Origin of the sequence: Liquorilactobacillus sp. (genome assembly GCF_047719775.1) — a bacterium.
GTDB lineage: Bacteria > Bacillota > Bacilli > Lactobacillales > Lactobacillaceae > Liquorilactobacillus.
The window spans coordinates 1-57,671 of record NZ_JBDNTS010000011.1 but is presented as its reverse complement, the minus strand read 5'-3'; the positions used below and the strand labels follow the sequence as shown (position 1 = coordinate 57,671).

General features: G+C 36.2%; 48 protein-coding genes (1 of these 48 running past the window's edge). 8 read left to right on the top strand and 40 right to left on the bottom strand.

Annotated features, from left to right (window positions below; all coding sequences use genetic code 11):
* The 19 genes from ABF682_RS07330 to ABF682_RS07240 all read right to left on the bottom strand — a co-directional run.
* Nucleotides 1-1,214, bottom strand: the 5' portion of a protein-coding gene (locus ABF682_RS07330) for a 6-phospho-beta-glucosidase (protein WP_289980457.1). Its footprint begins 223 nt before the window's first position; 1,214 of the gene's 1,437 nt are visible here — the first part of the coding sequence; its start codon is at nt 1,212-1,214; the stop codon falls past the left edge of the window.
* Between the two features lie 22 nt (nt 1,215-1,236).
* A complete protein-coding gene (locus ABF682_RS07325; protein WP_415619414.1) occupies nt 1,237-3,192 on the bottom strand; it encodes a beta-glucoside-specific PTS transporter subunit IIABC in 1,956 nt (651 codons plus the stop codon).
* Nucleotides 3,193-3,319: 127 nt separating this feature from the next.
* On the bottom strand, nt 3,320-4,168 hold the full coding sequence (locus ABF682_RS07320; protein ID WP_415619413.1) for a PRD domain-containing protein: 849 nt from the start codon (nt 4,166-4,168) through the stop codon (nt 3,320-3,322).
* A gap of 158 nt (nt 4,169-4,326) precedes the next feature.
* Nucleotides 4,327-5,130: a tryptophan synthase subunit alpha gene (gene trpA, locus ABF682_RS07315; RefSeq protein WP_415619412.1), complete on the bottom strand. Its 804-nt coding sequence runs from the start codon at nt 5,128-5,130 to the stop codon at nt 4,327-4,329.
* On the bottom strand, nt 5,123-6,328 hold the full coding sequence (trpB, locus tag ABF682_RS07310; RefSeq protein ID WP_415619411.1) for a tryptophan synthase subunit beta: 1,206 nt from the start codon (nt 6,326-6,328) through the stop codon (nt 5,123-5,125). Before trpB ends, trpA begins: the two co-directional genes overlap by 8 nt.
* A complete protein-coding gene (locus ABF682_RS07305) occupies nt 6,306-6,899 on the bottom strand; it encodes a phosphoribosylanthranilate isomerase (protein ID WP_415619410.1) in 594 nt (197 codons plus the stop codon). The genes trpB and ABF682_RS07305 overlap by 23 nt, the downstream gene beginning before the upstream one ends.
* Before the next feature lie 3 nt (nt 6,900-6,902).
* Entirely contained in the window at nt 6,903-7,685 is a 783-nt protein-coding gene (gene trpC, locus ABF682_RS07300) for an indole-3-glycerol phosphate synthase TrpC (RefSeq protein WP_415619409.1), read from the bottom strand.
* On the bottom strand, nt 7,682-8,707 hold the full coding sequence (gene trpD / locus ABF682_RS07295) for an anthranilate phosphoribosyltransferase (RefSeq protein WP_289980509.1): 1,026 nt from the start codon (nt 8,705-8,707) through the stop codon (nt 7,682-7,684). The genes trpC and trpD overlap by 4 nt, the downstream gene beginning before the upstream one ends.
* A gap of 409 nt (nt 8,708-9,116) precedes the next feature.
* The gene (locus ABF682_RS07290) at nt 9,117-9,689 is read right to left on the bottom strand and encodes an anthranilate synthase component II (RefSeq protein ID WP_289980470.1); all 573 of its coding nucleotides are present in this window, start codon (nt 9,687-9,689) and stop codon (nt 9,117-9,119) included.
* Nucleotides 9,670-11,154 carry an anthranilate synthase component I family protein gene (locus ABF682_RS07285; protein WP_415619408.1) on the bottom strand — a complete coding sequence of 495 codons (1,485 nt, stop codon included), beginning with the start codon at nt 11,152-11,154 and terminating at the stop codon, nt 9,670-9,672. Before ABF682_RS07285 ends, ABF682_RS07290 begins: the two co-directional genes overlap by 20 nt.
* Nucleotides 11,155-11,560: 406 nt before the next feature.
* Complete coding sequence (mmuM, locus tag ABF682_RS07280; protein ID WP_415619407.1) at nt 11,561-12,484, bottom strand: homocysteine S-methyltransferase; 924 nt, start codon at nt 12,482-12,484, stop codon at nt 11,561-11,563.
* Between the two features lies 1 nt (nt 12,485).
* Complete coding sequence (locus ABF682_RS07275; RefSeq protein ID WP_415619406.1) at nt 12,486-13,877, bottom strand: amino acid permease; 1,392 nt, start codon at nt 13,875-13,877, stop codon at nt 12,486-12,488.
* A 482-nt stretch (nt 13,878-14,359) separates the two neighbouring features.
* Nucleotides 14,360-15,637, bottom strand: coding sequence for an NADP-dependent isocitrate dehydrogenase (icd, locus tag ABF682_RS07270; protein WP_415619405.1), 1,278 nt, complete (start codon nt 15,635-15,637; stop codon nt 14,360-14,362).
* A 13-nt stretch (nt 15,638-15,650) separates the two neighbouring features.
* Nucleotides 15,651-16,733 (bottom strand): citrate/2-methylcitrate synthase, encoded by a 1,083-nt coding sequence (locus ABF682_RS07265; protein ID WP_289980481.1) that lies wholly within the window; start codon nt 16,731-16,733, stop codon nt 15,651-15,653.
* A gap of 28 nt (nt 16,734-16,761) precedes the next feature.
* Nucleotides 16,762-19,371, bottom strand: coding sequence for an aconitate hydratase AcnA (gene acnA / locus ABF682_RS07260; RefSeq protein ID WP_415619404.1), 2,610 nt, complete (start codon nt 19,369-19,371; stop codon nt 16,762-16,764).
* Between the two features lie 600 nt (nt 19,372-19,971).
* The gene (locus ABF682_RS07255) at nt 19,972-21,435 is read right to left on the bottom strand and encodes a glycoside hydrolase family 1 protein (RefSeq protein WP_415619403.1); all 1,464 of its coding nucleotides are present in this window, start codon (nt 21,433-21,435) and stop codon (nt 19,972-19,974) included.
* Nucleotides 21,436-21,455: 20 nt separating this feature from the next.
* Nucleotides 21,456-22,370 carry an ROK family protein gene (locus ABF682_RS07250; protein ID WP_415619402.1) on the bottom strand — a complete coding sequence of 305 codons (915 nt, stop codon included), beginning with the start codon at nt 22,368-22,370 and terminating at the stop codon, nt 21,456-21,458.
* A 37-nt stretch (nt 22,371-22,407) separates the two neighbouring features.
* Nucleotides 22,408-23,982 (bottom strand): alpha-rhamnosidase, encoded by a 1,575-nt coding sequence (locus ABF682_RS07245; protein ID WP_289980486.1) that lies wholly within the window; start codon nt 23,980-23,982, stop codon nt 22,408-22,410.
* A gap of 20 nt (nt 23,983-24,002) precedes the next feature.
* Nucleotides 24,003-25,223 (bottom strand): MFS transporter, encoded by a 1,221-nt coding sequence (locus tag ABF682_RS07240; RefSeq protein WP_289980488.1) that lies wholly within the window; start codon nt 25,221-25,223, stop codon nt 24,003-24,005.
* 139 nt (nt 25,224-25,362) lie between these two features.
* Here ABF682_RS07240 and ABF682_RS07235 point away from each other — a divergent pair, with 139 nt between their 5' ends.
* The gene (locus ABF682_RS07235; protein WP_415619401.1) at nt 25,363-26,490 is read left to right on the top strand and encodes a helix-turn-helix domain-containing protein; all 1,128 of its coding nucleotides are present in this window, start codon (nt 25,363-25,365) and stop codon (nt 26,488-26,490) included.
* Nucleotides 26,491-26,860: 370 nt separating this feature from the next.
* Here the strand turns inward: ABF682_RS07235 and ABF682_RS07230 are convergent, their stop codons facing one another.
* From ABF682_RS07230 to ABF682_RS07210, 5 genes are read right to left on the bottom strand one after another with little or no spacing between them, the layout of a single operon-like run.
* Nucleotides 26,861-27,520, bottom strand: a complete 660-nt coding sequence (locus tag ABF682_RS07230; protein WP_289980492.1) for a metal ABC transporter ATP-binding protein — start codon at nt 27,518-27,520, stop codon at nt 26,861-26,863.
* Nucleotides 27,510-28,427, bottom strand: coding sequence for an iron chelate uptake ABC transporter family permease subunit (locus ABF682_RS07225; RefSeq protein ID WP_289980495.1), 918 nt, complete (start codon nt 28,425-28,427; stop codon nt 27,510-27,512). The genes ABF682_RS07230 and ABF682_RS07225 overlap by 11 nt, the downstream gene beginning before the upstream one ends.
* Entirely contained in the window at nt 28,417-29,247 is an 831-nt protein-coding gene (locus tag ABF682_RS07220) for an ABC transporter substrate-binding protein (RefSeq protein WP_415619400.1), read from the bottom strand. Before ABF682_RS07220 ends, ABF682_RS07225 begins: the two co-directional genes overlap by 11 nt.
* A 37-nt stretch (nt 29,248-29,284) precedes the next feature.
* A complete protein-coding gene (locus ABF682_RS07215; protein ID WP_415619399.1) occupies nt 29,285-30,109 on the bottom strand; it encodes an NEAT domain-containing protein in 825 nt (274 codons plus the stop codon).
* The gene (locus tag ABF682_RS07210) at nt 30,106-31,854 is read right to left on the bottom strand and encodes an LPXTG cell wall anchor domain-containing protein (RefSeq protein ID WP_415619398.1); all 1,749 of its coding nucleotides are present in this window, start codon (nt 31,852-31,854) and stop codon (nt 30,106-30,108) included. The genes ABF682_RS07215 and ABF682_RS07210 overlap by 4 nt, the downstream gene beginning before the upstream one ends.
* Nucleotides 31,855-32,137: 283 nt before the next feature.
* On the opposite strand from ABF682_RS07210, the gene ABF682_RS07205 reads away from it, so the two are divergent.
* The 3 genes from ABF682_RS07205 to ABF682_RS07195 are packed head-to-tail and all read left to right on the top strand — an operon-like array spanning nt 32,138 to nt 36,353.
* Entirely contained in the window at nt 32,138-32,758 is a 621-nt protein-coding gene (locus ABF682_RS07205) for a TetR/AcrR family transcriptional regulator (protein ID WP_289980504.1), read from the top strand.
* A gap of 23 nt (nt 32,759-32,781) precedes the next feature.
* On the top strand, nt 32,782-34,509 hold the full coding sequence (locus tag ABF682_RS07200) for an ABC transporter ATP-binding protein (protein WP_415619397.1): 1,728 nt from the start codon (nt 32,782-32,784) through the stop codon (nt 34,507-34,509).
* Nucleotides 34,509-36,353, top strand: a complete 1,845-nt coding sequence (locus ABF682_RS07195) for an ABC transporter ATP-binding protein (RefSeq protein ID WP_415619396.1) — start codon at nt 34,509-34,511, stop codon at nt 36,351-36,353. Before ABF682_RS07200 ends, ABF682_RS07195 begins: the two co-directional genes overlap by 1 nt.
* A 131-nt stretch (nt 36,354-36,484) precedes the next feature.
* Here the strand turns inward: ABF682_RS07195 and ABF682_RS07190 are convergent, their stop codons facing one another.
* From ABF682_RS07190 to yjeM, 5 genes are all read right to left on the bottom strand, one after another.
* Nucleotides 36,485-36,814 carry an AzlD domain-containing protein gene (locus ABF682_RS07190; RefSeq protein ID WP_289981285.1) on the bottom strand — a complete coding sequence of 110 codons (330 nt, stop codon included), beginning with the start codon at nt 36,812-36,814 and terminating at the stop codon, nt 36,485-36,487.
* Nucleotides 36,801-37,508 (bottom strand): AzlC family ABC transporter permease, encoded by a 708-nt coding sequence (locus ABF682_RS07185; protein WP_289981286.1) that lies wholly within the window; start codon nt 37,506-37,508, stop codon nt 36,801-36,803. Before ABF682_RS07185 ends, ABF682_RS07190 begins: the two co-directional genes overlap by 14 nt.
* A 27-nt stretch (nt 37,509-37,535) precedes the next feature.
* Nucleotides 37,536-38,816 (bottom strand): O-acetylhomoserine aminocarboxypropyltransferase/cysteine synthase family protein, encoded by a 1,281-nt coding sequence (locus ABF682_RS07180; protein WP_289981288.1) that lies wholly within the window; start codon nt 38,814-38,816, stop codon nt 37,536-37,538.
* Nucleotides 38,817-38,914: 98 nt separating this feature from the next.
* A complete protein-coding gene (locus ABF682_RS07175; RefSeq protein ID WP_415619395.1) occupies nt 38,915-40,045 on the bottom strand; it encodes a 5-methyltetrahydropteroyltriglutamate--homocysteine S-methyltransferase in 1,131 nt (376 codons plus the stop codon).
* 396 nt (nt 40,046-40,441) lie between these two features.
* The gene (gene yjeM / locus ABF682_RS07170; RefSeq protein WP_415619394.1) at nt 40,442-41,938 is read right to left on the bottom strand and encodes a glutamate/gamma-aminobutyrate family transporter YjeM; all 1,497 of its coding nucleotides are present in this window, start codon (nt 41,936-41,938) and stop codon (nt 40,442-40,444) included.
* A 564-nt stretch (nt 41,939-42,502) separates the two neighbouring features.
* On the opposite strand from yjeM, the gene ABF682_RS07165 reads away from it, so the two are divergent.
* A complete protein-coding gene (locus tag ABF682_RS07165) occupies nt 42,503-43,825 on the top strand; it encodes an amino acid permease (RefSeq protein WP_415619428.1) in 1,323 nt (440 codons plus the stop codon).
* A gap of 90 nt (nt 43,826-43,915) precedes the next feature.
* On the opposite strand, the gene ABF682_RS07160 is transcribed toward ABF682_RS07165, so the two are convergent.
* Both ABF682_RS07160 and ABF682_RS07155 read right to left on the bottom strand, forming a co-directional pair.
* Nucleotides 43,916-44,446: an EAL domain-containing protein gene (locus ABF682_RS07160; RefSeq protein ID WP_415619393.1), complete on the bottom strand. Its 531-nt coding sequence runs from the start codon at nt 44,444-44,446 to the stop codon at nt 43,916-43,918.
* Nucleotides 44,447-44,469: 23 nt separating this feature from the next.
* Entirely contained in the window at nt 44,470-44,640 is a 171-nt protein-coding gene (locus tag ABF682_RS07155) for a hypothetical protein (protein ID WP_415619392.1), read from the bottom strand.
* 314 nt (nt 44,641-44,954) lie between these two features.
* Here ABF682_RS07155 and ABF682_RS07150 point away from each other — a divergent pair, with 314 nt between their 5' ends.
* Entirely contained in the window at nt 44,955-45,563 is a 609-nt protein-coding gene (locus ABF682_RS07150) for a recombinase family protein (RefSeq protein WP_415619391.1), read from the top strand.
* Between the two features lie 10 nt (nt 45,564-45,573).
* Here ABF682_RS07150 and ABF682_RS07145 read toward each other — a convergent pair whose 3' ends face one another.
* The 6 genes from ABF682_RS07145 to ABF682_RS07120 all read right to left on the bottom strand — a co-directional run bounded on the left by ABF682_RS07145 (nt 45,574) and on the right by ABF682_RS07120 (nt 50,849).
* On the bottom strand, nt 45,574-46,821 hold the full coding sequence (locus tag ABF682_RS07145; protein ID WP_289981307.1) for a sensor histidine kinase: 1,248 nt from the start codon (nt 46,819-46,821) through the stop codon (nt 45,574-45,576).
* A complete protein-coding gene (locus tag ABF682_RS07140; RefSeq protein ID WP_289981308.1) occupies nt 46,818-47,504 on the bottom strand; it encodes a response regulator transcription factor in 687 nt (228 codons plus the stop codon). Before ABF682_RS07140 ends, ABF682_RS07145 begins: the two co-directional genes overlap by 4 nt.
* Nucleotides 47,505-47,515: 11 nt before the next feature.
* Nucleotides 47,516-48,127, bottom strand: a complete 612-nt coding sequence (locus ABF682_RS07135; protein ID WP_415619390.1) for a GTP pyrophosphokinase — start codon at nt 48,125-48,127, stop codon at nt 47,516-47,518.
* Between the two features lie 167 nt (nt 48,128-48,294).
* Nucleotides 48,295-49,167: a hypothetical protein gene (locus ABF682_RS07130; RefSeq protein ID WP_415619389.1), complete on the bottom strand. Its 873-nt coding sequence runs from the start codon at nt 49,165-49,167 to the stop codon at nt 48,295-48,297.
* Between the two features lie 48 nt (nt 49,168-49,215).
* Nucleotides 49,216-49,947 carry a gamma-glutamyl-gamma-aminobutyrate hydrolase family protein gene (locus ABF682_RS07125; RefSeq protein WP_415619388.1) on the bottom strand — a complete coding sequence of 244 codons (732 nt, stop codon included), beginning with the start codon at nt 49,945-49,947 and terminating at the stop codon, nt 49,216-49,218.
* Between the two features lie 362 nt (nt 49,948-50,309).
* Complete coding sequence (locus ABF682_RS07120; RefSeq protein ID WP_289981320.1) at nt 50,310-50,849, bottom strand: YagU family protein; 540 nt, start codon at nt 50,847-50,849, stop codon at nt 50,310-50,312.
* 322 nt (nt 50,850-51,171) lie between these two features.
* On the opposite strand from ABF682_RS07120, the gene ABF682_RS07115 reads away from it, so the two are divergent.
* Nucleotides 51,172-52,260, top strand: a complete 1,089-nt coding sequence (locus ABF682_RS07115; protein WP_415619387.1) for an Ldh family oxidoreductase — start codon at nt 51,172-51,174, stop codon at nt 52,258-52,260.
* A gap of 197 nt (nt 52,261-52,457) precedes the next feature.
* On the opposite strand, the gene ABF682_RS07110 is transcribed toward ABF682_RS07115, so the two are convergent.
* On the bottom strand, nt 52,458-53,642 hold the full coding sequence (locus ABF682_RS07110) for a chloride channel protein (protein ID WP_415619427.1): 1,185 nt from the start codon (nt 53,640-53,642) through the stop codon (nt 52,458-52,460).
* Between the two features lie 379 nt (nt 53,643-54,021).
* Nucleotides 54,022-55,707 (bottom strand): D-lactate dehydrogenase, encoded by a 1,686-nt coding sequence (gene dld / locus ABF682_RS07105; protein WP_289981276.1) that lies wholly within the window; start codon nt 55,705-55,707, stop codon nt 54,022-54,024.
* Between the two features lie 151 nt (nt 55,708-55,858).
* Here dld and ABF682_RS07100 point away from each other — a divergent pair, with 151 nt between their 5' ends.
* Complete coding sequence (locus tag ABF682_RS07100) at nt 55,859-56,776, top strand: LysR family transcriptional regulator (protein WP_289981274.1); 918 nt, start codon at nt 55,859-55,861, stop codon at nt 56,774-56,776.
* 91 nt (nt 56,777-56,867) lie between these two features.
* Here the strand turns inward: ABF682_RS07100 and ABF682_RS07095 are convergent, their stop codons facing one another.
* A complete protein-coding gene (locus ABF682_RS07095; RefSeq protein ID WP_415619426.1) occupies nt 56,868-57,434 on the bottom strand; it encodes a cadmium resistance transporter in 567 nt (188 codons plus the stop codon).
* Nucleotides 57,435-57,671 lie beyond the last annotated feature (237 nt).

Below are 57,671 nucleotides of genomic sequence, written 5' to 3'. Positions count from 1 at the left end.
GCACCTAGTGCACGCAAATTCTCTCTTAGATAATCAATTCGGTATTGATCATGAATTTCATTCCTAGAAGTGACTACATCTTTTTCCCCTAAACCATTTTCAACTATAAAAAGCGGCTTTTGATAACGATCATAAATTTGATTCATCGTTATCCGTAATCCCAGTCCATCAGTCTGCCACCCCCACGAACTCGTCTTTAGATATGGATTTTTGAGCGATGCAAAAATATTGCCTGCCGTTTTCCCCATCACATTAGGATCCGCACTTGTTAACCTTGAAGAGTAGTAGCTAAAAGAGATAAAATCCACAGTATTTTCACGTAAAATTTGCTTGTCATTTTCTAACCATTTCAATTCAACTTTTTTCTCTTTGAATATTTTATCCACATAGCTTGGATAATATCCTCGAGACTGGACATCAGTAAAGAAATATCCTTCACGGTCAGCTTCTAACGCTGCCCATATATCTTTTGGATTACATGTATATGGATATGTTTGTCCTGCAGCTAACATACAGCCGACTTGATTTTCTTTATCTACTTCATGTGCTAATTTTGTTGCAAGTGCAGAAGCAACTAGCTGATGATGAGCGGCCTGATATTTCAGTTGTTCTGGGTTTTCAGCATCGTTTACATCAAGACCGCCACCTAAAAACGGGATATGCAGTATCATATTGATTTCATTAAAGGTCAACCAGTACTTTACTTGACCCTTATAGTGTTTAAAAAGGATCTCGCAATATTTCAAATATAAATTGACTAACCTCCGATCAGCCCAACCATTGTATTTCTCAAATAAGGCCAGCGGTGTATCAAAATGATTAATAGTTACCAAAGGCTCAATTTTGTATTTCCGACATTCTGCAAAAATCTCATCATAGAATTTCAATCCTTCTTCATTAGGTTTTTCATCATCACCATTAGGGAAAATTCTTGGCCAGCTGATTGACATTCGATATACCTTAAAACCCATTTCAGCGAACAATTTGATATCCTCACGAAAATGGTGATAAAAGTCAACTGATTCATGACTTGGATAATATCGATACTTTGTAGTTAATGCCTGCTTAGGATTGAATAATGCATCATTTCTTTTTTCGGCTTTTGCGGGTAAGATATCAACTAATGATAATCCCTTACCATCAGTCAAGTGTGCCCCTTCATATTGATTGGCTGCCGTTGCTCCACCCCATAGAAAATCATCTGGAAATTTCATTCTTTTACCTTCCTTCATTAAATCATAGTAGCTCCAGCAGAGCTTCACTCTTGGTAATTTCACTCTTATTAGATATTATCCTTACCTCATGATAATTTTTTGAATTTGTAACAACCAATGGCGTGATAACACTGTACCCTGCCGCTTTAATTGACTCAATATCAAATTTAACAAGTGGTGTTCCTAAATCCACCTGTTCTCCTTGTTTCACAAGCATCTTAAAGCCTTCGCCTTCAAGATTAACAGTATCCATTCCGATATGCATTAATAATTCTGCACCGTCTACCGTCTTCAACCCTACTGCATGTCCAGTAGGAAAGGCTAAGACAACCTCACCAGCGGCAGGAGCATAAATCATTCCTTCTGTCGGCTCGATTGCAATCCCCTTTCCCATTGCTCCAGAAGCAAAAACCTTATCATCTATCTCGGCTAATTGGATTAACTTACCAGAAAGTGGGCTTGCTAAAGTTGTCGCTTTATTGAAGATTATTTCAGTGTCGCTTTCAGTTGCCATTGAATCAGTTTGAGAGATCGTTGCTGCTGTCGTAGCCACAGTCTCAGGTTCAATATCAACATAATTCTTACCAAAGATAATTTGCAGGACGAATCCAAGTATTACAGCGACAATTGCTGCGATAATCGAACCATAAAAGGCCATGTCAATTCCTGTCTTGGAATTAATATAACTTGGAAAAGCAAAGATTCCTAATCCACCATAGATGTAGGTCTTCGTACCAAAGAATCCAAGTAGTCCACCACCTACAGCGGCAGCAATACAACTTAAAATAAATGGTCGTTTTCTTGGAAGTGAGAGTCCATAGATTGCAGGCTCTGTCACCCCAAAAATTCCTGAAATAACCGCTGGAATTCCAATACTACGTGTTTTTTTATTTTTTGTCTGAAGAGTCATTGCAAGTACAACACCTGTTTGTGCAAATGATGCTGCAAAAGAAAGAACCACGATTGGATCAAACCCTTTAGAAGCAAGATTAGTCAACATAACTGCAACAAATCCCCAATGAAGACCAAACATAACAAATACTTGCCATAGTGCCCCCATTAATACTCCTGCAAAGATAGGACTAAAGTTATAAATCGCAACTGTAATGTCTGAGACTGCTGTACTTAACCAAGTTGCAATCGGTCCAATTACGATAAATGTCACAGGTAAAGTAATAATCAAGGTAACAAAAGGTACCAAGAATGTTTTAACAACATCTGGAATAATTTTTTTAGCCCATTTTTCAATATGTGAAGCAAACCATATTGCTAAAATAATTGGAATAACTGAAGAAGTATAATCCATCATAACTACTGGAATTCCAAAGAAAGTTGTATGGATATCAGAAGCAAAAAAAGTTCCTTTAAATAAAGTATATAGAATTGTTTTACTGCTATTTATTGCAACTATATCTGGGTAACATAGCACTGCACCAATTGCCATCCCCACGAACTTATCAACTTTAAACTTATTAGCCGAAGTGTAACCAAGAATAACTGGGAAGAAATAGAAGAAAGCATCTCCAATCGCATGTAATATCAAATAACTACCCGAAGTTGAAGTAATCCAGCCGAATGCGACAAACATCGCTGTAAAGCCCTTGATCATTCCTGCTGCACACAATGGCCCTAGAATAGGAGTAAATATACCTGAAACTAAATCAATAAAGCGATCCAACAAGCTCATATTGGACTTTTCGCCATAATCATCTGGTACAGAACCACCATCTTGAAATCCTCCAACTTTAATTAAATCATCATAAACATCTGCCACATGATTACCAATCACAACCTGATATTGACCACCAGATTGGACAACCGTAATGACACCATCTGTTGCTTTTAACAGTTCTGTTTTCGTTTTTCCTTCATCTTTTAATTTAAATCTTAATCGTGTAGTACAATGAACCACACTATTAACATTTTCTTTACCGCCAACTCCTTGAATAATTTTATTACTGAGATCTTCATATTTCATTTTTATCATCTCCTGAATTTAAAATAAAAACCCAGCTAACTCTACAATACTTCTCCCAATTAGGATAAAGTAACTTGCAAAGTCTCTGGGTTAATGCCTGCTTGACCAGTAACACACCAAAATACTTTTATTCTTTTTTTAACCGATGGGCCACGCGCCAAATATGTAAAGTTAAATAAACTTTGTCATCTGGTTGCAGTTTCCATTTTGTTTCCTTTTGCAGATAATTATCAATTCGTTCAGTTGTTTCATATGCAAGTGGATATTTCAATTGCATTAACTTCAGCAGTGCGGGATCTAATTCACTTGCTGCCAGACTTGTTTTACTGACTCTTTGAACCATCAATGCACGTAGATGTGTAACAAATCGACTATAATTAAAAGATTCTGTATCTAATGTCAGATGAAATTGGTACTGTATAATATCAATAATTCCAGAAATCAACTTTGTAATTTTAATTGTATCTTGCAGTCTTGAACCATCCATACTTGCATTCACAAAATGATACGTCATAAATACGACTTCATTTTTTTGTAATTGAACATGTACTTGTTGGTTTATCAAGGTAATTGCTTTCTTTGCTGCTTGATATTCCTCGTTGAATAACTTACTGATTTCCCAAATAACTGTTCCATCGCTAATTTCGATTCCTTCATAAGCTCTTTTTAGAGAAAAATCAATATGATCTGCAAGAACAAAATACTGATAATCGTTAAACTTAATTCCCAACAATGGTTCAACCAATTCAATAACTTTTGTGGTTAATTCTAATGATTGCGCCTCAATTTCTTTAAAACTTTCAATATCCAAACTATTCTTTTCAGCAGTCACAAAGCGGCGTTCAACCCTCCCTTCATCAACTAGCATTCCTTGTTTCTTGCCAAAACCTACACCATTACCAATTACAATCCATTCAGTTCCCTGATCATCTTCAACTAGAGCAGCATTATTATTAAAATTCTTAATAAATTTCATAATCACTTCCTCCAGAAACTAAGTATTAAAAAAACCCGCTCTAGACAGTTATTTTATAATAACTAGTCTAAAAGTGGGTTAATGCCTGATCGAATCAGTAACACGCTCTGCTTTATTTGATTATAATACCAGCGATTGTAAGCGTTGTCAATGGATTTTTATAAATTCTTTTCTCTATCTCCTTTATGGATAGCTGCACCCATTTGCCTAGTGTATCCCGTAATTTTTTCAATCGTCACTGCTGTATTTTCTGCAATTATTTTAACGATTGCTGACCCAACTATTACACCATCTGCAATAGCTGCGATTTTGGCTGCCTGCTCGGGTGTATGGATTCCAAAGCCTACTGCAATTGGGGCATCAGTTGACTTTCGAATTGCAGTAATCATATCTTCCAAATTAGAATCAAGCTGGCTCCTAACCCCAGTAACTCCCATTGAAGAAACTACGTATACGAAGCCTGTAGTTTCTTGCACAATTTGTGGAATTCGATCTCCCGAAGTCGGAGCTACCAACGGAATTAATGCACATTGGTATTTAAGCGTAAAAGGTAATACTTCTGAACGTTCTTCCATTGGCAAATCTGGTATGATTACCCCATCTATTCCTACTTGTTTGCATTTAGAAAAGAAACGGTCATAACCGTACTTGAAGATATTATTCAAGTAAACTAACAAAACTAGAGATACATCGCTTTTCTTTCGGACCTCACCAACCAGTTCGAAAACCTTAGTCGTTGTGATTCCTGCTGCGAAAGCTCGCAAATCAGCATCTTGAATAACTGGACCGTCTGCAACTGGATCACTGAATGGTACGCCAACTTCAATAACATCTGCTCCACCTGCAGCCAATGCTAAAATTGCTGCAACTGACTTTTCAAAAGTTGGATCACCCGCTGTAACAAATCCAATAAATGCCTTATGCTGGTTAGTAAAGGCTGCTCTTAATCTCTTCTCAGTCATAAATTTTCTCTCCTTTATATCTCGCAATTGCCGCGACATCTTTGTCTCCTCGTCCTGAAAGATTGCAGACAATAATCTGATCTTTTTTCATCTGCGGTGCAAGCTTCATCACATAGGCAACTGCATGACAACTTTCAATCGCTGCAATGATACCCTCTTGACGTGCTATATATTCAAAAGCTGCAACTGCTTCGTTATCAGTGATTCCAACATATTCAGCCCGTTTAGTATCTGCTAAAGCTGCATGTTGCGGCCCAATTCCAGGATAATCAAGCCCTGCTGAGATTGAATATACTTCATCAATTTGACCATCTTCATTTTGCAGAAACTTTGATTTCATACCATGAAAGATTCCCACGCTCCCACGCTCAATTGTTGCTGCATGCTGTTGTGTATTAACACCTTTGCCTGCTGCCTCACAACCGATTAACCTTACAGTAGGCTCAGCAATAAAATGATAGAACGCTCCCATTGCATTACTTCCACCACCAACACATGCAACTACTGCGTCAGGTAATTTACCTGTTTTATCTTGCAATTGTTGTTTGATTTCTTTACTAATAATGGACTGAAAATCACTAACCATTGTTGGGAATGGATATGGACCCATTACAGAACCAATCACATAATGAGTATCATTGGTCCTTTTGCTCCATTCTTGCATTGCCGCATTAACCGCATCTTTCAAGGTTCCCGTCCCAGTTGTAATTGAATTGACCTTCGCCCCTAAGAGCTTCATGCGATAGACATTCAATGCCTGTCTCTTTGTATCCACTTGACCCATAAAGATTTCACATTCCATCCCCATAAGTGCAGCAATAGTTGCTGTAGCTACTCCATGCTGTCCCGCACCAGTTTCGGCAATTACTCTAGTTTTACCCATTTTTTTTGCTAAAAGTATCTGTCCAATCACATTATTTATTTTGTGTGAACCAGTATGATTTAGATCTTCACGCTTAAAATAAATCTGTGCACCACCAAGATCATTAGTCATTTTTTCTGCATAATACAATAATGATGGTCGATTAGCATAGTTTTTCAACAAATCCATCATTTCTGCCTGAAAATCAGAGTTGTTTCGGTAATATTCATATGCTTTTGCCAACTTAGCGACTTCACTCATCAAGGTTTCCGGGATATATTGCCCTCCGTATTCACCAAAGCGCCCATTTATTTTACTCGTTTTCTTTGTCTGCATCTCTAACACTCCTTATAAATTCAGCTATTTTATTATTATCTTTTTGTCCATTTATCTCTACTCCAGAACTAACATCTACGATTTCTGGATGCAACCGCGAGATAGCCTCACCCACATTATTCGCATTTAACCCCCCTGCAATCATAAACGGATGTCCTTTTGCGTCAATCTGATTCCAATCAGCCAGTTGCCCCGAACCTGGTATTCTTGAATCAAACATCAAATAATCTACTTTTTCCAATGATTTTGTCAGACTATTTACTATTTGAAAAATCAACATGCCTTTATTTTTAAGATTATTGACTTCTGCGTTCGTAATTTCGGTATGCAATTGAACCCCTTGGATTACCTTTTGTTTGACCAGTTTTTCAACGGTCTGCTCGTCAAAGGCTGTAAAAACACCAATTGTTTTGATACAAGGCAAAAGCTGCTCACGAATTCTTTTCGCTTGTTCAATGCTGACTTCGCGTGAACTTTTAGCAAAAACAAAGCCTACATAGTCTGGAAGAATCTGATTTAAAATTGCCACTGTTTTTAAATCTTTAATCCCGCAAATCTTTATTCCTGTCATCTGCTATCCTTTCATATTTAAAATCGTATCTTTTTTGTTTCGCGCCCGCATTAGATACTCTCCTACTAAAATGCCATTAATGCGTGCATTATTTTGCAAGTAAGTTACATCTTGCTGATTTTGAATCCCACTTTCCGAAATCACTAGTTGTTTCGCTGGGACCAAAACACTCAGTCTGCAAGTGGTGCCTAAGTCCACCTTAAAATTAGTCAAATCCCGATTGTTAATTCCAATGATTTCAGCATTCGCAGCTAATGCGCGTGTCAGTTCAGAGTAATTATGGACTTCTACAATTGCGACCATTCCCAAATCATGTGTCAATTCCAAATAGTCATTTAACTGTTCATCACTGAGAATTGCCACAATCAATAAAATGATTGCTGCGCCCACAAGTCGAGCTTCATAAATCATATATGGATCAATCACAAAATCTTTCCGTAGAATTGGTAATTTACTTTCTTTGGCTATTTCTTTTAGATATTCTAGCTTTCCGTGAAAATATTTTTCTTCCGTCAATACAGATATCGCACTGACTCCTACAGCTTGGTATTCTTTAGCAATCTGTAAATAAGGAAACTCATTAACGATTGTGCCCTTTGACGGGGATGCTTGTTTTATTTCTGCAATTATACTTAGCTCCGTATCCTGTAAATTTTGTTTAAAAGAGTGCGCAAGATCATGATTATTCATCTGCTTACTAAGTTTTTTTATTTCCTCAAATTTAATTTTTTGTTTACGCAAGCTAAGACGTTCAGCTGTTGTCGCAACTAAGTCATCCAAAATCATACAATTACCTCGTTATCATTTGTCATCTTAACAAAATCATTCAACTTAGCTAATGCTAGTTTGCTATCTATTGCTTTTTTGGCTTCACGGACTCCTTCGAAAAAGTCAACCTCGGGATGTGCAACATGAATTGCAGCTGCAGCATTTAAAAGTACAATCTCACTCTTTGGCCCATGTGCACCGTTTAAAATTGCACGCGTAATTTTGGCATTTTCTTGCGGAGTTCCTCCAATTAATTCTTGTTTTGTACAACTATGAAAACCAAATTGTTCTGGTGTCAATTCATAATTTTTTATTTCTTTTTTATTGAATTCCGCTACCTTAGTCGGACCAGTTAGTGTAATCTCATCTAATCCATCAGTTCCGTGAACAATCATCCCAGAACTGGCCCCTAGTCGCTGCATTACTTCAGGCATAACCTTAAGTAATTGTTCATCATACACACCCATCAATTGCATCTTTGCTCCTGCGGGATTAGCAAGCGGTCCTAATATATTAAAAATTGTTCTAAAAGCTAATTCCTTACGAACCGTTGCAACATAACGCATCGCTTGATGGTACTCTTGTGCAAATAAAAAACATATCCCAATTTTATCCAGGATTTCAGTTGATTTTGCAGGATTAATACTTATTTTTGCTCCCAGTGCTTCTAATACATCTGCCGCACCACTCAAAGATGTGGCCGCTCTGTTGCCATGCTTTGTCACTGGTATCCCGGTTGCCGAAACAACAAATGCCGTTGTTGTAGAAATATTAAATGTGTGTGCATTATCCCCGCCAGTTCCTACAATTTCAAGTGTTTCTTGTTGACTTGAATCAAAATGAAGTGCGTGCTCTCTCATTGATTGGGCTGCTCCTGCAATTTCAGCAATTGTTTCCTTTTTTTGCGCTAACGCTGTTAAAAGTGCAGCAATCTGAATGTCTGTAGCTCGCCCTGCCATTATTTCATCTGTCGCCTGATTCATTTCCTCGTAACTCAAATTACTACCAGCAATAATTTTTTTGATTGCTTCTTTTATCATGTTTACATCCTCCTTAAGAATTGTTTCTGTAAGTTCAAGTTCATATCCCAAAAGAATCTGCCAACGAAATTCTTTCATTTTTTTACCCCTTTCTCTAAAAAATCCGCCCGTAACAGTCACCTGCTAAGGACGGATTTTCCGCGGTACCACCTTAATTTGTAGCTTAATAGACAGTTAGTCACTGTTCAAATAAACTACACTCTTACAGGATGCAATCACACCCCTGATAACTGACGCGTATCTTACGTTGCGGAGTACTCACATTTTCATGCTTTAACCGCACCCTCAGTGGTCCATTTAATAGCCTGCGTTCAACCGGACTCGCAGCATCGCCGGTTCTCTGCATGTGCACAACTATCTTGATCTCCACTTCATTGGTTTGTATGGATAAATATTTTATTTTTGCTAATTAAACTTTTAAAAAATTCTGAATAATTGTATTTCCAACTACGCTATCCGTCATAATTGATTCTGGATGGTATTGAATCGCATATATGTGTTTTCGACTATCTGAAAAAGACATTAATTCATTATCACTTGAAACACTTGTAATCTTAAAATTCGCGGGTAATTGTTGATAATCTGCGATTAACGAATGATATCTTGCTGCTTGAAACTTTTGAGGAACCCCATTTAAAATTTCGTCAACATATTTTACTTTGATGGTGTCAACTTTTCCATGCATCAATTTAGGAGCAAGAACAACAGCGGTATTAAAAGCTACTGCAATGACCTCTAGTCCCATACAAACACCAAGTATCGGAATCCTACCAGCGAATTTATTAACGATCCCCACACAATTGCCTGCATCACTCGGGCGACCTGGACCCGGAGAGATAATGATGTGTTTCGGCTTTAATCTCTCAATTGCAGCACAATCAATTTCATCGTTTTTTTTCACAATAATATCAGTTGTAAACTGACCAATTTGTTGATATAGATTATAGGTAAAGCTATCATAATTATCGATTAGTAATTCCATCTATTTCACCTCTTGTACTGGCTTGGGTTAATGCATTTCTTACTGATCTTGCCTTATTCAGACATTCCTGATATTCATTTTTAGCAATACTATCCGCCACAATCCCCGCTCCTGTGTGTAAAATACCTTTCTGACCATTTCGATGTAACAAGCGGATTCCAATTGCCTGATCAATCTCACCTGAAAAACTCAGATAACCAAAACTACCACCATAAATGCCGCGTTTAAAATGCTCTAATTCATTAATAATTTGAATTGCCCTGACTTTAGGTGCTCCCGACAAGGTTCCTGCTGGGAAAACAGCATCTAAGATATCTAATGCACTTTTTTCTGGTAATGCCTGACTTTTAATAACAGATGCCAAGTGAACAACAGTTGCAAACTTTTCTAAAAAAGCATGCTTTGTAACCTGAATTGTTCCAAATTTACTTATTTGTCCAAGATCATTTCTCCCAAGGTCAACTAACATATTATGCTCAGCTAATTCTTTTGCACTGTCTAATAATTCCGCACAGTTTTTCTGGTTTTTTACGTTATCAGTTGTTAACTTTCGGGTTCCTGCCAAAGGATAGCTTGCAAGTTCCTTGCCTTGTCTGGTAATCAATGTTTCAGGAGACGCCGCCACAGCAGCAAATCTTCCCTGTTTAAAATAAAAATGATAAGCATGCGGTTCATCTATCATTAACCTCTCTAAAAGTGGTAATAGATCTCCCGTTAAGTTTATTTCTTGCGGATTAGACATAATCAATTGAAAAATATCTCCTGCTGCAATCTGCTTCTTTGCACTTTGAACCTTATTCGCATATTCAACTTCATTGAAGTGCATTCGAAAATCACTCATTAGTCTCAATTGTGGAATCTCATAGGTTTGTCTTATTCGTGCAAATACACTTGCTCTAAATTTTTCAAGTTCTTCTTTTGCTTGCTCATAATTAACTTCCAAATCTTCGACTGAAATACTGACAATCAGACTCATCTCGTTTTTATCATGATCATAAGCAACTAACTTGTTACAGCAGAACAAGCCGATATCTTGTATATTATCTGGATTAGCATGCTGAAAACTAATATGTTTTTGATAATATTTAGTATATTCATATGAGAAATAACCTATTAATCCACCAGTAAATGGTGGAAGACCTGGAACAACGGGCTGCTTATATTTTTTTAAGATTTCCTCCAAATAATCATGTGGATTTACTTCTTCTATTATTTTGTTCCCCTGATTATCACTATCGGTTAACACACCATCTAAAACCGTAATCCTTCGTGTTGGCTCAATTACAAAATAACTATAATTTCCAAGTGCATGATTCCCGCCCGAAAAATAAACTGTATCTTCATCGTGTGCCAAGGACAATAACAATTGTTCTTCTTCATTCTTTGTTAAAGGTACCTTCATAGCAACCGGCACAAAATTATAAGATGCTGCAATCCTTTTTAACTCATCAATTTTAGGAAACATCTTATCACTCCTTTCTAAAAATCTACAAAAAAATCCGCCCATAACAGTCACCTGCTAAGGACGGATTTTCCGCGGTACCACCTTAATTCGTAGCTCAAAAAACAGTTAGTCACTGTTCAATAAACCACACTCTTTACGAGGTGCAATCACACCCCTGATAACTGACGCATATCTTACGTTGCGGAGTACTCACATTTTCATGCTTTAACCGCACCCTCAGTGGTCCATTTAATAGCTTGCGTTCAACCGGACTCGCAGCAACGCCGGTTCTCTGTATGTGCACAACTATCTTGATCTCCACTTCATTGGTTTGTATGGACGAATATTAAATTATGATAAGACTAAATCTTTATCATCTTTTTGTCAACAAGATTTTAATTTTTTTTCAAATTTAGGCTATACAATATTATTGCTGTGCAACAATATTAGCAATCTCACGAATCTCATCTGGCGTAGTACGGCAACAGCCACCAATTATTTTAGCACCCGCACTAATCCAAGTTGGAACTAAATCGCTAAATGTCTGAGCTCGCGTATTAATCTGCCATTTTTTTGAAATAGGATCATATATATCACCATTGTTAGGATAGACAATTAACGGTTTCTTTGTTAATACGCGAATCTCATTCAACACAGGCGTGATGTTCTCCAAAGCTGTACAGTTGACTCCAATTGCACTAACATTCTCAAACTGATTAAGATATTTCACGACCTTTGCCAAGCTAGTACCATCACATAAATATTTATCATCTTTTATACTGAGAGCTATCCAAGCAGTCGTCTCAGGAAATTTCCGCTCCAACAACTCTGTAATCGCTTCAAGTTCAATAAAGTTAGGTTGTGTTTCAATCGCAAATAAGTCGACTCCAGCCTCAACTAAAGCCTGCATTCTTGGATAGTGAAAATCTTGAAATGCTTTTATTGATAAATTATAATTTCCAGTATATTCACTTCCGTCAGCTAAAAAAGCACCATATGGACCGATACTTCCCGCCAATAATAAATGTTTGTTCGTTGAAGATTCTTTTCTTGCTTCTTGGGCACAAAAAACGGCTTGCTTGATTAACGCAATACTCTCGGCAGCATCCATCCCTTGCTTCATGAATGCTTGTCTTGTTGCCTGATAAGTATTTGTTATTGCTATATCTGCTCCAGCTTTGAAGTAATTTTGATGCACCGTTGTTATTTTCTGTGGCGCGTCTAAAAGTGCTGTTGCCGACCATAACTCATTGGCAGTGTCGACTCCTGCCTTTTCAAGCTCAGTTGCCATTGCTCCATCAAGTACCAACAGTTTCTTTTCATTTAACAATTCAAGTAATGGTGCTTTCATTTTAAACCTCCTCCTGCTCATTTTTTATATCGTGTCTCTTCTTAAAGAAATACAATCCATAACACCCTAGAATAAATGGCACCATATAAAACAATGCTGACCTTTGTGTTGGATCAAACACAATTAACACACATGATAATAGACTAGCTATCAGTGCAATCCATGGAATAAAGGGATAACCTGGTGTCACAAACTTAAGTTCATTAACTTTATGACCTTCTTTTATCCAATTTTTTCGAAAATTGATTTCTGAAAGCGCAATTGCTGCCCAAACTAACACAACTGCAAGCCCAGAAATTGAGACCAATACTAGATATACGGTTGATGCTGCTACAACACTGGACAGAAGTGCTAAAATTCCACCTAACATGCTGGCAATTAATGCGTATAATGGAACTCCATTACTTGTCGTTTTGGCAAAAACAGGGCTAATCATTTTCTCATGCGATAGCGACCATAGCATTCTGGTTGAAGCATACAACCCTGAATTTGCAGCTGACAAAATTGCTGTTAAAATCACAAAATTCATAATATCGCCTGCAAATGGTAGTCCAATACTCTTAAAGACAAGAACAAATGGGCTTTGACCTACTCCAGCTTGTTTCCAGGGAATAAGAGTTGCCATTACAGTAATACTGCCAATGAAAAAGACAATTAAGCGCCAAAGCGTTGTGTGAATTGCCTTTGGAATTGTTCTTGCAGGATCCTTAGCTTCTCCAGCAGTAACCCCAATCAGTTCCGTTCCCGAAAAGGCAAAGTTAACAGTTAACATCGTGGTAAAAACTCCTTTGAATCCGGTAGGAAAAAGTCCATTCGCATAAAGATTGTGAAATAAAGGCTGTGGATTATATTTCTTAAACGAAAATATTCCGAAGATAGCCAACCCGCCAATCCCAATAAAGAAAATAATTGCCAAAACTTTAATACTTGCGAACCAAAACTCTGTTTCCGCAAAGAAACGAACAGAAAATGCATTCGAAGCAAAAATAATAATCATAAATAACAAACTCCAGCACCAGGTTGGCGTTTTAGGGAACCAATTTTGCATAATCAACCCTGCAGCCGTAAACTCTGAACCCAACGCAACAGTCCATGTAAGCCAGTACAAGATTGCAACAGTAAATCCCGTTGCAGGTCCAATAAAACGTGTTGCATAAACATGGAATGAACCTGTTTGCGGCATAGCAACGGCTAGTTCTCCCAAGCAAAGCATTACCAAATAGACAATTACTGCACCAATTCCATACGCTAGAATTGTTCCTACAGGTCCTGCTTGATGAATTGTATATCCCGAGCTCAAGAAAAGGCCCGTCCCAATTACACCACCTAAAGAAATCATGAATAAATGCCTTACAGTCATCTCACGCTTCAGATTTTCACTCTTATCTGTCATTTCAAACTCTCCATCCTTCTACTCAATTAGTTACTTCTATAACAAATAAAAACCCCGCAGTCAATTTAGACTACGAGGTGATTATTCACGCTACCACTCGATCTTTGATTACTAAATTACTCTAGTAATCCTCAACAAGTCCTGATTTCAATTATAAACCATAACCTTGCTACGCTAACGGGTATAACCGTCTCATGCTCACTTTCTCAGCTCACAATCGAATTTTCAAAAAGACCATCTTCTCTTGTTTTCCCATCAGCTACTCTCAGCACTGTAACCTCTCTGTTAATGGCTCTTCAAGGTACTCTTCTTCTCATAAGTTTATTATCTTTAACACAAAATTTAACGTAATTTTACCGCTCAAAAATTAGTCTGTCAATCTTTTTTATATGTTTTTACCTTGAATGACCCTTCTTGTGCATTATTTTCATAAGTGAATGTGACATGGACTAACAAACTTTGAGTGCTTAAAAATTAATAAACTAGTCTCTCTTAGTTATTAACTCAATTAAGTAATCTGCAAAGCCGCTTGTCGAAAGTTCGGTGGCTTGTGGTAATACTGCTGCAAAGTCAACTGTGACATGCTGCTTCTCAATCGCAATCGTAACCGCATTTTTAATCTCTAGCGCAACCTTGTTCCACCCAATATACTCAAATAGCATTGCTCCTGAAAGAATTAGTGACGTTGGATTCAGCTTGTTCTGTCCTGCAAATTGCGGAGCCGTCCCATGAGTGGCTTCAAAAATAGCACGCTTAGTCTGATAATTAATATTCGCACCAGGTGCAATTCCGATGCCACCAACTTGAGCAGCCAACGCATCTGAAATATAGTCTCCATTCAAATTCAGAGTTGCGATTACATCAAAATTCTCTGGATGTAGTAAAGACTGTTGAAAGAAATTATCAGCAATAATATCATTGACAAGCACTTTACCATCTTTTTTTGCCTGCAACTGGGCCTCATCAGCAGCAATTTTACCTTGTTTTTGTCTAATTTGATTGTATTCAACACTTGTAAATACTTGCTTTTTAAACTCCACTGCAGCTTCATAACCCCACTTTTTAAAACTGCCTTCTGTTTTTTTCATGATATTGCCCTTATGTACAAGAGTAACACTACCCTTTTTTTGCATAATTGCATAATTAAGGGCAGCCCTTACGATTCTCTTAGATCCCTCACTTGAAACTGGCTTGATTGCAAAAGATGAAGTTTCTGGAAAACGTACTTTATCAATTTGGTGATTATCCTTGAGTAACTGTAATAATTTTTTTGCTCCTGCGGAACCACTTTCAAAATCAATTCCAGCATAGATATCTTCCGTATTTTCTCTAAAAACTGTAATATCAACATTTTCTGGATGCTTGACAGGTGACGGGGTCCCTAAATAATATTGTACAGGTCGGACACATGCAAATAAATCTAGTTCTTGCCTCAATGTTACATTAATCGAACGATGCCCCTCTCCAACTGGAGTTGTCAATGGGCCTTTAATAGCAACCAAATACTTCTTGAGAGTAGTTAATGTCTCCTCTGGCAGCCAAGTTCCACTCTCTTGATAAGAAGCTCCCCCAGCTAAAACCTGTTTCCAATGTACTTGCCGATCATTACCATAAATCTTGTTAACAGCACTATCAAAAACACGCCGTGCTGCTTGCCATATTTCGGGTCCAATTCCATCTCCAGCAATAAATGGAATTATTGGATTGTCAGGTACAATCAACTGCTCGTCGATAATCTTTAGTTTTTCCGGTTGTTTCATTTATAATTCCTCCTTATTTCTTTGAATAATGTTGGTTAGTTGGCCCAACATACTCTGAATTAGGACGAATCAAGCAATTTTCTTGTCGCTGCTCCATAATATGCGCTAACCAACCTGCAGTCCGACAAGTTGCAAAAATCATGGTAAAAACTGATTTATCAAGGCCAATGCAATGGTATATCAAAGCAGTATAGTAATCGACATTTGGATGAAGTCCAAACCGTTCCAGCATGTAGCGCGCAAGTTCTTGCTGAATCTTAAAATAGTGCTCATTTCCTGTTCGCGGAGCTAACTTTGCTGCAATATCTTCCAAAATAAAGGCACGAGGATCTCCATTTTTATAAATTCGATGACCAAAGCCCATTATTTTACGCTTTTTCTTCACTTGGAGTTCAACAAAATCTTTTGGATCGATCTGTTCTCTTTCAATATCTTCAATCATCTCAAAAACACGCTCATTAGCACCACCATGCAGAGGACCTTTTAAGGCAGAAACAGCTGCTGTTAAGCATGAATAATAATCAGCAAAAGTTGAAGCAACAACACGCGCAGTGAATGTTGAAGCATTGAATTCATGATCAGCTTGTAAAATCATAACACTGGAAAACATTTTAGTTAGTTTTGCATCGGGCCGTTTTCCTTTAATCATGTATAAAAAATTCTCAACAACATTCAATTTAGGATCAACATCAATTAATGGCTCATTATCCCTGATTCGCAAAATTGCGGCGATTGCTGTCAGCATTTTGGCTAAAATTTTGGGTGGTTCATCATGCTCAACATCATTTGTTGTTCCTAGAAGTGACGTAGTCGTTCTAAGAATACTCATTGGATGCTGTGGTTCCCTAGCAATATAGAGCAGTAACCGAATTGTTTCAGCTGGTAAAACCATCTTACTAACTAAATCAGCCCGAAAATCTTGAAGTTCTTGTTCACTTGGCAACCTTGTATGCCATAGTAAGAAAACCACTTCTTCAAACGAAGCTTCACTCAACTCTTCAATTGGGTATCCAGCATAAGTTAAATGACCGCCGACTGTGGAACTTATTTTAGTCTGATCGACCACTATGCCTGCCAATCCTCTTGGATAATCCATCCTAATTCCCCTCCTTAATGATGACCCATTAATTCCCAGAAATTCTTTTTCCTAATACATATGGCAAAATTCCATTCGCCTGATAATACTTGATATCAATAGGTGCATCAAACCGCGAAATCACATCAAATTTGATTATTTTATTTGCAGACTTAACTATCACATGCGCACGCTTCCCGTCCAACGTAATTGAGAAACTTTCTGCGCCATCGAGTCCGAGTGACTTTGCATTTTCATTTGGTAAATACTGTAATGGCAAAACTCCCATCATTACCAAATTGGAACGATGAATCCGCTCGAAGCTCTCAGCAATAACTGCCTTAACGCCTAATAACTGAACACCCTTAGCCGCCCAGTCACGAGACGATCCCATTCCATAATCCTTTCCTGCCAAAATTATTGAACCTATTTTTTTGGCACGATAATTCATTGCAGCATCATAAATTGTAGTCTCTTCGCCGGTCAACCAGTCCTTAGTAAAACCACCTTGTTTATCCGGTGTTAATTGATTTTGCAGACGAATATTCGCAAGTGTACCCCTAATCATGACCTCATGGTTCCCGCGCCGTGAACCATAAGAGTTGAAGTCTTGTGGATCTACTCCATGTGCTATTAAATACTTTCCTGCCGGTGTTCTTTGCCCTATGAATCCAGCTGGAGAGATATGATCCGTCGTAATTGAATCACCTAACTTCGCAAGCACTCTCAAATCAGTCAATTTTTTTTCGCTTTTTTCAAATAACGGAGGCGAGGCAAGGTAAGTTGACTTCTCATCCCAATTATAATTAATTGACTTAGTGCTCGGAAGTGCGTTCCAACTTGCATTTTGTTTAAAAATATTTCCATAGTTATTTGAAAATAGACTTGGTTTCAAATAATTGTGAATTACCTCACTTATTTCTTCAGTTTTTGGCCAAAGATCAGCTAAATATACTGGCTTTTGCATCTTATCATATCCAAGTGCTTCCTTACTCAGATCAATATCAAGCGTTCCCGCCAATGCGTATGCGACAACCAATGGTGGTGAAGCTAAATATGTATCTTTAACAAGTGGGTTCACTCGCCCTTCAAAATTACGATTACCACTTTCAATCGCAGCAACTGGATACCCAGTCTCCGCAATTACTTCTTGTACCCCGTCTTTTAACTTTCCTGAATTGCCAATGCAGGTTGTGCAGCCATACCCGACGATATTAAACCCTAAATCATCAAGGTATTCTTGTAGTTTTGCCGCAACAAGGTACTCTGTAACCACACGTGAACCCGGTGCGAAAGAAGTCTTTACATACTCTGGAATCTTCAATCCATTTTCGACAGCCTTCTTAGCCAGCAAACCTGCTGTAATCAAAATTTCTGGATTCGATGTATTTGTACAACTTGTAATTGCAGCAATCCCTAATGCTCCCGGACGCAACCGAAAATCTTTTTCTTCAACACTAACCTCACAATCAGCTAACTCATCATACTTTCTAAACTGCTGCGCAAGCTCGGGTAATTTAACCAGATCCTGTGGCCTTTTTGGTCCGGCAACACTACTTTCGACTTCACTCAAATCCAATTCAACATATTCTGAGTATTTTCTTTCCTGATCTTCTTTTTCTTGATAAATCAAAGAATTTTCTTTAGCATATGCCTCAACAATCTCAATTTGTTCTTTAGTCCGATCAGTCAAACGTAAATAATCTATTGTTTGTTGATCAATGGGGAAGAATCCACAAGTAGCTCCATACTCTGGAGCCATATTTGAAATGGTTGCTCGATTGGCTAACGGCAAATTCTTCAAACCGGGACCATAGAATTCTACAAACTTACCAACAACATTAAATTCTCTTAATAGATGCGTTAAGGTTAACGCTAGATCTGTTGCGGTAGCAGTAGCAGGCAGCGCTCCTGTCAAACGTACCCCCACAACTTGCGGCATTGGAAAGTAAGATTCCTGTCCAAGCATACTGGCTTCGGCTTCGATTCCTCCCACTCCCCAGCCAAGAACACCCAGTGCATTAATCATTGTCGTATGCGAATCAGTTCCCACTAAGGTATCTGGAAACAAAACCGGGACCAAAGCATCGGATTGTCTGATAACCGATGAAAGATACTCAAGATTAACCTGATGAATAATTCCGGTATCTGGAGGAATTACAGAAAGATTATCAAAACTTTCCTGGGCCCACTTCAAAAATAAATAACGCTCCTGATTACGCTTGAATTCTTGTTCGATATTATATGCAAAAGCATCATCATTGCCAGCCATATCAACTTGAACAGAATGATCAATCACAAGATGAACTGGCACGTCAGGATTGATTTCATTTGGATCCTGTCCACGAGCTTCGTACTCCTCACGCATTGCTGCCAAATCAACCAATGCAGGAACCCCTGTAAAATCTTGCAGGATTACTCGTTCTGGTTTATATGGAATATCATGATCATGTTTTTGATCCCAATCCAAAAAGTTAGGTAAGAACTGTCGCATTTCAGCATGTTGATCACTTCTACGTAATGTTAGTTCTAATAAAATTCTAATCGAATAAGGCAGTTCTTGAATCTTTTCGCCGTTGTCCACCATGAATTTATTAATATTATAATATCGATATTTATTACCGCCAATCACGATATTATTGCGATAATTATCTACCATTCTTAAATCCCTCCATCCTTTTTTAACTACATTTTAATTTTCGCTTATTCTAACATAATTTTAATATTGCACAACTCACATTCAATGTTAATTCCTCTTTTTTATTTATTATTTAGAAATATTATCACTTTGAAAATTTGTTAAGTAATTATGTAAGCGCTATTTTTTTGTAAAATTAATATTTTTGACTACTATCCTTACTATTGTTATTATATTTACTTTTCCCACACAAATTATGAATTTAATCTAAACACTCAAAAAATTTATACTTTATTTCAGGTTGCATTCTACTCTAATTCCATTTTTATTTACATACACCACTGAAGCTTTACTTATCATAAAAGTAATCTTGGTTTTAAAACAAAATCATCTTTAATCTTAAAAAGATTCTTTTCGCTTTTTTAAGCCCACTATATTACCAACTTATGTTATACCTTTAGATAATATTACCATCGGACAAACAAAAACCCATTTTAGATTGTTGTATTAATCAATCTAAAATGAGTTAATATCTGAGCAAATTAAGCCCCACATTTACTTTATATAAAACGATAATGGTATCATTAATTTTTTAAATTAGAATTTCATATCTAATAACAGTTAAACACCTTTCCCATTACTTTCAATTACCTTCTGATACCAGTAAAAAGAATCTTTGGGTATTCGCTGCAAACTACCTTTTCCATTGTCATCAAGATCAACATAAATAAATCCATAGCGTTTGCTCATTTGTCCCGTTGAAGCACTTACTAAATCAATACAACCCCAAGGAGTATATCCCATCAAGTTAACACCATCTGCTACTGCTTTCGCCATTGCATGAATATGCTTTTTCAAATAATCAATCCGATAATCGTCATGAATTTTATGATCAGTAGTCAATTTGTCAAAAGCTCCTAATCCATTTTCAACTATAAATAATGGTTTCTGATAACGGCCATAAAGCTCATTTAGTGCAATTCTCAGCCCTGTTGGGTCAATCTGCCAACCCCAATCACTCGTTTGTAAGAATTGATTACTAACACCACCAATTAAATTACCAGCTGATTTAACAGTATCTTGATGAGTAACATCAGTGACACTTGACATGTAATAACTGAATCCAATATAATCTACTGGATATTTTTTCAGCAACTGCAAATCTTGTTCTGTAATCTTCAATCGTTGCGAATCAACCTGATAATCATGAAAGATTCTCGCAGTAGATGCTGGATATTCTCCTCTTACTTGTACATCCGTACAGAAAAAGTTAAAGTCCTGTATTTGCTTCAAATTAGCCCATTGATTTTTGGGATTAGCATCAACAGCATAACTGGTAGCATACAAAATCATGCACCCAATTTGCAAATTCAAATTTACCTGATGTCCAAATTTAACTGCCAATGCACTAGCAACAAATTGATTGTGCCACGCTTGAAAAATATTGGTATAATCATTAGATCCATTACTAGGCATCAATCCTTGGCTCATTATAGGAAAATGAAAAGCGGAATTAATCTCATTAAAAGTCATCCAATAACGAACTTTTTGTTTATATCGCTGTAAAACTACTTTTGCAAAACGTTCATAAAAAGTTATTAACTGCCGATTTTTCCAGCCACCATAATTTTTAACCAAATTCAAAGGTAATTCATAATGAGAAATCGTAATGACAGGTTCAATCTGATATTTCAGACATTCATCAATTAACTGATCATAAAATTTCAAACCTGCTTCGTTTGGCTCAATCTCATCACCTTGTGGAAAAATTCGTGACCACGCAATTGAAAAACGATAACATTTAAAACCCATTTCAGCAAATAATTTGATATCTTCTTTAAAACGCTGATAGTGTTCAATCCCGCGATGATTAGGATACTGGTAACGTTCCTCATCAATCTGTCCATTAAAATCTTTACTACTAGCAACTGTAAGTCGCTGCTTTCCTCCTGGAAGAGCATCGGCAATTGATGGCCCTTTACCATCTTTTCTCCATGCACCTTCTAATTGATTAGCTGCCGTTGCACCACCCCAAAGAAAATTAGTAGGGAAAGCTTCAGATGATATTGCTTTAAAATCAACCATTACATTCTTCTCCTTCTTAATTAATAGCCCGAACTTTTATCTAAGTTTTGCAATAATCCGTAAAGTGCCCCATACAGATTTGCGCTATTTTCAAATTTGGCTTTTTTTATTTTCGGTCGTATCAAAGTCTTCTTTACTAACGGTAAATCTGCCAAAATTTTATCATATTCCTGATTAATTGTTTCAACTAATAATGGTTGGCTGCTGATTCCGCCACCAATTGCATAAGTCGTCAAATCAACTACACTTTGAATATTCAATATTAAATAAGCAACACGTTGACAATATAACCTGAAGATCTTTAAAGCCTGTTCATTTTGTTGCTTTATTTGTTCAAATACCGCAATTCCATCTTTTTTATCGATTAGATTCAAGGTGTTTGCAATTTGCTTTATCATTTCAACAGCTGAGATATCCATCCCCACGAGTTTGGCAATATCTTGCTTTTGATAATTGTTGACCATAAAACTTAACTCTCCAGCTTGAAAATGACTACCAGGCAACAATTGATTGTTAAGAATTATTCCACCGCCAACCCCTGTTCCAAGAATGATTGCGGCTGAATCAGGATGATTTTGTAATGCTCCCAACCACAACTCAGCAAGTGCAGCAGATTTACCATCATTTTCAACTCCGACTGGTAATAATCCAAATTCAGATTGAATCATTTCTTTAAAATTTATTTTATCTAAAAATGGTAATGAACCCCCAAAATAAACTATTCCTTTTTTTGAATCGACTTTCCCAGGGACACTTACAGCTACCCCAAAAATTTCTTTTCGATAATCAGCGATAATTCTTATAAAAATTCGTTTAAATTCTTCAAAATTATTCGGCGTTTCCAGTTGCTTTCTCAAAACTAATTTTCCTGAGTAATCTATCAAGCCATATTTTAGATTTGTTCCTCCAATATCAATACTTAAATAATTTCGCATATAATTCTCTCTCCTTAGCCAAGTTAAACGCTTTAAATCATTTTTTTAAATACTTTCTTAATAAATATGCAGGAGTACAGCTCCATGCATGGCAATAACTATTGATGGCCATACTGTTATACGGGGAAAAGGTTGGCTTTTCAGGTTGAAAGGCTTCCCAAAAAGTATCAGCGCCATACTTGAGCATGCTACCCCAATACTTTTTAATCAAGGTAACAGCAATATCTGAATGCTGTGTTTCAAACAAAGCAGCTGCAATATGATGATACATATACGGCGTAGCAATTCTAGATACTGGGAAGAGCTTCTGTACCGCTTTTTCCATCAAATCATGATTCTTACTTTTAGGCAAAACCTTTGCTAATGCCATCCAAACTTGACTTGCAATATTGACTTCTTTTTTTACCCCGCTCACAAACAATCCCTTTTCTTGGTCGTACAACTGGTTAATTGCAAAGCTTGTTAATTTGTCCAAAATCATACGATATTCAGTTGCGTCAAACGATAATTTATCTGCCAACATTAAAAATTGCTTCAATGCATAAATTAAAATTGCTTGTGCACATGTTGCCTTATCAAATTCTTGAGACCAATCGACAAAAACAGGCCACTGATCATCTAGTTCAACTCGTCCTTGTTGATTTACCAACAATAGTGCCTGATCGAGTTGCTTTCTTGCAAGTGGAAATAAATCTATAAGTACTTCTTGATCATGATAATGTTCAAAATAGTCGCTCAACGCCGAAATGAAAAACAGACTATAATCATAAAGAAAGGTATCATCTGGGATTGGCTTGGTTTTAGTAAAAATATTTGCAGTAATTCTTCCAGTTTGTGTACTCAATCCTCCAAATAAATATAAGCAGCGTTTTACTAATCCTTGATTGTCAAAAGTAATATAGTTGGCTAAAGCTTGTAAACGCAAATCTCCCAACCAAAGACGACGATCACGTTTAGGGCCATCTTCAAAAACATCTTGCATACAATCATGCAACGTCTTACAACTTACCTGATCAATTTGATCCAGCAAAGAATCTCCCGAATTTAATGGCTGTATTTGTTTCATGTCTACTGCGCTTTCAGCTATAAACTGAGGCTTGCTAAACACAGCCTGCCATTTTGGCGACGTATCCATGACTTCAATCATAATATATCGACAAGCATAGCGTCGTGGCAGTTTTAAGATATCAGGTAAAACATCTATATGCAGATATTCTTCGGCGAGCCACGAACTACTCAATAATCCCTTATATTCTTCATGATTGATTCCAATTTCAACTGGTAATTCGGCAAAAACTACATGTAGTGACAAGGGCGCATCCATTGGAGAACCTACTGAATTTATATTAACTTGAAAATGTCCAACCTGGTGATTTCCTAAGTCTAATATAATTCTGTCACCTTTTCCTAGTGCATGCTGATCAATTTCTGCAATCTTTTGTGCAGTTGGAACAGCCCGATATCCGAATAACGCTTGCTCATCTTTAACAATATTAACTATTCTTTCCGGTCTAATCGTTTTATATAATAATTGAGGCTTGGCCAACTCCGCTTTCTTCAATAACTTTGTATCATGATTAAACTTAATAGTTTGATTTATTTGAAATTCCATTTTTTCACACGACCTTTTCCTTATGACAATAGTTGTTTCTGATTTGAATTTATCTTAAGAATCACTATTAATGAAATTATTGCCAAGATAACCATCAAAAACCCGGCATTTAAAATTGCTGTTTTACTGGATTCCCCCAAAATCTCACCTGCATAAGGTGAGATAAACGCACCTAAATTCGAACCAACTAATGCAATTGAAGTATACAAAGGCGCTTTTTTTGGAGAAGAAGTTTCACTAATTCGGTTAAAAATATATGGAATAATCATGGCACCTACAATTCCCATCATGACACATAATATATAAATCAAATCGACTGTCTTTACCATACTAATTAAAGTCATGCCTAATCCAGACAAAACTAACCCCATTGGCAAAATATATTTATGCATAATCTTGTAGCAATATCCAAATAAAATTCCACCTGCCACACTTGCGAAGTTATAGATACTCCATGCATTGCTTGCTTGAGTAGCTGTGCCAATCTTTTCCTCAACAAAATAAGTTGGTAGTTTAATTGCTAAAACCATAATAGCAATCAAAATCAAAAATGTTAGTATAGCTAAAGTCGTAACTAGCAATTTCGAATCTTTTTGGACACTCACACCTTTTCCTTGTGCTGTAGCAAGTTCCTTTTGCTGTTCCTCTTCTTGCAGTTCTACTGCTCCATTTTTTTCTGGATCAGGAACAAAAAAGATAAAAAGTAGCAATGTCGGAATAAATAATAAATATACCCAATAAGCTGCATGCCAATTAATATTTAGTAACTGTCCTGCGAAATATGTCATTAGTGACGTCCCAATCCCAGCTATTGCAGACCGCCATCCCATTAACTTAGCTCTTTCATCACCAAAGAAAAAAACTCCAATCAGACTAATTGCTAATGGATTAGCTAAACCTATTCCTATTCCTAGCACTGCACGTGAAACTAATATTACTGTAAAATTAGTTGAAAATGCAGGAATAACTGAACTAACAGATGCAATTACCAAACCTAAGACTGCTGTTTGTTTTTGCCCAATTTTTCGAACTACAAAGCCACTGACTAACACGAAAACGGTTACAAAAACAGACACAACAGTTGTTATTAATTCAATATTAACTAGCGACACATTAGAAAAATCTTTGCTCATTCCTGGAATGGTTCCCGTGATAACACTTGCAGCTTGCTCAACAATATTTAACGATAACAATGCAATAATAATTAAAATATTTCTAAATGAACTCTTTGATGTTGTCATTAATTTCACTCCCAAATTTTAAAACATATATTAAGATGATCATCTTATATATAGATTATACTTAATTAAAGCGCTTTTAATTGTATAATATTAGCAATATTGGTATTATATTGCACATAATTGAAAGGGGTTCCATAAAATGATAAATGCTTTGCCATTGCTTGAAGAATTTTATCTTTCGTCTAAGCTCTCTATCTTTACTTATAATCAAGTTGGAGAACAAACTGCTCAATTCAAACAGGCAGTATCACCAAAATTTCCTAATAAATTACTTTCCAAAATAAATTTTCACATCACTGAAGGTAGTGTAGAAATCTTTAATACTAAAAACAATGAATGCTTTAGTGTCATCTGCCTTCCTTCTTCGGAACAACGAATAGTAATTTTATGGTGTAATATCCAAACCATTGAAGCCTTAGGCTATTTTCGCGATAGTTTCCCCAGTATTAGCCTCGAACGTTTAATTTCTTATACAAAAGTGCTTTATTTTTGCTTTTTTCAAAAAATAGCTACTTTTGAAAAACCGTTATTTATTAGTGATTCATCTTTCACAAAAAATCAAACTGAGCAATTATCATTCTCACTAAATGAAGTTAATTATCATAATAGTTATTATAAAGAGCAACTAATGCTTGATGCATTGCAAAAAGGCATTTTAGTAGAATTCAGGCCTCGCTTAGCGGATTTTATACAAAGTGGAACATTTGGTGAAATGACTGTTGGAAACGAATTAAGAAATAGTAAAAATCTTTTAATTGCAGCAACAACACTTTTTACACGTGCAGCAATCAAAGGTGGAATGCATCCAGAATCTGCCTACGCTTTAAGTGATCGTTGTGTTCAACGAGTTGAGCGGCTTCAAAAAATTGATAGTATTGTTGAACTAATGCAAGAAATTGGTGAATTGTTTGTAAAAAGAATTCGTGCGGCTCAGAATTTCTCAGATTCTACCTTAATATTTTTAATCCAAGATTATATTTTTAAACACCTAAATGAACACTTGGAACTTGATAAATTAGCCTCAAAATTGGGATATTCAAAAGGTTATCTCTGTCGAGTGTTCAAAAATTCCACTAATCAAACTATTATTGATTATACAAATGAGCAAAAAATTCGTGAAATTCAAAGTGAATTGGTTTTTTCAAATAAAACTATTACAGAAATCGCCGTCAGTTTAGGATTTAACGATCAAAGCTATTTAACAAAATTATTCATCAAAAAGGTCAAAACAACACCTACAGCTTTTAGAAGAAAATATCATATGTAACCTATTACAAAATAATACCCATTTACTTGCCTATTACTACTCTTCACTATACCGAAGAAACAATCTATCCATGATAATGATTTTGGAGACTGCAAAGCTCTATTTACTGGATGTCTATGTTAAAAGTTTAAAATAGCTTCATAATTTTAATTTTGCTTAAATCATCTCTAGCTTTTCCTAAAAAAATAAAACCGGCTAGGTCTTATTTAAAGACTTACCAATTTTTTACTCTTCTAATTCCAAATGACACCACTAATACTTGTAATTGATTGCTTAATGCTACCACTTTACTCATTACCTAATTTTAAATTATATCAGAATCATACAATCCACACGTGACCCTTATTTTTTGAGATTGAAATAACCTCCATTAATTAATACTATCTATTTCCAAATAATGCAAAATATTTTCAAGTATTAATATTTTGTCTGTTTTTCCAGTAACTAGCTTTTCAGGTGTCAAAAACCAAACATACTCACTGCATCTTCGTGCAAACTCTATATCGTGCAAGCTTATCAGAAATGTTCTTCCTCTTGACTTTTCTTGTACCAACATTCTGTAAAAAACTTGTTGATACTTGACATCTAAATATGTTAAAGGCTCATCTAACAATAATATTCTTGCTGGTTGTAAAAATGCATATGCTAGCCAGACTCTTTGCTGTTGTCCACCAGAAAGGCTGTTAATATCATTATTTAATAATTTGGTTAATCCAAGTTTAGCAATAATTTGATTATGTTGCTTTATATCAGATTCTGCTTTTTCCAAATGTGTAATTTCAAGTAACTGCTTAACTGTCATATAATCATAGACTTCACTTCTTTGCGGTAAATAAAATAAACTGTCATTTTCTAGCTTGATTTTCCCAGTTGTAGGTTTCATCAGGTGCGCCAACATTAACATTAGCGTTGTTTTTCCACTACCATTAGGTCCAAGTATTGTTGTTACATTATGTCTAACTATTTCCCCAGTTATCTTGCTAAAAACTTTTTTTGAACCATAAGATGCCTCTAACTCTTCAAATTGCACGTGACCACCTCATCAATAACATTAAGAATGCAGGTGCTAATAATACCAGTAAAACTGCATTCGTAGGTAATTCCGTTGGATAAAAAATAAAATGTGCAACCGTGTCTGCCAGAAGTACATCTAGAATACTAAAAACAATAACAAATGGTACTCTTGCAGCTATCCCTAAATGAGTATATTCACGAATCAGTTGATTAACTACTACTCCTGCAAAAAAAACAGTTCCTAACACAGCTGTCACTGCACCTAATAAACCTGCCGCAATTAATTGTAAACTCAAAGCTACTTTGGCTTCATCGATTCCCAGTTGCTTAGTTTGTAATTCAGGTAAGGCAAAATAATCCAAATATCTGCTGTTCTTTTGCCAGAAAACAATTGCGACTAAAGTAATCAAGGCCAGCCAGCCAACATCTAGCCACGTGACATTTGCCAGACTTTTCCCAGCCCAACCACTGCTTTCAGTCAAGATAGTTGTGAGTGCATTAAAAAACATTGCCAGACAAAAACCACCTATAATCAAGAACAAAACACGATTATGATATTTAAAAATACTGCTGCGTAGCAATAATAAACACAATATTCCAGCCACTGCTCCAATCAAGACACGATAAATCAGTGAAGCTGGTATTAAAACCGTTATTAATGCAATTGTTAATTCCGAACCACTTGCAATTCCTATCATTGAACCATCAAGGTATGGTTGTCGCAGTGTTGCTGCTAACAATACTGCGCTTAGACCTATTGCTAATCCCGTTCCAAGTTCAAATATTAATCTTGGCAGCCTTAATTGAATAATAATTAATTGCCAGTCACTTTGACTTTCTATCTTATATATTAATTGAAACAATGCTAAGAAAATACAACCTGAGAACATTAATCCAAAACTTAACTTTTGCTTATTCGTCAATCTGATTAAGCCACCTTTTTACTTGCTGATATGTCTGTCTAACTTTCAAATTGGCTGTCGGTGAAAATTTTGGTGCTTTTACATCATAAACATGATTTTCTTTAACTGCTTTCAAATCCTTATATGGACTTTGTTTAAAAGTTGTTATAAAAGCTGCCTTCACTTGTTTAGGCATTGCATGTGCCAATCGAATAACGATATCTGGATCAGCTTGTGCAATTGCTTCACTGCTTGCCGTAGTATAAAGTGAGGTCGAACTTGCGCCTACTACCTCACCACCAGCTCTTTTGACCAAATCACCCAAATAAGTTTTTGCGTTCATTACTAAAAAGCTGCCGCCAGGCATTCCCATTAGTATCAAAACTTTGGGTTTCTTAATTCTGCTGACATTCTTTATCTTTATTCGTGCAAGCAACTCCTGTGCATCTTTTTGCCGATCATACTTCCTACCCAAATATTCAATACTCTTTACCAAGTTACCATAATTTTGAAAGTTTAAGGATTTCATGCCTATTTTTTGTTCTTTTAACTTACTTTGATACTCATCTGTCAGTTCAGAGTCTACATAGACTATCTCTGGTTTTGCTTTCAGTAAATTCTCCCAATTAATACTCACATGATTGCCCACACGCATAATATTCTGGTATCTCTGAGGTACCTTTTGAAGACTGCTGTCACTTGGAACACCAACTAACTTCATTTTTAAATGTGCAAAAACCTCTGTAATAGCGACCGTTGTTGCTACTATTCTGGGCTGCTTTTCAGATACTTGACTACTTTTTTTCTTCTGGCTGAAGTACACCAAACCAAGAGCCATCATCAAGATAATAATACTTAAAATAACCTGCTTTATTTTCCTAGATCTTATAATGGCGAATCAACCCCCATACTCCAACACCGCCGCCAATTAATATTGCTGTTATTGAAAATCCGAGCATGCTCTTATTGCTGCTTTTGCTTTTATTATTATTGTTTTCTTTTTTATTATTCTTAGTTTTACTTTTTTTACTATTACTGGCTTTATTACTATTTTTTTTATTACTGCTTTCTGTTTTACTAGTTTTTTTGCTTGTACTCTGACTAGCTGTACTTGAAGTAGAAACAGAAGATGATGTTGAACTAGTAGCTGTTGCTGTGGTCGAACTAGAATTACTTGCAGCTACAGTTTTGGTTGTTGAACTACTGGTTTTATTAGAACTCATCACAGTTTCTTGCTGACTGCTTGAAGACGAACTACTAGCAAGCGCCGGAATGCTTGCAGCATCTAGTAATAAAGTAAAACCGTACGTATGATGATAATCCATGCTATCAATGTCAACCTTCATATTACCTGTCATTGACTGCTTCACCGACTTGGTAGTGAAAGAAAAGGTGTAGTAATCTGCGTTTCCAGAAGTACTTTTGCTGACTTGTGGTCCCTGACCATTAATATTTAAAATTTGTACAGGAAATGAACCTAAATCATGACTTGTTTTAATCGTAATGCTAACATTATATTGCGTTTGCCCGACTGAAATGGTTGCTGGTTTTACAAAGTATGCATCCGCAATAGATGTCTGCGTTGTGCCATATTTTTCAATCGTATAGCTAGCCTGATATGAAGAAGCAGACACTTCACTTGTTTTTATGAAGAAGGCCAAAAAGAAAGTTCCTGCAACTAATAATAAATATTTAATTTTCATTTGCGAAATCTCCCAACACTAAGAAGCGTTCCTCCTAATCCAATTGCAGTAATAAGTGCTAGAACACCTAAGATTGAAGCATAAGAGTAGTTTGCCTCGCCTGTCTGCGGAAGAGTTGATTTACTACTTTGTTTTGCAGGACTATCAGCACTTGCAGAACTACTACTTACATCTGCAGCAACAGCCAGTGTTGGTGCGGTTACATCTTCAATATCTTTTGTTGTCGTTGTAGTTTTAGCACTGTCACTAGTTGTTGCTTCATCTGTTCCCTCAGTAATACTTTTAATAACTGCCAATGCCTGAACATTGTGAGTAAACAGATTTGGAATTGTGTAAGACACACCTATCAAAATCTTGTTACCAACTTTTAGATCAGCAGCTTTTTCTTTACTCAAAACTCCAGTCCACGTCCCGCTAGTTGCATTCGCTGAGGTAACATTTTTGGTCATCTCTACCCCATTGAATGTTACTTTCGTCATATAATTCATCATTTTGTTTTGTGTAATTGTCACCGTCGCTGTTCCATTACTATTTTTTTGAATCTTAATCGCATCAGACCAGATACCATCTGTTTGAATCATCGAAAGTTCATTTAAATCTTTGCCTTCAGCATCTGCTTGGTGATATTCAACGTTTGCCACACTGGTTTCTACTTCAGAACTTGAACTCGCAGAACTTGAACCTGTAGAACTTGAACCTGTGGAACTTGAACCTGTGGAACTTGAATCTGTGGAACTTGAATCTGTGGAACTCGAATCTGTGGAACTTGAATCTGTGGAACTTGAATCTGTAGAACTCGAATCTGTGGAATCTGTATTTGTTGCAGCTTCTGCTTCAGCAACCGTTACTAAAGAGTCAGCTTTAACCAAACTTTTACTATTGATCACAACCACTGCATCAACTGTATGCGTAAAATTAATGCTTGCGACTGTATATGTCATATTGGCTACTATTTTATTTCCATTTGAAATTTTTTTCACAGTTGCAGCTGGAATCGTTGCAGTCCACGTTCCACTTGTTGCATCACTTGTATTAACATGCTTATCCATCTGTACACCATCAAACGATAAATTCGTCATATAATCCATCATACTTTGTTGTGTCAAAGTTAATTCAGCCGTTCCATCGCCTTTTAATTGGTAAGTAATATTGTCACTCCAAATAGAATTTTCTTGTATCATGGATGCTTCCCCTGAATCACCATCTAAAGCTGTTTCCTCATACTTATTGTACTCAACAGCTAGCGCATATTCACCTGGTTGATCAATTGTATCTGGAACACCACTGTTAATCTTTACGTAAAAATCATGATTTCCCTTATATGTGCCTGAGTTATAAGTAATATTTGATAAATATGTATCACCATTAATCAACTTTATAGCTTCTTGCGGTGACAAGTTAACACTCCAAGTACCTGTGCTACCTTCACTTTTTTCAACTAACGAGTGTCCATTAAAAGTTGCTGAAGTCATCACTGACATCATCGACTTTTGAGTAAAAACCAACTTTGCTTGATTACTTGAATTAACAACTAATTGTGCTGATGTATCCCAAAAACTATTCATTGCAGTAGAAGATTGAGTTGCATCTTCATCAGAATAATATCCTACATCCAATGTATATGTTCCTGTTGGCAAAACTTTCTCTATACTATCCGTACTTGCAGCATGAGCTTGCACAGTTCCACAAGCTAGAGCAAAAAATGCAACCGCTAACATTATGACTAACTTAAATCTTCTTTTCATGTATATTCCCCCTAGTCTTTAATTGAGAATCAATATCAATTAAGTTGTTTTAATTTTAGCACACTCTTAGAAATATTCAATAAAAAACCAAAAAAAATTTATGTAGATGAGAAAGTTTATTAGTGCACAATATTTATTACATTAGATTCTTTAAAAATAATATAAATTATCCGTCTGTTTTTAATCTTTCTTATTATTTTGGGGTTATTCTTGTTTTTTCTTTTCAGATAAACTATAATGACACATTGTCACATGACAAGTCGTCATAAAGGAGAAAACGATAATGCCCAAGGATACTTTTTTCAATCTTGCTCCCGAAAAAAAAGCAAGGTTGTTCGCTGCAATTAGTCATGAATTTTCAAGAAAGAGTTTTGATGATTCTGCAATCAGTGAGATCATTGAACTTGCAGGTATTCCTAGAGGAAGCTTTTATCAATATTTTGCCGATAAATTAGATTGCTATCTCTACTTTGTCGGACAAATCCAGAATGAACAAAATACACTTTATCTAACTATTTTAGAGAAGACTAGTGGGGATTTGTTCGAAGCATCCAAGCAATTTTTCAAGGCAAGCATTACGGACGTATTAGAAGGAAGTCACTCTGAATTTTATCAAACAATGATTGAAGCTCATGATTTTCGTCTTCAAAGAGCACTAGGGCATGGAAATATGCATCAATTAATTCAGAAACTATATGCACAAACTGATCTCTCGCTCTTACGAATCAACTCATTTGAAGAATTTCGCGATTTAGTTAGTTTGATGTTGAATATTTTCTTTAAATCTGTTGGTAGTTACTTTCACAATCATTCAAAAAAAGACTCGCTTTCTGTCGCTACTGTTCAAGAAAGTTGCCTTAAAATGCTTTCTTGGCTCCAATACGGAGTTGTAAAAATAAATTGATTTAGATGTTATGGAGGTCACTTATGTATAAAATAGTTCGCAATCGTTTGGAAACATGGCCCGTTTTAGCCGCCGCATTTTTTATGATTATTCAGGTTTTTTGCAATCTTAATTTGCCAACACTCACTTCTGATATGATCAACAAAGGTGTAGCCACTGGCAACACGACCTATATTTGGCATACTGGTGCAAAAATGTTGGGTATCACACTAATTGGGATCTTAGCCTCGGCTGGAAATGTCTTTTTTGCAGCAACACAAGCCCAAAAACTTGGTACTAAACTGCGGAATGTATTATTTGAAAAAGTTCTTAATTTCGGAAATCATGAGGTTGATAAATTTGGGGCTTCCTCACTCACAACAAGAACAACAAACGATGTACTACAAATTCAAAATGTGACAGTTATGATTTTACGAATGATGCTTCAAGCACCCGCAATGTTAATTGGCGGAATTATAATGGCCTATTTAAGTGAAAAGAAACTCACAATTGTTTTCCTTATATCTCTGCCGTTATTAGCAATTGCAATCGGAATTGTCATGTCCTTTGCTGGACCATTATTCAGCAGCTTGCAAAACAAAATCGACCGAATTAATCTTGTTTTTCGTGAAGGACTAACTGGCGTCCGTGTTGTCCGAGCTTTTCGACAAGACACTTTCGAACAAAATCGTTTTAAAGATGCAAATAAGTCCTATACAAATACGGCTATTAAAGCATTCAGCTTGGTATCTTTGATGTTCCCAATTATGACATTAATTCTAAACGGAACAAACATTGGAATTATCTGGATTGGAGCTAACTTAGTTGCCAAACAGTCAATGGAAATTGGAAATTTAGTATCATTTATGACCTATGCTGCAATGATTTTATTCAGCTTTATGATGCTCTCAATGGTTTTTGTATTTATTCCCAGAGCGCAAGCTGCAGCTGTTCGTATTCAAGAAGTTCTAGACACAGAATATTCAATTAAAGAAAAGACACATCCTGTCTCCTTGAGTGATTCTGAACTCTCGCTTTCCTTTAAAGATGTTGCTTTTCGTTATGCTCACGCTGAACGCCGTGCACTTGAATCAATTAGTTTTAACTTACATCCAAGTGAAACACTCGCAATCATTGGTGGAACCGGCGCAGGTAAGTCAACTTTAATAAATCTGATTCCAAGATTATATGATATTGAAGCTGGACAGATTAGTCTTAATGGAACTGATATTTCCACATTGTCTCAGAATCGGCTCCATGAACAGATAGCATTCGTTCAGCAAAGGGCTTTCTTATTCAAGGGTACAATTCGGAGCAACTTACAGGTTGGAAAACCAGATGCGACTGAAGATGAAATGTGGCATGCACTTGAAATAGCACAAGCATCCAAATTCGTCAATGAACTTGATAAAGGGTTGGATTCCATCGTTGAACATAATGGAGCCAACTTCTCAGGTGGACAGCGCCAGCGTCTTGCAATTGCCCGTGCAATCATCAAACAAGCTGCGATTTATATCTTCGATGATTCGTTCTCTGCGCTTGACTTTAAGACAGATGCAAACCTGCGCAAGGCACTATCTAACGATGCAAAAATCGGTCAGAGCATCGTTATTATCGTTGCTCAGAGAATTGCAACAGTCACCACAGCTAATCAAATCATCGTTCTTGATGAAGGCAAAAATATTGGTCATGGAACACATGCTGAATTGAAAGAAAGTAACTCTACCTACCAAGAAATTATTAAGTCACAGTTGAAAGGAGAGGACATCTAATGGCTAATCATGGACCAGCAAGTAACATCGGTAAAACAACAGAAAAACCAAAGAATTTTTGGCAGACTACATGGCGTCTGTGCAAGTACATGGCACCTTGGAAATGGTTCTTATTCGTCGTTATTGCATTTGCGGTCGGCTCTGTTATTTTCCAGATTATTTCGCCCAAGATTTTAGGCGAAGCAACTACCGCTATTTTCAATGGTCTCTTAAAGGGATATAAAGAGATAAAAGCTGGACAGCATCTTAGTTCTCTTCCAATCGACTTTACAAAGATAAAAACTATTTTACTAACTGTCGGAATTATGTATATTTTCTCAGCTGCCCTGTCTTTTTTCCAACAGCTGATTATGGCCAATATTTCACAAAAAATTGTTTTCCGACTCCGCCAAGATCTTAAGTCGAAATTGCAAAGACTGCCAATTGTATATTATGATACTCACTCCAATGGTGATATCATGTCTCGTGCGATTAACGACATGGACAATATTGCTGGAACGTTGCAACAAAGTCTCGCGCAAATTGTCACGAGTGCCGTCACTTTTGTTGGCGTCTTATTCATGATGCTTTCAATCAGTTGGGAGATGACTTTGATTGCTTGTATTACCGTTCCACTTGGTATACTCGTTATTTCTCTAGTCGCCCCACGGTCACAAAAATATTTTGCAGCACAGCAAAAGAGCTTGGGTTTACTTAATGATCAAATCGAAGAAAGTTTTTCTGGACACACGGTTGTTAAAACCTTCAACAAGGAAAAATCAAGTATTAAAACGTTTAAAGAACAAAATGATACTTATTACCGTTCTTCATGGAAAGCCCAATTCATTTCTGGACTAATTATGCCTCTCATGAACTTTGTTTCTAATATTGGATATGTCTTTGTAGCTGTTGTAGGTGGCTTAAAAGTAGCAAATGGACAAATTACACTTGGAAATATTCAAGCCTTCTTACAATACGTCAACCAGTTCACTCAGCCAATCACACAACTTGCTAATTTGGCCAACACTATTCAAGCGACTGTTGCATCTGCTGAGCGCATCTTCCAAGTATTAGACGAAGAAGAAATGAAAGATACTAGCGTTGCAATAACAGATGAAACACAGAATATCGCGAAGATTAAGTTCGAACATGTCGATTTCGGCTACAATAACAGTGAAATCTTAATTAAAGATATGAATCTTGCAGTCAAACCCGGGGAAAAGGTTGCAATTGTTGGTCCAACTGGTGCTGGTAAAACTACTCTAATTAATCTGCTAGAACGCTTCTATGACATTAAGAATGGCTCACTTAAACTTGATGGACGTGATATCAGAAATCTAACACGTGAACAAGTCCGTGCGCATTTTGCGATGGTTTTACAAGATACGTGGCTTTTTACGGGTTCGATTTACGATAATATCAAATATGGGCGAGAAGATGCTGTGGAAGAAGAAGTCTATCAAGCTGCTAAAGCTGCCCATGCTGATATGTTCATTCGACAATTACCTAATGGTTACCAAACAATCCTGAATGAAGAAGCTTCGAACATCTCCCAGGGGCAGCGCCAGCTCTTGACGATTGCCCGCGCCTTCTTAGCAAATCCAGATATTTTGATTTTGGACGAAGCAACTAGCTCGGTTGACACCCGAACCGAAATTCTTATTCAAAAAGCAATGGCACGTTTACTTAATAATCGTACTAGTTTTGTAGTTGCACATCGACTTTCTACAATTCGCGATGCTGATAGTATCTTAGTAATGAATCATGGGTCGATTATTGAGACTGGAAATCATGACTCATTAATGAAGCAAAATGGATTCTATGCTGATTTATACAATAGTCAATTTACCGTTCCCGTTGATTAGTTCTACTAAAAATAAAAAAGAGCTGTAATAATTTGTGACGACTCTAAAAAATTAGTTTTCTAGTCTAATTCTTTAGAAATCATCTTCCAATTATTGCAGCTTTTTTGTATAGGTACTTATTTCTTTTAAAACTATATCTCAAGTGTCCGGATGAACGCTAAAGAGACAACTCCTACAATTACAATTACCAAAAGGCTCTTGGTTAAAAGTGCACTTAAAATCGTTGGCACCGAGGCCGCTAAATTTTCAATATTTAGACTTGGCAGCTGACCTAGATGTTGAATAAATAAACTTTCAAACCATAGTGCAGACATTATTGTAAGTGGGACAAAGCTCAAAAAACTCACCATTTTATCGTTCAACTTATATTTTTTCAAAATTACTAAAGGAAAGACTTTAGACAACCAGACCACAAAACCGGAACATATAATAATCTTAAATACATAATCAAAAGAATACATTTTTCATGATCACTCCAAACAAGCAGCCCAAAACTGTTACTAGTAAAATCAATATGTTTGCAGAAACAAAAATCAATCCAATATAGATTGTAAACAGCGTGAATAAAATAACCAGTATTTGCAGTCCCAACTTAATTTCTCTCTCGCTGATGATTTGCAAACACAATAGTCCAATGAACATTGCAACTAAAGCAAAATCCAATCCAAATTTCTGAGGTGTTCCCACATAGTCACCTATTAAAGCTCCAATAAGTGAAGCAATTGCCCACGTAAAATATGCTATCAAATTACTGATGTTGAGCCAGTCGAAATTTAATCTTTTTTTGGTATAATTAATTTTATTCATGCTTAATACATATGTTTCATCGGTTAGCAGTGAACCCAATAATATATTTTTAAGGATTGACTCTTGTTCTAAATAGGGTGCGACTGACATACTGATTAAAATCATTCTTGCATTGACTAGAAATGTTGCCAAAATAATTGGTAATAGCTCACTATGACTAATAATCATGCCAATTATCACGAATTGAACTGAGCCGCCATACGTTATCATCGACATCAATAAAACTTCCAACACGGTCAATCCAGAGGCCCTGCCAACGATTCCAACAGTTATTCCGATGCCAACGTAACCAAGAACGGTAGGCAAAGTTTCAATAATTCCCCGTCTTCTTGTTAACTGACTATTCAATCTTCCAGCCTTTCATTCTCATAAGCATTATTCAATCTTATCTAATGCTTGTTTAAGATCTGCAATCAAATCTTCGGCGTTCTCAATTCCAATTGAGATTCTAATCAAATCTGGCGTAATTCCTGCTTGCAACAACTCATCCTTGTTCAACTGTGCATGGGTTGTCGATGCTGGATGAATAATTAATGACTTCGCATCCCCGACATTAGCCAGTAAAGAAAAAATCTCAAGACCTTCAATTAATTCTTTCCCTGCTTTTTCCCCACCTGTCAATCCAAGAGTAAAAATAGAACCTACACCATTTGGAAAATCACGTTTTGCTAATTCTTTATACTTATTATCGGCTAACTCTGGATACTTAATCCAAGATACCTTCGGATGTGCTTGTAAAAATCCAATGATCTTCCTAGTATTTGCAACATGCCGTTCTACCCGCAACGATAACGTTTCTAACCCTTGGAGCAATAGAAATGAGTTGAATGGACTAATGGCTGCTCCTGTATCACGTAGCCCTTCAGCACGAACCTTTGTAGTAAATGCCCCTCCGATTAAATCAGCAAAGACTAAGCCATTGTATTGTGGATCTGGTGTAGTAAATTCTGGATATCGTCCACTCTTTTGATAATCAAACTTGTCATTTTCTACAATTATTCCGCCCATAGCTGTTCCATGTCCACCAATAAATTTGGTTGCAGATTCAACCACGATATCTGCCCCATGATCAAGTGGACGATATAAGTATGGTGAAGCAAAAGTATTATCAGAAATAACTAAAATTCCATGTTCATGCGCAATCTTCGCAATTGCTTCAAGGTCTATGAGGTTAATATCCGGATTACCAATTGTCTCAACATAAATTACTTTTGTATGCTCATTTATTTTTTCTGCAAAATTATTTGAATCATCTGAATCCACAAAGTGTGTTTTAATCCCTAATTTGGGTAAGGTCACATTAAATAGATTATAAGTTCCACCATAAATTGTACTTGCTGAAATAATCTCATCACCTTGACCCGCGACATTAGTAATTGCTGCTGTAATCGCTGCCGCACCCGTCGCTAATGTCACACCGCCAGTTCCATTTTCTAATTCTGCCACACGCTCGTCAACAACTGCTGTCGTCGGATTAGTCAAACGATTATAGATATTGCCAGGATCTTGAAGGGCAAAACGTGCAGCTGCTTGGGCCGCATCTTTAAATACATATGATGTTGTCTGGTATATGGGTACAGCGCGCGCCCCAGTTTCGTCAACTTTCTGTCCAGCATGTACCTGCAGTGTTTCGAAATGCAGTTGTTGTTTTGTCATAGTAAATTCCTCCTGTTTTAATTATCTTTTTTAACTAAAATATAACAAACTTAAAATTTATTTGAGCTCCACTTGCCTTTTTGCGCTCATTCCATATATCATTTCCAAATCTGCTTTGCTGTATCAACTACCAGCTTAATTTTGGCCCATTGCTGCTCCTGTGTTAGCTTGTTTCCTTCTTCAGTTGAAGCAAAACCACATTGCGTGCTTAACTGTAAATGTTCTAGCGTTACATACTGTGCGGCTTCATTTACCCTGGCAATTAGTGATTCCGGTGACTCAAGCGCTGGATGTTTACTTGTTACTAATCCTAAAACAACATCCTTTCCTGCTGGAACCTTGGCTAATGGTGCGAAGTCTCCCGAACGATTGTCATCAAACTCAAGATAAAAGGCTGCAACATCTTCTTTTGCAAACAGATAATCCGCAACCGGTGCATATCCACCAGAAGCAGCCCATGTTGAATGATAATTTCCTCGGCAGACATGCGTACTGATTCTTAAATCATCTGGAAGGTTTACCAATGCTGCATTATTAACCGCTAGATATGTCTTTTGAATTGCTTGCCGGTCTAGACCCTCGCTCGCACGCGTTGCCCAATAGTGATTATCAACCACCATGCCCCATGTACAATCATCCAACTTTATATCCCGACAACCTTCGTCGTATAATGCGAGAATTAATTCACGATATGCTTTTCCAATATCAGCAATTAATTCATCATCTGTTTGATAAAATTGTCTTAAGGACTTAGTATTCTCCTCATCTCGTACAAGCTCTGAATAAAATTGAGCAGGTGCTGGAATACTTTGTCGTGCAATTATTCCATTGTCATTTTCAACCAACTCTTTTAGAAACTTGTAGGCGCGTAAATCTGGATGATCCGTACCAAATTTTATCTTACCAATAACTCTTGCAGAATCTGCTCTGGTTTCTTCATCATGAAATAAATATCCATGACTAGGTATGACATGCTCAATCCCCTCAAATCCCCAAAAGGTATCTAGGTGCCAATAACTTCTTCTAAATTCACCATCTGTTACAATCTTCAAGCCACTTTCTTTTTCTTTTTCCACTAATTCCCTAATTAAATTATCCTCAATTACCTGTAATTCTTTTGCAGTGATTTCCTTGTTATTGAATTTCTCGCGAGCCTTCTTTAGTTCATCAGGTCTCAAAAAACTCCCCACAATATCATAATGTATTTTTGTAACCGTTGAATTAACCATAATTAAAATCCACCTTCCATTGATTCAGAAATAGTCCTTACCAGCAACTGCTATTAAAATAACAAAAAAGCCCCTTACCCGTCTCACAGAAACAGGTAAGGGGCGAATTAGCGCTATACCACCCTTGTTCACACTTAAAAAGTGTCTCATCAGCACATAAAAAAGATACTATGCCTGGGAATTTAACGGTTCCTACCGAATATTCAGCAATCTACCAAACATCTCTATCTCAAAGCTCATCTTCACTAATCTAATTAATATCTGCTCTCAGCACCGTCAGACTTTCTGTAAAAAATTATCATTAGTTACTCTTCTTCTCACAAGATTATTAATATCGTTCTAATAGCTTAATGGAATTCTAATACTTCACAAACTATCTGTCAACTAAAAAATAAATTATTTTTCAAATTTTTTTGTACGTCTTTCATATAACACATACAACCAATAACCAATAACTCCAAATAATACAGGTCCAATTAATTCTAAAAAGAGATTCAAATAATTCTTAGTTGTGATTGCATCAACCATTGTCGAGCCAACGCCTAATAAAAGGACAAGGTTAACTGCTATAACGATTGTCATATACTTCCACTTTACCTTAAAAATGACATAGGGCTTTACAATTTTTTGATTGCGTTTAAAGAAGATAAAGGCACTAACAAGGAATAAATATGGCAGCGTAGATGAAACATTATCCATCAATGTTAAAATTTCATAAAAAGCTTTTGCAGAATTATTTCCAAATGATGTCAATGCAATTAATATACAAACAATCACTGCCTGCCACCACATTGCATTACTTGGCATTCCAAAACGATTAAGTGCTGGAAGCGATTTTGGCCATAACTTCTTTGGGGTTCCAAGAATGAACGACTTTATCGGCATATAAACAATCACAAAAAAAGACCCTAAATAACTCAATAACATTGTAAAAGAACCAAAACGAGCAAAGAAGAAACTTAATGCTTCAGCTTGATTAGCTGATAAACCAAGTGCATTACCGATACTATATCCTAAGTTGCTCATCAAAACATATGTTGTATTGCCTAGATTCACACCGCCCTTTTGAAATACCTCATGCCAGTTTGCAGAAGTACTCCATAGAAAGATAATAATTGCATATGCTGATGCGATCAGTAACGCGCTGATTCCCAATGCAATTGGAAAATTTCTTTTTGAATTTTTCATTTTATCTGAAATACCACCCAATGCTTCAATTCCTGCATATGCATAAACTGCATAAATTAAAAAAGAAATCATTTGACTGGTTGACTGGTAGCTTGGTCGGGGCGATTCAATGAAGCTTTTGGGAAAATTAATTGGCTCTGCCAACTTGAAACCATTTAAAACAAGAAAAAAAAGACTTGCTGTTATAAAAAATAATGCTAAAACAACCGCCGCTATTCCCCCGATTGCTGCCAGGCTGGATACTTTATCTAAGCCTCTCACAGAAATAGCTGTCACAACTATGATAAATAATATACTAATCAATCCAATTGTCTCAGTTGAATTCAAGCCAAAAATGTGCCATTGTCCTGTTTTATCAGCACCGCTAATCGTTGTAGACAACATTATCCAAATTTTAGAAACTGTTGAAACAGTTAAGATTATCCAAGATGCAATCCATATAAACCCGCCGATGAATGCCCACTTTAGCCCTAGAGATTTCTCCAACCATGAGAAGACGCCCCCAGGTTCATCACGCATCGCAACCCCAAACTCAGAAAACATCAGGGTTGAAGGAACAAAAAAGAAAAGAGCAGCTAGAATATACCATATAATTCCAGCATCCCCCATGGTGTAATACGCAATTGATGTGTTGTCAAATGAAAATGTAGAAGTAAATATCATGAGCATCACACTCATTAATGTAAGCTGTTTTTTATCTGTCATCTTAATTCTCCATAAATTTTAATTAATCTTATTAAATTACTATTCAAAAGTAACATTTTGAATTTACTTGTCAAGTAGCATAAACATTTACCATTATTCATTCTACTTTATAAAAAGAGCATTTTATATAGCAGTCGATTAAAAAAACAAGGTTTTTTATAGCATTGTATTTCTATAACAAATAGGTTAAAATTAGTTTATTAATTTATTATGAGAATTATTTATTATCGATTCTTTTAAACGAGTTTACAAATTAATTTGTACTATGATATCCATTGGTCTCGCAATTATTTAGGATAGGGAGTGTGTCATAGGTCGGAAAAATTTGAGTACTAACTCGAAATTACGAACATCGCGAGTACTTTGCTATGAGTAATTCGAAGTTAGACGGAGAGTTTTGACTTATGAAACACGTTTATACGGAATAAATAGAAGGACTGAATCAAAATTTAACTTTTGACCCAGCTCTCTTTTTTTATAAAAGAATTAATTTATATAATACGAGGAGTGTACTTAGTGAAAAGAAACAACAAGGAATTAAAACGTGCTTTATCTTCACGTCAAATGCAGATGATTGCCCTTGGCGGTACAATTGGTGTCGGACTCTTTATGGGTTCTGCCGCTACAATAAAATGGACTGGTCCCTCCGTTTTATTGGCTTATGGCTTGGCAGGGTTGGTGCTGTACATAGTAATGCGTGCACTTGGAGAAATGCTTTATGTTGATCCTTCAACAGGATCCTTTGCAAAATATGCCTCAGAATATATTCATCCTCTTGCAGGTTATCTCACTGCTTGGAGCAATATTTTTCAATACTTAGTAGTTGGTATCAGTGAGGTAATTGCCGTTGGTCAGTATTTAAATTATTGGTGGCCGAATCTACCTGGCTGGATTTCAGGAGCAATTGTCATTATTACGCTTTGTATTGCAAATCTCGTCTCCGTTAAAGCGTATGGAGAACTTGAATTTTGGTTTGCACTAATTAAGGTTTTAACAATTATTTTTATGTTGATTCTAGGGGCACTCGTGATTCTATTAGGCCTAGGAAATAATTGGCATCCAATTGGTTTCTCTAATTTGTGGTCTCATGGTGGATTCTTCACAGGTGGTTTCAAAGGCTTTATCTTCGCGCTTTCAATTGTAATTGCCTCATATCAAGGAATCGAAGTGATTGGAATTACTGCCGGTGAAGCTAAAAATCCACAAGTTACAGTTGTCAAATCAATTAAATCTATCGTTGCTCGTATTTTGTTATTTTATATTGGTTCGATTTTCGTCATCGTTACAATCTATCCGTGGAATCAGTTGGCTAAAGTTGGCTCTCCTTTTGTCGAAACATTCTCTCGTGTAGGGATTTCAGCTGCAGCGGCCATCATCAATTTTGTGCTTGTAACAGCGGCAATGTCCGGTTGCAACTCCGGAATATTCAGCTCCAGCCGCATGCTTTATACACTTGGTTTAAAAAAGGAAATCAATGCTAAGTTTACAAAATTATCTGCAAGAGGCGTTCCTGTCCTACCTGTTTTCACAATTTCCTTGGGAATTTTACTTGGTCTAATACTAAATGAAATTCTACCTTACTTTATCAAAAGCAGTTCCAATATTTTTGTCTTAGTCTATAGTTCAAGTGTACTTCCAGGAATGGTTCCATGGTTTGTAATCTTACTTAGTCAGTTGAAGTTCCGCAAAACAAAAAAGGATGAATTAACAAATCATCCCTTCAAGTTACCTTTGTATCCATTTAGTAGTTACTTTGCACTTTTAGCATTATCTCTAACCTTATTGTTTATGTTCTTCAATCCAGAGACCAGAATTTCAGTAATCGTTGGCGCGCTCTTCTTGGTTATTATGTCATTGATATTTTGGAAGACACATCCTAATAATTAAATTAAATAAAATAGTATTCCTTAACAGATTAATTATATAATGATCCCCAAAAAAGTTGAATCAAAAAAATTTGGCTCAAGGGGATCTTTTTTAATCAAAAAATTTAAATTGATCCTGCCATAAAAAACCTTGCTGCAACTTAACACCTCTGCTGGCAATTAACAAATTTAGACTATCAGAATCAATTCCTTCAACCACAAATTCTAGCTTTGCTTCATCAGCAACTAACTTCCAAAATTTAATTAATAATAGTGTTGCTTCTTGACTAAGTAATCTAAGCGAAACTAATGATAATTTTACCCTTTTAATTTGCATAATATTTTCTAGAACAAAAGGTAGTGTATTACATCCCGAACCAATATCATCAAGTGCAAGCTCGTATCCCAGCTTTTTTATATCCGCTATACATTTGATTGTCTTCGTTTTATTGACTGCCCTGTTATTTGGCAGCTGTTCAGTTATTTCTATCTTAATATTTTTCCTGGACTTCTTTAAATTTTCTAAAAATAAATATGTCGATTTAAACGTAAGCTGTTGCGGACTAATATTTACCCAGAGTATCCATTGTGAGTTCAGTTCCAAAATTCTTTTAATTTTACTATAACTCCATGCCATTAACATTTCATTTCTTCTGTTGTCTTGACTCAAATATTCAAACTCATCTTCGGAAAATTTTGATTTTTTTTCTCTCTTAATAAGATTTCATATTCATTTGTTTTGACTCCTTCGTATTCTCTAATAATTGGCTGTAAACAAAAGAATAAATTATTAAATAATTTTTTTGTATACTCATCACCCTGACTGTCTGTGATCATCTTTATTTCTCCTCTACATCAAATTTTTATTAGGGTAGACCCAAATTTGAAATTATTTTGTCTTTAATTCCTCAATAATTTATTTAAAAAATATTTTTTTTCACAAGAAAAGAATCGATTTTTATATATTGTCTTAAAAAACGCTTTCAAATCTAATAATTATACACAATAATTGTTAATTTTTTTCCCTATTTGGCATTAACATATGGTATATTTTATAGTAAACTTATGGCAATAAGGGTCTACCCATAGTAGAATATGAATATCAGAAACGCATGAATATATTCATAATTATTTATTTGGGATGTTATTATATGAAATTTGGTTATGTACGAGTATCTTCAAAAGATCAGAATCTAGCACGGCAAATTGAACAACTAAAAAAGGTTCCTGTCGAAAAAATTTTTTCAGAAAAAGAATCTGGAAAAAATATCAATAATCGTTTCGAACTTTTAAATTTATTAAACTGTATTAAAAAGAATGATATTGTTTACGTTACAAGTCTAGACCGACTCGGAAGAAACGCTGATGATTTAACAGAAATTATTCAGTACATCAAAAAAAGAGGAGCGTCATTACAGAGTTTGGATTTACCCGATTTTTCAAATGTGCCCGATGTAAATTTAAGAAACATGCTGACAGACATTTTAGTAACAGTCTTTAAATTCCAAGCTCAAAGTGAACGCGAAAAAATTAGAGAACGGCAACGCGAAGGAATTGCGCTAGCAAAAAAACGAGGCGTCTACAAAGGACGCCCCGTTCTATACAGTGCTGATTCACCAAGCCCACAAAAAAGAAAGGTTTATTTTGCGATAAAACAGGGACTTGATGATGGATATTCTGTACCATACTTAGTTAATAAGTATGGAATTAGCCATGGAACAGTTTACCGCATAAAAAAAGAAATTAGTAAGAAAAAGTAATGCACTCTTTCTATCTTACCAGCTTGAACGTAACATTAAAAAAAATAGTTTCTTTTTGATAACGTACTCCTATCTTTCCATTAAATGCATCAATCAAACTCACTGCCATTGAAAGGCCTATTCCAAAACCCTTTTTAGCACTATTTCGGGACTTATCATCGCGATAAAAGCGCTCAAAAAATTTACTATAATTACTATTCTTGCCTTTAACGTAGGTGTTCCCCACCATTAAAGTTGCTTTCTTGAGTTTTTTATCAGGAACAAGCGCCACACTAACGGTTCCACCATCATCACAATATTTATTTGCATTATCAAGCAAAATATTGCAGAGCTCAAGAAAACTATTTTCTTCTGCATTTATTTTAAGGTCAGGGGAAATATTAATTTTAAATTGCTTATTTTGCTGAACAACAACAGACTTAAAACTCTTTGTTGCACGCTCAAGTATGCCTGATGCCTCAATCACCGACAAATCTAGTTGCTGCTGCTCTTCCATGCGAGCTAACGAAATCAGGTTATTAATCAGCTGTGTTAAGCGATTAACCTGCTGATCATTACTTACAGTCCACTCTGTTTGTCCAGTTATCATTTCTTGCAGCTCATTATTAGCCTTAATTATAGATAATGGTGTTTTCAACTCATGCCCCGCGTTGGTTACAAATTCTCGTTGCCGCTTGTCTGCTAATACGATTGGCCTAATTGCACGTCTAGATACAGCGATTAACATCAGAGTGAATAGGATTAGACTTGTTATTCCTAGAATCATACCTACCTTCACAATATTATTAGTACTCTCCATAATTACAGATTGATCAAGAAAAACAATTGTTGTTTTCCCGTTCTTTTTTGAAGTTTTATAAGCATAACTCGATACCACAGACCGCACAGAACCAGACTGCCGCTTACTCCTAAAAACTTGGTAGCCTAGACTAGATATCGTTTCACTAGGTACACTAACAATATGTGAGTTATCCAGCGAAACCTGCTTCCCTTTGCTATTGAATGAAACACTAAAGTAGCGATACTGATATAAACTTTCCTGATTAAATGTTGGTCCAAAACGTTTCTTAACATTTTGTGTGTTAATTTGCGAATTTATTTTTCCATTATTTTGCAGAAGTATGATGAGTACATTATCAATTTGTTGCTTTGCTCTATAGTATGAGACTCCTACGATGCCACCAATGAGTGTCACTAATACAATGAATAGCGCGATAGTTGACATATAGATAAAGCGATAACGGATTTTTTGGATCATTTAGGATCCTCCTCACTGTTATTAATAAGTTGATAAGGTCCTCCTTTATTGCCACAAATACCTACGTGTGCATTGACAGATTGCAGTTTTTGTCTTAAATAAGAAATATAAATCCAGAGCATTTCTGTGTCAATTTTTTCATTTTTCCCCCATGTGTGTTCAATCAGCGCCTTATTATCCAACTTTTTTTGAGAATTTAAAATCAATATATTCAATAATTTAGTTTCTTCCACAGATAAGCTGATAGAGTTATAACTTTCCAATCTTTGTTCCGTATTTTTTAGAGTTATGTCTCCAAAGTCTAAAGTATCTTCGGTATATTTTTCATTTCTTCGCTCTAAAGACCTTAATCTTGCCAGCAGTTCTTTTAGGGAAAACGGCTTTGTCACATAATCATCTGCACCGGCATCCAACCCTGTAACCTTGTCATCAACTTCTGACATTGCGGTCAGCATGATAATGTATGTTTGATTCCCTGCAGCTCGAATTTCTTGTACCGCTTCTATCCCTGTCATCACTGGCATCATGACATCAAAAAGCATAGCATCAAAAATCTCATCTTCGGCCTTTTTCACTGCCTCTACTCCGTTATATACCGGAATAACTTCGTATCCTTTACTCTGCATAGCAGCACATAAGACTCTTGATAATTCCTTTTCATCTTCAGCTAGTAACACTCTCATCAAGTCACTCCCTAATCATATTCATGAATTACTTGCCTAATTGTTTGCATTTGTACGTCACACGAAGCTAATTGATCTGCACAGCGCTTTAGCTCATTGCCGATTTGCTCTGGATTCTTAATATTATGTTTGTATTTCAATTCATGTTCCAAGCTTGCCCAAGAATCCATGGCAATTGTCCTTAGTTGGATTTCAGCATAATAATTACCAGGAATACGACCATTAATATCGGGATATGGGCAACTAACCTTGATAATCAGATGATAGCTCCGATAGCCATTAGGCTTCGATTTTGAAACATAGTCTTTTTCTTTAACTACAACGCACCAATCTTGTATTTTCAAAAAGCCAACCAGTTTATAGATATCATCAATAAAATTACATACAATCCTAATTCCAATTGCATCCTTACAATCATTAAGCGCACTTTTAGGCGTAAGATCCAACCCTTTTCTTTGGCACTTTTCAATCATGCTGTATGAACACTTAATCCTGCCAATCAAGTGTTCATACAGCTTTTCACCATCTTGTTTTTCAACTTTTTGACTAAGCTCGTCAATTTTATGCATAATTTCATCTTTTATTTCTGGAAGATAATTTCCATAAGCACCGTATATTTCCATATTATTCAGTCCTTCAGTCACTAATTTAATACCTTTGATACACAAACTAAACATTTTTTCTACATTGTTCCATAGTTCTAAAATAACACACAAATATTAAGTAATTGTGGACAAAACTTGAAAAAGACTAATCTTTATTGTTTTTTCAAATCTTCTGTTGTCTTTAATTATTTCATACTAGCCGCCATCTTAACTGCCGTTGTAATATCATGTGCACTCAATTGATACACTACATTATTTTGTTGCCATGTAATTACTTGATTACGACTACCATACGAATTACCAACATCGGCTTTAATTGCTCCATATTGTGTAGGCGCAGGCAATCGATATGATTCTAACAGATTTACAATTTGCACAGCTAAAGGTTGAGGATCTTGTTGGTTGACTGCAGTTGCATGAACAGTCAACGACCATTTTCCTTCGTGCCATGAAAGGTACCTTTGTCCTGCCCCTGCGTCTTCATAACCTATCATATTATGCCCTAAATCTATAGTAGGCAGCCCATTCAAATCAGTTTGACTCACATAAGCAACCTGTGCACTTGCATCATTTAAAGTACCATAAGAGGTCTTTTTAAGCTGCACATATGGAATTTCCGTTGAGATTGCCGTATCGTTGAATTGACGCGCAACCCTGCCAACGCTATAACTAATCGTATAATTAGCTTGGTTTCCTTCATACCGCACATTTAATTTGTCACTACCGGTTCCTAACCCATCGACAGTTGGTAAGAGCACGTCTCCCAAAGCGTTATGCAATTGTTGATTAAAAGTACTCAGCCGTGTTGTGTTAACGTTATTATTACTGCTGGATGAAGATTTACTTGCACTAGAAGTTTCTTGACTAGTGGATGCTGTGACAACAGAGCTCTGTTTACTACTGCTTTTTTGAGAAGTTTTAGAACGTTTCCCTGCCGAAGTCTGCTCCGATGTTACTTTCTTGCTAGAACTTGCTGCTTGTTTTTGATTTCCACATGCTGTTAGCAGACTTGCCAATAATAAAATCAGCAATAAACTCGATTTCTTCCCCTTTTTCATGATGATTCCCCCAATTTCCAACATTAATTGCTCAACAAATAATCTACCCTAATCCTTTGCCGCAACTTCGATCAGCTTTTGGAATATCTGATTCGCACTTTGAACGCTGTCAATTAACATTTCCGGATGAAATTGCACTCCTAAAAAGAATTCAAAGCTAGCATCTTCTAATGCCTCAACTACACCATCAGAAGTCGTCCCCGAAATCTGTAAACTCACTGGCACAGATTTAACTAACTGATGATGAAATGAATTAACAAGCATACTATCTTTTTGAATAGTTCTATCCAACAATGAATTTACTGTAATTCCGATCTTATGTGTTGGAATTGGTGGATCTTGAAGCTGAAAATGTCGTATTGTATGTTCAGCACGATAAGAAATATCCTGATATAGTGTTCCCCCTCGATAAACATTAATTATTTGTGCACCACGACAAATGCCCAATACCGGGATTTTCTTAGCTTCTGCCGCCTCAAGCAGTGCAAATTCAAAATCATCTCGCGCCGGAAAAATTGCGCCGCATTTCTGCTGAATTTCTTCGCCATAATTAAAAGGATTCACATCCTGTCCCCCCGAAAGAATCAAGCCATCTATCGCGGCAATAATTTGCTTAGCTGTTTCAGCTGGACTTGTTGGTAAAATTAGCGCAACTCCGCCATTGTTATTTACAGCTCTAATATAGTCATTATTTACATACGCACGTTGATATCCTGGAAATATTCCCCTCTGATCTTTGATAATGCTTCCTGAAATGCCAATAATTGGTTTTTTGATCATATTTTTCCTCCAATCGAATTCTATAAATCGCTCTTTTTTATTATTGAATTCAAAGGTTCTAATTTCTTTTATTATAACAAAAAAAAGATTACGACAACACACAACAGAATTTGGTATTATTCTGAGTATAAAAAAGTGCTCCATAATAATTAGATTTTTGTCTAACTATTATAGAGCATTTCAAAAGTTAAATTTTGATTCAGTTCCTCTATTTATTCCCTGTAAACGTGTTTCATAAGTCAAAACTCTCCGTCCAACTTCGAATTACTCATAGCAAAGTACTCGCTATGTTCGTAATTTCGAGTTAGTACCCAAATTTTCCCGACTTATGGCACACTCCCAACTCCCATGGACCTTAGTAATTATAAATTCTCTAACTTGTTTTTCTTCTCATTTTTCGCTAAACAAACTGCAACTGCATAGATTGACCATGCCCAAACAATATGTCCGAAAAATTCCGAAAAATGTTCGTCGAATGGTTGGTTCCAAGCAGCTGGAACAGTTCCCATTGCGGGCATAATAATAATATGAAAAGCAACCCAGATTACAATACCATATGCAGCTCCCTGCCACATTGTTGTTTTCTTCCAATACTGTGCCAAAAAGATGAATAATGCCGCAAAAACAATTGAAAATGCAAAATGAATAATTAGTGCAACAAAATATACTTTTTGATCCGTAGAATAATAAACAAACGCATGAACAGCTTTTGAAGACATTCCAAATTGTTCCAATAAATGCTGTGGCGGATTCGTGGCATTTCTAGCCAAAGTGCGCGGAGGTAAAATATTCTCCCACCCGATTTTGACCATTCCTGAAATCATACCTGCAATAAAACCATACCATATACTCTTCCAAACAATTGTTCTAAAAGGTATCTTTGGTTTTGACAAACTCAACATTCTCTCTTCCCCCTTCTTACAGTTGATCATCATACTCCTTGTGAATTCTTTGTCAAATATATCATGTGCAATAATCTCTTATTATTAGCCATGTTTATTTCTTAATAACCAGGTAATATATACAATTTGCTCATATTGACACATTTTCATTTTACATTACGTTATTTCCAGCTAATCCCGTCTCATAAATTCAAAAATGTAATTTCTCCTGTTACTCATAAAATATCCCCACTAACTTCACAAATCCTTATCTTAGATACATCTTTTTTATGCTAGAATGTCAATATAATTCTCCTAATTAAGAATGAAAGGTTGATTAATTATGATTAAAAAATATGATAGCAAAAAAATGCAGCAACTTGTCCTTAAAATCTATGAGGCTTATGGCTTTTCTGCTGCTAATAGTGAAAAAATCGCACATACCTTGATTTATACTGACATGCACGGGATTGAATCACATGGCGTCCAACGTATGGCGATGTACGATAAGTTCATTCAAAATGGTAAAATTAAGATTAATAGTATTCCCGAAATTGTAAAGGAAACTAATGTTAGTGCTGTTATTGATGCTCATTTTGGAATTGGTCAATTGAATGGTATCTATAGCATGGAGCTTGCAATCAAAAAGGCAAAAGAACACGGAATTGGGATTGTGACTACAAAGAAATCTGGACATTATGGAATAGCTGGATTCTATGCAAATATGGCTGCAGAAAAAGGATTAATTGGAATGTCTTCAACCAATTCTCGTCCTGGCATGGTGCCAACCAACTCGACTCAGCCATTCATAGGTACTAATCCAATCGGCTTTGCAATGCCTGCTCATCCACATAACTTCATACTTGATTTTGCAACCACTACTGTCCCACAAGGGAAAATTGAAGTCTACCGCAAATTAGAGAAAGATCTTCCTGCATTTTGGGTAGCTAAAGATGGTGTTAATCCCATCCATGATCATACCAATAATCAGGATTTGGACTTACTTCGTGTTCCCAAATCAAATGTTGGCCTGACCCCACTCGGAGGTATTTCTGAATTGACTGGCGGTCACAAAGGGTTCGGACTAGGAATAATCGTAGAAATCTTTACTTCGATCCTTTCGCAAGGTGATGTCTCATCTGAAAATGATGGCAGTAACCCTGAAATCGGCCCTTGTCAAAGTTTTATTGCAATCGACCCTGCTATTTTTGGCAATAAAGAAGCTATCATTACTCGTTTTTCTGATTACCTGCAAGAAATTCGTGAATTACCCGCTGTCCCGGGACATACAATCTATGTTCACGGCGACAAAGAACAAATTAGTTATCTTGATGCGAAAGAAAATGGAATCAAAGTCGACGATGCTACAATTTCTGAGATTAAGTCGATTGCAACACGACTAGGAGTTTCTTTCGAGGAATACTTATCCTAGATTTAATGTTGAATTGAGTATTTTAAAATTAAATACAAGGTGATTTTTGCCTTATGACACACATTTATTTGTAATAGAACAGAAGGGTCTGGGTCAAAAGTTAACTTTTGACTCAGACCCTTCCTACATTTAGCCAAACCCTAATTTTAAAGATCTTGAACTAATGATTGCTTTTTTTTGCTAAATGTGTTCATAGATCAATATTCTGGAATTAGCTTTGAAGCTGCAATTGCCAATGCAACACCTATTCCAAGTGGTAAAAAAGCAGAATAATTTAGATGGCTGATTTCAATAATCATCATCAAAGCCATCAGTGGTGCCTGTTGTGAAGCAGCCAGCAATGTACATGCACCTAATATAGAACATTGCCAAATCGGAACAGCAATAAAAAAAGAATGAAATATAATTCCTAAAATAGTTCCGATTACTGCTCCAATTGCAATTGATGGTGTCAAAGTTCCGCCAGAAGCACCTGCATGAATAGTGAACACAGTAATCGCAGCCTTTGCAAATGCTCCGATAAGTAATATCCAGATCATTTGCTGATTAAAAGTATCAATGGACAATTGTGCTAATGCCCGTCCATTTCCCATAATTTGCGGAAATGAGAGTGCAGCTAATCCTGTCACCAATCCCATCAGTGGTAATTGCCATAAGATATTCTTGCCCTTTGCTTGAGACTTTCCTGCCCATTTGAAACTTCTCCGAAAAATTCCACCTAGTATCCCGCAAAGTGGTGCCACGAAAAATACAAATACTAAAAAAGTCAGTGAAAATTGTTGATTACCAACCAGATAATATGGTCCGAATCCCTTGACAATTGTGCCCATAAGCATTGCTATTGCTGACATAATCAGACTTACAACAATTGTCTTCCTAGTTACCTTCTTGAGTAGTATTTCTACACAAAAAAGCATTCCTGTAATGGGTGCACTATAGATTCCCGCAAAGCCTGCACCTGCTGCTGCCGCAATCAACAGTCTGCTGTCATCTTCTGATAACTCAAGATGTAGCCTATTCAGCAAATCATTCCAACGTTGCGCCAACATTGCTCCAGCTTCTCTTGGTGCGAGTTCTCGTCCAACTGAACCACCTGTACCTACATAGAAAATCTGGGTCATTACATGTATCGCCGTCTGTATGGGAGGCATTTTCTCACCGGCTAAGCTTTTAGCGATGGTCACTGTTTTTTTGACTTTTATTCTAATAATCCACCAAATAATCGCAGCAATTATGGCACCTATAAAAACTGAAAAAAGCCGATGCACCGGAAGTATTTCTAGTGATGCCGGGTTTGCTGCATCCTCTTGGAAGCTAAGAAATAATCTTTCAACTCCATCTAATAAGAGGCTCAACAATAACGAACTAGTTCCGACTATCATTCCAAGCACAATTGTCGAAAACAAAAGGATAAAATTTTCTTTTTTTAAAAAACTCTTCACGTAATACACAACCTAACTGACATATAATTTATTATTATGGATAGTCCTAAGTTCTTATTATAATAAACTACAAACTACATCTCAAATCTAGATAAGCTCTCCATAATAAAAATTTCTTGTGTAACACAATATTCTCTCAGATTATATGTTGTAAGGCAATCTAAGCAAACTTTTACTATCATTTTAAATTCTGAATTTTAAGTGCATTACTTTTTTCAAATATCCAGATAATATGTACCAAATAAAGGAACTGAATCAAAATTCAGTTTTTGACTCGATTCCCTTATTTTCAAGTACATGTATTATTTATTTAATACTCTTAATACTCGCCCCAGTACTTTTCAATTGTTGTCTTACCAACACCAGGGTTAAAACTATTTGTTGGATCATTCTTTTTGTAATGTGCAACTAATGCTGGTGCGGCCTTATACAGATGACCAACGTTATGTTCTGCAGGATAAATCGCACCACGCTTATCTAATAATTTCAACATTTCTTTTTTTAATTCATGTGGATCCACCCCTGGTTTTAGAATATAGTCTTGGTGCATCACATGGTCCAAAAAATGTCCATAATATAACTTATGCTCAATCTTATCCTCAATTTCTTTTGGCAGCTTCTCAAACCAGTCATATTCATTGCGTCTCAATGCAACATCAATAGGCAAGATATCAGTAATTGTATCCTGGAAGACTTCTTGATATCGGATTGCAATCCCAGCTGTTACGTAGCGGTGCAGCTCGGCTCTCTTCGTTTCTTTAGCAGTAGCTTCAAAATAGTCACCTTCAGCAGTTTGAAAATAATCTTTCAAATATTCGCGTGCTTCTTGAATACCCGCACCCTCCATTTTTAAGATCAAGTAATGTTCATATTTCTCATGAAACTCTTCCAAGCGCTTTGGTAATTGATTAGGGAATAACATACCCAACTTTTGTAAAACCCTATCTGGAAGATATGGTTTGATAAAATGAAAATGACCCAATATTCTTTCTGCCGTTGATTTTAAAGAAAACAAATATGGTAAGAAATCCGTTCCAAGCTTGTCAATAACGATTAATGAATCTTTGCCATATTTTTTAGCTAAGGTGTATGCCTCGCTATGCATGTATTCTCCTGAAACAGGTAAGTTTTCAAAATTCTTCATAATATGACGTCGTAAGTCCTCAAAGACACTAGGATGATTGGTACCGATGTAGAAAACTTGTGATGTGCCATCTTTGGGGAAGGTGTCAAGCCGAACTGCAAAAGTGGCCACTTTGCCCGCTGAACCTGAGACTTCATATAATTGATGTGGATCAGCGTTATACCGTGCTGGTGTATCAGCCTCAATATCACGGACGCGTGCCTGATAATTTGGAATATGTCCATAATGTTCAGCTTTTTTTACATTATCAATGTCAAAATTGCGCTGCTCTAAGTTAGTTAGAATTTCCTCTGGTGTTGTACCTAAGTCAATCCCTAAATGATTAACTAAATGAAGTTCATCATTCTCGTCAATTCTTGCATACAATGATAGTTCAGTATACGCAGGCCCACGGCGAATTAATGCACCGCCAGAATTATTGCTGACTCCCCCAACTACGGAAGCACCCAAGGTCGATGAACCAATTACAGAATGCGGCTCACGGTTAATCGGTTTTAAAGCATTCTCCAACTTAAATAATGTTGTTCCCGGGAACGCTAAGACTTGTTCTCCATGGTTAATCAACTGCAAGCTCTTGATGCGATGCCCACTCACCACAACAACTTCACGATCATATCCGTCTGCAGGTATTGAGCCTTCTGTTAAGCTTGTATTGGAAGCTTGCATGATGATAATCAGATCATGCTGATGTAATATCGTTAACACTTGCCAAAGTTCTACCAGATTAGCTGGAAATACAACAGCCAACGCATCTCCTTTGCCTGACCGATATCCTTTTCGAAAGCGGAGTGACTTAGCTTTGTTTGTAATAACATGTTTTTTTCCGACAACTGCGTTTAATTCTTCTACTGTTGTTGACATTTTTTCTCCTTCATCAAACAAAATTTGTACTAACATACCTGCATTTTAATATCTGTGTAAAAAACATCTTATAGGATATATTATTAGTAAGAGTATAATCAAACTTAATAAAAGCTATAACTATCTGTTATTAGAAAGGAATGTTAGATTTATGAATATTCAAGATATCCAGTATTTTAGAAAATTGTATGTACTAAAAAATTTCTCCAAAGTTGCTAAGTTCTATAATGTTAGTCAACCAGCTATTAGTAATTCAATTAAGCGCTTAGAAACATTGTTTGATACAAAATTGATGATTCGTGAATCAGCACGCAAAGAACTCATTATCACACCTGCAGGGGAACAACTATTTCAACATTCAATTACAATTATTAATGAATTCGAAGCTGCAAAAAAGGAAATTAAGCGGCTCGGTACAAAAGTCTTCAACTTGGGATTGGCCTCTATCATTGAAAATACATATTTTTACAAGATTGCAGAAAGGCTTAATGACAGGGGGTTACTAAATCATATCAAAATCTACGAATCAGGATCCAACAGTCTTAGAAGATCCCTAAAAAATGGTAAAATCGATGCTGCTTTGATTGGTTCACTAAGCACTGAAGAACTCACTGAACCTACTCAAAACGACTTAATTATCCAAAATTTTGCAACAAGCAGCTTTCACATCTTCGTCTCAAAAAAACATCCCTTAGCACAGAAAAAGGGTGTTTACTTTTCTGAGCTAAAAGATGAAAACTTCATATTATTAAATCAAAACTTTGTTCATTTAAAGGTTGCACAAATCTTGTCTAAAACATACAAATTGCAGCTAAATGTTGGTCTCGAAACCAATAATGTGAGCTTCTTAATGGATATGGTTTCACAAAATATCGGGATCACTATTCTCTCCGAAGTTGCACAAAATAATCAGCCCAACATTGTCAGTATTCCGCTGCTGGATAAAGTTCAACCGCAGCTAATTGCAAGTATTGCCTATCGCCGTAACCATTATTTCACGACTGCACAAAAAGAACGATTAGAATTCATTGCTGGTGAATTAGGGACTAAACTCAATATTCAATCTTAGCTGAAAGTAATGGAATTAGTATTACTTGCTAGTTTCAGATTAACGATATACAAATGAGAAAAATTATTGCAGATAAAATTTTCCATCATAATTAAAATAATGCGCTTAAATGACTGATCAAGCCACTATCCCAAAAGACGTACAGACCAATAACGACATAACAAATTTTCATCAGTTTTTCACCATACGCTGCCATCACTTTAGAAACGATTGGAATATCGGCAACTAGCTTAATTAAGAAGACTACCAAAATAGTTAATATACTAATAAATACTAAGGTCAATAGAAAATGTCCTAGGTTCTCACCAACCAATACTGGTAAGAAAATTGAAAGATTACAATCAGCGCATACGGATAAATAAGTAAACATTACGCTTAATACCTGTGACTTATGGTTAGTAGTTTTTTCATCATCGTCATCATCATGAAAGGCCATATAAATTGGCAGAATTCCTAATATTCCTAATACCCACTCTGGTAAAAAAACTGCTAACGCCCTCCCAAGTACATAGCTAGCAATTAACAAAATCAGATTTCCTAGTAAGTATCCTAACATGACACGTAATAGTCTATTCTTCTTCAGCAAAAAAATAAGCATGAAAAAAAAATCTAAGTTAACACTGATAAAGGTTAAAGTTAATAGCCAATAGTTCAAGATTCTTCCTCTTTTCTTATGTTTAATTAAACATATGTTTGTTAATACATATATATTACAGCTTATCTTATTAAATGCAAGTAATAGTTAACCAATATCCTGATACGGGAGTGTGCCGTGCCATAAGTCGGGAAAATTTGAGTATTAACTCGAAATTACGAACATCGTGAGTAAGTTAAACGGAAAGTTTTGACTTATGAAACACGTTTATACGGAATAAATAGAGAAACTGAATCAAAA

What these genes read in the sequence shown, in the direction of transcription:
- ABF682_RS07130 (WP_415619389.1), bottom strand. Translation starts at nt 49,167, where the DNA reads ATGAAAAAGGGGAAGAAATCGAGTTTATTGCTGATTTTATTATTGGCA.
- ABF682_RS07255 (WP_415619403.1), bottom strand. Translation starts at nt 21,435, where the DNA reads ATGGTTGATTTTAAAGCAATATCATCTGAAGCTTTCCCTACTAATTTT.
- ABF682_RS07135 (WP_415619390.1), bottom strand. Translation starts at nt 48,127, where the DNA reads ATGGAAATATACGGTGCTTATGGAAATTATCTTCCAGAAATAAAAGAT.
- ABF682_RS07285 (WP_415619408.1), bottom strand. Translation starts at nt 11,154, where the DNA reads ATGTTTCCTAAAATTGATGAGTTAAAAAGGATTGCAGCATCTTATAAT.
- trpD (WP_289980509.1), bottom strand. Translation starts at nt 8,707, where the DNA reads ATGATAAAAGAAGCAATCAAAAAAATTATTGCTGGTAGTAATTTGAGT.
- icd (WP_415619405.1), bottom strand. Translation starts at nt 15,637, where the DNA reads ATGAAACAACCGGAAAAACTAAAGATTATCGACGAGCAGTTGATTGTA.
- ABF682_RS07245 (WP_289980486.1), bottom strand. Translation starts at nt 23,982, where the DNA reads ATGGAATTTCAAATAAATCAAACTATTAAGTTTAATCATGATACAAAG.
- trpA (WP_415619412.1), bottom strand. Translation starts at nt 5,130, where the DNA reads ATGACTGAGAAGAGATTAAGAGCAGCCTTTACTAACCAGCATAAGGCA.
- ABF682_RS07160 (WP_415619393.1), bottom strand. Translation starts at nt 44,446, where the DNA reads ATGTTAATGGCATGGAGTTATAGTAAAATTAAAAGAATTTTGGAACTG.
- acnA (WP_415619404.1), bottom strand. Translation starts at nt 19,371, where the DNA reads ATGGTAGATAATTATCGCAATAATATCGTGATTGGCGGTAATAAATAT.
- ABF682_RS07100 (WP_289981274.1), top strand. Translation starts at nt 55,859, where the DNA reads ATGAATATTCAAGATATCCAGTATTTTAGAAAATTGTATGTACTAAAA.
- ABF682_RS07180 (WP_289981288.1), bottom strand. Translation starts at nt 38,816, where the DNA reads ATGACAAAACAACAACTGCATTTCGAAACACTGCAGGTACATGCTGGA.
- ABF682_RS07175 (WP_415619395.1), bottom strand. Translation starts at nt 40,045, where the DNA reads ATGGTTAATTCAACGGTTACAAAAATACATTATGATATTGTGGGGAGT.
- ABF682_RS07140 (WP_289981308.1), bottom strand. Translation starts at nt 47,504, where the DNA reads ATGAGAGTGTTACTAGCTGAAGATGAAAAGGAATTATCAAGAGTCTTA.
- ABF682_RS07250 (WP_415619402.1), bottom strand. Translation starts at nt 22,370, where the DNA reads ATGCGAAATTATTTAAGTATTGATATTGGAGGAACAAATCTAAAATAT.
- ABF682_RS07125 (WP_415619388.1), bottom strand. Translation starts at nt 49,947, where the DNA reads ATGATCAAAAAACCAATTATTGGCATTTCAGGAAGCATTATCAAAGAT.
- ABF682_RS07155 (WP_415619392.1), bottom strand. Translation starts at nt 44,640, where the DNA reads ATGATCACAGACAGTCAGGGTGATGAGTATACAAAAAAATTATTTAAT.
- dld (WP_289981276.1), bottom strand. Translation starts at nt 55,707, where the DNA reads ATGTCAACAACAGTAGAAGAATTAAACGCAGTTGTCGGAAAAAAACAT.
- ABF682_RS07215 (WP_415619399.1), bottom strand. Translation starts at nt 30,109, where the DNA reads ATGAAAATTAAATATTTATTATTAGTTGCAGGAACTTTCTTTTTGGCC.
- ABF682_RS07265 (WP_289980481.1), bottom strand. Translation starts at nt 16,733, where the DNA reads ATGGATTATCCAAGAGGATTGGCAGGCATAGTGGTCGATCAGACTAAA.
- ABF682_RS07145 (WP_289981307.1), bottom strand. Translation starts at nt 46,821, where the DNA reads ATGATCCAAAAAATCCGTTATCGCTTTATCTATATGTCAACTATCGCG.
- ABF682_RS07210 (WP_415619398.1), bottom strand. Translation starts at nt 31,854, where the DNA reads ATGAAAAGAAGATTTAAGTTAGTCATAATGTTAGCGGTTGCATTTTTT.
- ABF682_RS07200 (WP_415619397.1), top strand. Translation starts at nt 32,782, where the DNA reads ATGTATAAAATAGTTCGCAATCGTTTGGAAACATGGCCCGTTTTAGCC.
- ABF682_RS07305 (WP_415619410.1), bottom strand. Translation starts at nt 6,899, where the DNA reads ATGACAGGAATAAAGATTTGCGGGATTAAAGATTTAAAAACAGTGGCA.
- ABF682_RS07190 (WP_289981285.1), bottom strand. Translation starts at nt 36,814, where the DNA reads ATGTATTCTTTTGATTATGTATTTAAGATTATTATATGTTCCGGTTTT.
- ABF682_RS07165 (WP_415619428.1), top strand. Translation starts at nt 42,503, where the DNA reads ATGCAGATGATTGCCCTTGGCGGTACAATTGGTGTCGGACTCTTTATG.
- ABF682_RS07275 (WP_415619406.1), bottom strand. Translation starts at nt 13,877, where the DNA reads ATGACAGATAAGAGTGAAAATCTGAAGCGTGAGATGACTGTAAGGCAT.
- trpB (WP_415619411.1), bottom strand. Translation starts at nt 6,328, where the DNA reads ATGCAGACAAAGAAAACGAGTAAAATAAATGGGCGCTTTGGTGAATAC.
- ABF682_RS07120 (WP_289981320.1), bottom strand. Translation starts at nt 50,849, where the DNA reads ATGTTGAGTTTGTCAAAACCAAAGATACCTTTTAGAACAATTGTTTGG.
- yjeM (WP_415619394.1), bottom strand. Translation starts at nt 41,938, where the DNA reads ATGACAGATAAAAAACAGCTTACATTAATGAGTGTGATGCTCATGATA.
- ABF682_RS07115 (WP_415619387.1), top strand. Translation starts at nt 51,172, where the DNA reads ATGATTAAAAAATATGATAGCAAAAAAATGCAGCAACTTGTCCTTAAA.
- ABF682_RS07110 (WP_415619427.1), bottom strand. Translation starts at nt 53,642, where the DNA reads ATGATAGTCGGAACTAGTTCGTTATTGTTGAGCCTCTTATTAGATGGA.
- ABF682_RS07290 (WP_289980470.1), bottom strand. Translation starts at nt 9,689, where the DNA reads ATGGAATTACTAATCGATAATTATGATAGCTTTACCTATAATCTATAT.
- ABF682_RS07240 (WP_289980488.1), bottom strand. Translation starts at nt 25,223, where the DNA reads ATGACAACATCAAAGAGTTCATTTAGAAATATTTTAATTATTATTGCA.
- ABF682_RS07235 (WP_415619401.1), top strand. Translation starts at nt 25,363, where the DNA reads ATGATAAATGCTTTGCCATTGCTTGAAGAATTTTATCTTTCGTCTAAG.
- mmuM (WP_415619407.1), bottom strand. Translation starts at nt 12,484, where the DNA reads ATGAAAGCACCATTACTTGAATTGTTAAATGAAAAGAAACTGTTGGTA.
- ABF682_RS07325 (WP_415619414.1), bottom strand. Translation starts at nt 3,192, where the DNA reads ATGAAATATGAAGATCTCAGTAATAAAATTATTCAAGGAGTTGGCGGT.
- ABF682_RS07320 (WP_415619413.1), bottom strand. Translation starts at nt 4,168, where the DNA reads ATGAAATTTATTAAGAATTTTAATAATAATGCTGCTCTAGTTGAAGAT.
- ABF682_RS07150 (WP_415619391.1), top strand. Translation starts at nt 44,955, where the DNA reads ATGAAATTTGGTTATGTACGAGTATCTTCAAAAGATCAGAATCTAGCA.
- ABF682_RS07195 (WP_415619396.1), top strand. Translation starts at nt 34,509, where the DNA reads ATGGCTAATCATGGACCAGCAAGTAACATCGGTAAAACAACAGAAAAA.
- ABF682_RS07205 (WP_289980504.1), top strand. Translation starts at nt 32,138, where the DNA reads ATGCCCAAGGATACTTTTTTCAATCTTGCTCCCGAAAAAAAAGCAAGG.
- ABF682_RS07220 (WP_415619400.1), bottom strand. Translation starts at nt 29,247, where the DNA reads ATGATGGCTCTTGGTTTGGTGTACTTCAGCCAGAAGAAAAAAAGTAGT.
- trpC (WP_415619409.1), bottom strand. Translation starts at nt 7,685, where the DNA reads ATGATTTTGGATGACTTAGTTGCGACAACAGCTGAACGTCTTAGCTTG.